Annotated in this window: 50 protein-coding genes, 1 other RNA gene and 1 pseudogene (2 of these 52 only partly in view); 30 read left to right on the top strand and 22 right to left on the bottom strand. The window is 70.0% G+C overall.

Going from position 1 to position 57127, the window contains the following annotated elements; translation table 11 throughout:
- From ACOZ90_RS01600 to ACOZ90_RS01590, 3 genes are all read left to right on the top strand, one after another.
- Window positions 1–4976 carry the 3' portion of an NAD-glutamate dehydrogenase gene (locus ACOZ90_RS01600; RefSeq protein WP_422891868.1) on the top strand. Its footprint begins 19 nt before the window's first position, so 4976 of the gene's 4995 nt are visible here — the last part of the coding sequence; the start codon falls outside the window, past its left edge; the stop codon is at window positions 4974–4976.
- Window positions 4977–5075: 99 nt separating this feature from the next.
- The gene (locus ACOZ90_RS01595) at window positions 5076–5849 is read left to right on the top strand and encodes an NAD kinase (protein WP_422891867.1); all 774 of its coding nucleotides are present in this window, start codon (window positions 5076–5078) and stop codon (window positions 5847–5849) included.
- A gap of 51 nt (window positions 5850–5900) precedes the next feature.
- Entirely contained in the window at window positions 5901–6812 is a 912-nt protein-coding gene (locus tag ACOZ90_RS01590; RefSeq protein WP_422891866.1) for a 5'-nucleotidase, read from the top strand.
- Window positions 6813–6817: 5 nt separating this feature from the next.
- On the opposite strand, the gene ACOZ90_RS01585 is transcribed toward ACOZ90_RS01590, so the two are convergent.
- From ACOZ90_RS01585 to asnS, 14 genes are read right to left on the bottom strand one after another with little or no spacing between them, the layout of a single operon-like run.
- Window positions 6818–7504 (bottom strand): DUF2461 domain-containing protein, encoded by a 687-nt coding sequence (locus ACOZ90_RS01585; protein WP_422891865.1) that lies wholly within the window; start codon window positions 7502–7504, stop codon window positions 6818–6820.
- Between the two features lie 5 nt (window positions 7505–7509).
- Complete coding sequence (gene sbcB, locus ACOZ90_RS01580) at window positions 7510–8973, bottom strand: exodeoxyribonuclease I (RefSeq protein WP_422891864.1); 1464 nt, start codon at window positions 8971–8973, stop codon at window positions 7510–7512.
- Window positions 8970–10355 (bottom strand): FAD-dependent oxidoreductase, encoded by a 1386-nt coding sequence (locus ACOZ90_RS01575; protein ID WP_422891863.1) that lies wholly within the window; start codon window positions 10353–10355, stop codon window positions 8970–8972. Before ACOZ90_RS01575 ends, sbcB begins: the two co-directional genes overlap by 4 nt.
- A complete protein-coding gene (gene kynU, locus ACOZ90_RS01570) occupies window positions 10345–11637 on the bottom strand; it encodes a kynureninase (RefSeq protein ID WP_422891862.1) in 1293 nt (430 codons plus the stop codon). The genes ACOZ90_RS01575 and kynU overlap by 11 nt, the downstream gene beginning before the upstream one ends.
- Window positions 11638–11649: 12 nt before the next feature.
- Window positions 11650–12675: an amidohydrolase family protein gene (locus ACOZ90_RS01565; RefSeq protein ID WP_422891861.1), complete on the bottom strand. Its 1026-nt coding sequence runs from the start codon at window positions 12673–12675 to the stop codon at window positions 11650–11652.
- Window positions 12676–12711: 36 nt separating this feature from the next.
- Window positions 12712–13236 carry a 3-hydroxyanthranilate 3,4-dioxygenase gene (locus ACOZ90_RS01560; RefSeq protein WP_422891860.1) on the bottom strand — a complete coding sequence of 175 codons (525 nt, stop codon included), beginning with the start codon at window positions 13234–13236 and terminating at the stop codon, window positions 12712–12714.
- A gap of 17 nt (window positions 13237–13253) precedes the next feature.
- Window positions 13254–13688, bottom strand: coding sequence for a RidA family protein (locus ACOZ90_RS01555; RefSeq protein ID WP_422891859.1), 435 nt, complete (start codon window positions 13686–13688; stop codon window positions 13254–13256).
- On the bottom strand, window positions 13689–14351 hold the full coding sequence (can, locus tag ACOZ90_RS01550; RefSeq protein WP_422891858.1) for a carbonate dehydratase: 663 nt from the start codon (window positions 14349–14351) through the stop codon (window positions 13689–13691).
- A 27-nt stretch (window positions 14352–14378) separates the two neighbouring features.
- Window positions 14379–15803 (bottom strand): aldehyde dehydrogenase, encoded by a 1425-nt coding sequence (locus tag ACOZ90_RS01545; protein ID WP_422891857.1) that lies wholly within the window; start codon window positions 15801–15803, stop codon window positions 14379–14381.
- 9 nt (window positions 15804–15812) lie between these two features.
- Window positions 15813–16628, bottom strand: coding sequence for an endonuclease VIII (gene nei, locus ACOZ90_RS01540; protein ID WP_422891856.1), 816 nt, complete (start codon window positions 16626–16628; stop codon window positions 15813–15815).
- 5 nt (window positions 16629–16633) lie between these two features.
- Window positions 16634–17419, bottom strand: coding sequence for an SDR family oxidoreductase (locus tag ACOZ90_RS01535; RefSeq protein WP_422891855.1), 786 nt, complete (start codon window positions 17417–17419; stop codon window positions 16634–16636).
- Between the two features lie 26 nt (window positions 17420–17445).
- Window positions 17446–17775 carry a hypothetical protein gene (locus ACOZ90_RS01530; RefSeq protein ID WP_422891854.1) on the bottom strand — a complete coding sequence of 110 codons (330 nt, stop codon included), beginning with the start codon at window positions 17773–17775 and terminating at the stop codon, window positions 17446–17448.
- A complete protein-coding gene (locus ACOZ90_RS01525; protein WP_422891853.1) occupies window positions 17772–18071 on the bottom strand; it encodes a hypothetical protein in 300 nt (99 codons plus the stop codon). Before ACOZ90_RS01525 ends, ACOZ90_RS01530 begins: the two co-directional genes overlap by 4 nt.
- A 3-nt stretch (window positions 18072–18074) precedes the next feature.
- Window positions 18075–19472 carry an asparagine--tRNA ligase gene (asnS, locus tag ACOZ90_RS01520; RefSeq protein WP_422891852.1) on the bottom strand — a complete coding sequence of 466 codons (1398 nt, stop codon included), beginning with the start codon at window positions 19470–19472 and terminating at the stop codon, window positions 18075–18077.
- 76 nt (window positions 19473–19548) lie between these two features.
- Between asnS and ACOZ90_RS01515 the strand changes: the two genes are divergently transcribed.
- The 6 genes from ACOZ90_RS01515 to ACOZ90_RS01490 all read left to right on the top strand — a co-directional run bounded on the left by ACOZ90_RS01515 (window position 19549) and on the right by ACOZ90_RS01490 (window position 23756).
- Window positions 19549–19890, top strand: coding sequence for a HesB/IscA family protein (locus ACOZ90_RS01515; RefSeq protein ID WP_422891851.1), 342 nt, complete (start codon window positions 19549–19551; stop codon window positions 19888–19890).
- A gap of 168 nt (window positions 19891–20058) precedes the next feature.
- Window positions 20059–20508, top strand: coding sequence for a 30S ribosomal protein S6 (rpsF, locus tag ACOZ90_RS01510; RefSeq protein ID WP_422891850.1), 450 nt, complete (start codon window positions 20059–20061; stop codon window positions 20506–20508).
- Between the two features lie 11 nt (window positions 20509–20519).
- Window positions 20520–20750: a 30S ribosomal protein S18 gene (gene rpsR, locus ACOZ90_RS01505; RefSeq protein ID WP_422891849.1), complete on the top strand. Its 231-nt coding sequence runs from the start codon at window positions 20520–20522 to the stop codon at window positions 20748–20750.
- A gap of 71 nt (window positions 20751–20821) precedes the next feature.
- A complete protein-coding gene (rplI, locus tag ACOZ90_RS01500) occupies window positions 20822–21280 on the top strand; it encodes a 50S ribosomal protein L9 (protein ID WP_422891848.1) in 459 nt (152 codons plus the stop codon).
- 238 nt (window positions 21281–21518) lie between these two features.
- Window positions 21519–22931 carry a replicative DNA helicase gene (locus ACOZ90_RS01495; protein ID WP_422891847.1) on the top strand — a complete coding sequence of 471 codons (1413 nt, stop codon included), beginning with the start codon at window positions 21519–21521 and terminating at the stop codon, window positions 22929–22931.
- Window positions 22932–23078: 147 nt separating this feature from the next.
- Window positions 23079–23756, top strand: coding sequence for a YiaD family glycine zipper/OmpA-like lipoprotein (locus ACOZ90_RS01490; protein ID WP_422891846.1), 678 nt, complete (start codon window positions 23079–23081; stop codon window positions 23754–23756).
- 90 nt (window positions 23757–23846) lie between these two features.
- Here the strand turns inward: ACOZ90_RS01490 and ACOZ90_RS01485 are convergent, their stop codons facing one another.
- Complete coding sequence (locus ACOZ90_RS01485) at window positions 23847–24074, bottom strand: hypothetical protein (RefSeq protein WP_422891845.1); 228 nt, start codon at window positions 24072–24074, stop codon at window positions 23847–23849.
- A gap of 52 nt (window positions 24075–24126) precedes the next feature.
- Window positions 24127–24479, bottom strand: a transfer-messenger RNA (tmRNA) gene (gene ssrA, locus ACOZ90_RS01480).
- Window positions 24480–24603: 124 nt separating this feature from the next.
- Between ssrA and ACOZ90_RS01475 the strand changes: the two genes are divergently transcribed.
- Entirely contained in the window at window positions 24604–26814 is a 2211-nt protein-coding gene (locus tag ACOZ90_RS01475) for a CHASE domain-containing protein (protein WP_422891844.1), read from the top strand.
- A gap of 12 nt (window positions 26815–26826) precedes the next feature.
- On the opposite strand, the gene smpB is transcribed toward ACOZ90_RS01475, so the two are convergent.
- Window positions 26827–27321 (bottom strand): SsrA-binding protein SmpB, encoded by a 495-nt coding sequence (gene smpB, locus ACOZ90_RS01470; RefSeq protein ID WP_422891843.1) that lies wholly within the window; start codon window positions 27319–27321, stop codon window positions 26827–26829.
- 67 nt (window positions 27322–27388) lie between these two features.
- On the opposite strand from smpB, the gene ACOZ90_RS01465 reads away from it, so the two are divergent.
- Entirely contained in the window at window positions 27389–27832 is a 444-nt protein-coding gene (locus tag ACOZ90_RS01465) for a type II toxin-antitoxin system RatA family toxin (protein ID WP_422891842.1), read from the top strand.
- Window positions 27832–28086, top strand: coding sequence for an RnfH family protein (locus tag ACOZ90_RS01460; RefSeq protein WP_422891998.1), 255 nt, complete (start codon window positions 27832–27834; stop codon window positions 28084–28086). The genes ACOZ90_RS01465 and ACOZ90_RS01460 overlap by 1 nt, the downstream gene beginning before the upstream one ends.
- A gap of 10 nt (window positions 28087–28096) precedes the next feature.
- Here ACOZ90_RS01460 and ACOZ90_RS01455 read toward each other — a convergent pair whose 3' ends face one another.
- Complete coding sequence (locus tag ACOZ90_RS01455) at window positions 28097–28489, bottom strand: outer membrane protein assembly factor BamE (RefSeq protein ID WP_422891841.1); 393 nt, start codon at window positions 28487–28489, stop codon at window positions 28097–28099.
- A 121-nt stretch (window positions 28490–28610) separates the two neighbouring features.
- Between ACOZ90_RS01455 and fur the strand changes: the two genes are divergently transcribed.
- On the top strand, window positions 28611–29015 hold the full coding sequence (gene fur, locus ACOZ90_RS01450; RefSeq protein ID WP_422891840.1) for a ferric iron uptake transcriptional regulator: 405 nt from the start codon (window positions 28611–28613) through the stop codon (window positions 29013–29015).
- 45 nt (window positions 29016–29060) lie between these two features.
- On the opposite strand, the gene recN is transcribed toward fur, so the two are convergent.
- Window positions 29061–30722: a DNA repair protein RecN gene (gene recN / locus ACOZ90_RS01445; RefSeq protein WP_422891839.1), complete on the bottom strand. Its 1662-nt coding sequence runs from the start codon at window positions 30720–30722 to the stop codon at window positions 29061–29063.
- A gap of 156 nt (window positions 30723–30878) precedes the next feature.
- Here recN and hrcA point away from each other — a divergent pair, with 156 nt between their 5' ends.
- The 12 genes from hrcA (at window position 30879) to ACOZ90_RS01385 (ending at window position 47592) form a co-directional block, all read left to right on the top strand.
- Window positions 30879–31937 (top strand): heat-inducible transcriptional repressor HrcA, encoded by a 1059-nt coding sequence (hrcA, locus tag ACOZ90_RS01440; protein ID WP_422891838.1) that lies wholly within the window; start codon window positions 30879–30881, stop codon window positions 31935–31937.
- 81 nt (window positions 31938–32018) lie between these two features.
- On the top strand, window positions 32019–32546 hold the full coding sequence (gene grpE, locus ACOZ90_RS01435) for a nucleotide exchange factor GrpE (RefSeq protein WP_422891837.1): 528 nt from the start codon (window positions 32019–32021) through the stop codon (window positions 32544–32546).
- A gap of 116 nt (window positions 32547–32662) precedes the next feature.
- Complete coding sequence (dnaK, locus tag ACOZ90_RS01430; RefSeq protein WP_422891836.1) at window positions 32663–34597, top strand: molecular chaperone DnaK; 1935 nt, start codon at window positions 32663–32665, stop codon at window positions 34595–34597.
- A gap of 104 nt (window positions 34598–34701) precedes the next feature.
- Window positions 34702–35832: a molecular chaperone DnaJ gene (gene dnaJ, locus ACOZ90_RS01425; RefSeq protein ID WP_422891835.1), complete on the top strand. Its 1131-nt coding sequence runs from the start codon at window positions 34702–34704 to the stop codon at window positions 35830–35832.
- A 68-nt stretch (window positions 35833–35900) separates the two neighbouring features.
- The gene (dapB, locus tag ACOZ90_RS01420; protein ID WP_422891834.1) at window positions 35901–36608 is read left to right on the top strand and encodes a 4-hydroxy-tetrahydrodipicolinate reductase; all 708 of its coding nucleotides are present in this window, start codon (window positions 35901–35903) and stop codon (window positions 36606–36608) included.
- A 123-nt stretch (window positions 36609–36731) separates the two neighbouring features.
- Window positions 36732–37871, top strand: coding sequence for a glutamine-hydrolyzing carbamoyl-phosphate synthase small subunit (carA, locus tag ACOZ90_RS01415; protein ID WP_422891833.1), 1140 nt, complete (start codon window positions 36732–36734; stop codon window positions 37869–37871).
- The gene (locus ACOZ90_RS01410) at window positions 37868–39766 is read left to right on the top strand and encodes a S9 family peptidase (RefSeq protein ID WP_422891832.1); all 1899 of its coding nucleotides are present in this window, start codon (window positions 37868–37870) and stop codon (window positions 39764–39766) included. Before carA ends, ACOZ90_RS01410 begins: the two co-directional genes overlap by 4 nt.
- Window positions 39767–39773: 7 nt before the next feature.
- The gene (gene carB / locus ACOZ90_RS01405) at window positions 39774–43022 is read left to right on the top strand and encodes a carbamoyl-phosphate synthase large subunit (protein ID WP_422891831.1); all 3249 of its coding nucleotides are present in this window, start codon (window positions 39774–39776) and stop codon (window positions 43020–43022) included.
- A complete protein-coding gene (greA, locus tag ACOZ90_RS01400) occupies window positions 43019–43492 on the top strand; it encodes a transcription elongation factor GreA (protein WP_422891830.1) in 474 nt (157 codons plus the stop codon). Before carB ends, greA begins: the two co-directional genes overlap by 4 nt.
- 6 nt (window positions 43493–43498) lie before the next feature.
- Window positions 43499–44443: a phosphoglycerate mutase gene (locus tag ACOZ90_RS01395; protein ID WP_422891829.1), complete on the top strand. Its 945-nt coding sequence runs from the start codon at window positions 43499–43501 to the stop codon at window positions 44441–44443.
- Window positions 44440–46170 carry a single-stranded-DNA-specific exonuclease RecJ gene (gene recJ, locus ACOZ90_RS01390; RefSeq protein ID WP_422891828.1) on the top strand — a complete coding sequence of 577 codons (1731 nt, stop codon included), beginning with the start codon at window positions 44440–44442 and terminating at the stop codon, window positions 46168–46170. The genes ACOZ90_RS01395 and recJ overlap by 4 nt, the downstream gene beginning before the upstream one ends.
- Window positions 46171–46269: 99 nt before the next feature.
- Entirely contained in the window at window positions 46270–47592 is a 1323-nt protein-coding gene (locus ACOZ90_RS01385; RefSeq protein WP_422892004.1) for a hypothetical protein, read from the top strand.
- A gap of 477 nt (window positions 47593–48069) precedes the next feature.
- Here the strand turns inward: ACOZ90_RS01385 and ACOZ90_RS01380 are convergent.
- Both ACOZ90_RS01380 and ACOZ90_RS01375 read right to left on the bottom strand, forming a co-directional pair.
- Window positions 48070–48447: pseudogene (locus tag ACOZ90_RS01380) on the bottom strand (phosphatase PAP2 family protein); the annotation flags it as partial.
- 162 nt (window positions 48448–48609) lie between these two features.
- Complete coding sequence (locus ACOZ90_RS01375; protein WP_422891827.1) at window positions 48610–49824, bottom strand: acyltransferase family protein; 1215 nt, start codon at window positions 49822–49824, stop codon at window positions 48610–48612.
- Window positions 49825–49975: 151 nt separating this feature from the next.
- Between ACOZ90_RS01375 and ACOZ90_RS01370 the strand changes: the two genes are divergently transcribed.
- The 5 genes from ACOZ90_RS01370 (at window position 49976) to ACOZ90_RS01350 (ending at window position 57077) form a co-directional block, all read left to right on the top strand.
- Complete coding sequence (locus ACOZ90_RS01370) at window positions 49976–50896, top strand: LytTR family DNA-binding domain-containing protein (protein WP_422891826.1); 921 nt, start codon at window positions 49976–49978, stop codon at window positions 50894–50896.
- Window positions 50897–50931: 35 nt separating this feature from the next.
- Window positions 50932–52057 (top strand): peptide chain release factor 2 gene (prfB, locus tag ACOZ90_RS01365; protein WP_422891825.1). Its coding sequence is split into 2 segments (ribosomal slippage): window positions 50932–51003 and window positions 51005–52057, totalling 1125 coding nucleotides; the frame shifts between segments, so codons are not numbered across the junction.
- 31 nt (window positions 52058–52088) lie between these two features.
- Window positions 52089–53624: a lysine--tRNA ligase gene (gene lysS / locus ACOZ90_RS01360; RefSeq protein WP_422891824.1), complete on the top strand. Its 1536-nt coding sequence runs from the start codon at window positions 52089–52091 to the stop codon at window positions 53622–53624.
- Between the two features lie 194 nt (window positions 53625–53818).
- The gene (locus ACOZ90_RS01355) at window positions 53819–54883 is read left to right on the top strand and encodes an HD domain-containing phosphohydrolase (RefSeq protein WP_422891823.1); all 1065 of its coding nucleotides are present in this window, start codon (window positions 53819–53821) and stop codon (window positions 54881–54883) included.
- 7 nt (window positions 54884–54890) lie between these two features.
- Entirely contained in the window at window positions 54891–57077 is a 2187-nt protein-coding gene (locus ACOZ90_RS01350; RefSeq protein ID WP_422891822.1) for an ATP-binding protein, read from the top strand.
- 12 nt (window positions 57078–57089) lie between these two features.
- Here the strand turns inward: ACOZ90_RS01350 and ACOZ90_RS01345 are convergent, their stop codons facing one another.
- Window positions 57090–57127: the 3' portion of a crotonase/enoyl-CoA hydratase family protein gene (locus ACOZ90_RS01345; RefSeq protein WP_422891821.1), read on the bottom strand. 847 nt of this gene lie beyond the right edge of the window; 38 of the gene's 885 nt are visible here — the last part of the coding sequence; the start codon falls outside the window, past its right edge; the stop codon is at window positions 57090–57092.

The raw sequence follows: 57127 nt of genomic DNA, 5'->3' as shown, positions 1-57127 counted from the left end.
ACGCCGCCCGCAAATCCACCGCCGCCAAGGCCAGCAAGGCCGCCAAGAAGCCTGTGCGCAAGAGCGCCGCGGTGGCCAAGGCCGCCAGTGGCGAGAAGGCCCGGCGCAGCGCGCTGCTCGCGCCGATCTTCAGCGCCATCCGCGCGCTGGCCGGCAAGGAGGGGCAGGAGGACGCCAACCTGTTCGCCAAGGCGTTCTACCACCGCCTGACCGAGGACGAGCTGCCGCTGCACACCCCGGAGGCCTGGGCCGCGCTGGCCAACGACTTCCTCGACTTCGCCCGCAAGCGCAAGCCGGGCACGGCCATCGTGCGGCTGTTCAACCCGGCGATGAAGACCCACGGCTGGGAGTCCAGCCACACCGTGCTGCAGGTGGTCAACGACGACATGCCGTTCCTGGTCGATTCGGTGACCATGGCGCTGGCCGACCTGGGCATCGGCGTGCACGTGCTCGGCCACCCGGTGGTGGCGATCAGCCGCGGCCGCGGCGGCAAGCTGGAGGCGGTGGGCGAGGGCGAGCCGGAATCACTGATCCACATGGAGATCGACCGCCAGTCCGGCGACGCGCTCAAGGGCATCCAGGAGGCGGTGTCGTCGGTGCTCGACGACGTGCGCCTGGCGGTGACCGACTGGCCGGCGATGCGCGACAAGATGATGCAGGTGGCCTCCGACCTGGCCACCAGCGAGCTGCCGGTGCCCGACAGCGAGCGCCACGAGGCGCAGGAGTTCCTGCGCTGGCTGGCCGACGACCACTTCACCTTTCTGGGCCATCGCGAGTACAAGGTGCGCAGCCAGCGCGGCGAGCGCGTGCTGGCGCCGGTGGACGGCAGCGGCCTGGGCCTGATGCGCGGCCGCGAGGCCGGGGCGGCGCGCCCGCTGACCACGCTGTCCGCGCACGAGGTGCGCAAGACCGGCCGCATCGATTCGCTGATCCTGACCAAGACCAACTCGCGCTCCACCGTGCACCGTCCCGGCTACATGGACTATGTGGGCATCATCGAGTTCGATGCCGACGGCAACGCCGTCAGCGAGCGGCGTTTCATCGGCCTGTACGCCTCCAGCGCCTACAACCGCCGACCGTGGGACATCCCGCTGGTGCGCGAGCGCTTCGGCCAGGTGATGGCCAGCTCCGGCCTGCCCGAGACCGGGCACAGCGGCAAGGCGCTCAAGCACATCCTGGAGACCCTGCCGCGCGACGAGCTGTTCCAGTCCACCGGCGAGGAGCTGGCGCGGCTGGGCGTGGGCGTGCTGCAGCTGCAGGAGCGCACCCGCAGCCGGCTGTTCATCCGCCGCGACCGCTACGGGCACTTCTACTCGATCCTCGCCTACGTGCCGCGCGAGCGCTTCAATACCGAGGTCAGGCTGAAGCTGGAGGCCATGCTCAAGCAGGAGCTGGAGGCCGACCGGGTCGATTCCAGCGTGCGCCTGGACGAGTCGCCGCTGGCCCAGGTGCACCTGATCGCGCGTCCGCGCCCCGGCGCCCAGGTGCAGGCCGACGAGGCCCGCCTGGAGAAGATGCTGGCCGCCCTGGTGCGCAACTGGCTGGACGACCTGCGCGACGAGCTGGTCGTGGTGCACGGCGAGGCCGACGGCATGGCCCTGTACGAGGAGTTCGGCCGTCCGCTGGGCACCGCCTACATCCAGGACGCCACTCCGGCGGTGGCCGCGGCCGACGTGTCGCACCTGGCGGCGCTGCGTTCGGCTGACGACCTGCGGCCGCGCCTGTACCGCGCGCCGGCCGACGGCCAGGGCGCCGGCAAGCTGCGCCTGAAGCTGTTCACCGCCGACCATGACCTGCCGCTGTCGGACGTGCTGCCGATGATGGAGAACATGGGCCTGCGGGTGATCGCCGAGCATCTCAACCGGATCACCGCCGACGGCCGCGCGCTGTTCATCCAGGACTTCGAAGTGGAGGCGGCGGGCGAGATCGACCTGGACAGCCTGGCGCCGGTGTTCGAGGAGGCCTTCGCGCGCCTGTGGCGCGGCGACGCCGAGAACGACGGCTTCAACCGCCTGATCCTGGCGGCCAGCCTGGACTGGCGCCAGGTCTCGATGCTGCGCGCCTACTGCAAGTACCTGCTGCAGATCGATTCGCCGTTCTCGCAGGCGTACATGGAGGAGACCCTCAACCGCTATCCGCTGCTGGCGCGGCTGCTGGTGGAGCTGTTCGAGGCCCGCTTTGCGCCCGAGGGCCGCGACACCGACGTGGCGCGCCTGCGCGCCCAGTTCGAGCTGCTCGCCGGTGGCGATGCCGCGGCGGCGACGGCCCTCAAGCCGGTGGCCGATGGCCGCAGGCTGGCCCGCGAAGGCCGCCAGGGCAGGGTGCATGAGGCGCTCAAGGTGCTGCTCGACCGGGTGGCGAGCCTGGATGAAGACCGCATCCTGCGCAGCTTCATCGGCGTGATCGACGCGACCCTGCGCACCAGCTTCTACCAGCGCGGCAAGGACGGCAACGACAAGGACTACGCCGCGTTCAAGCTCGACTGCGCGAAGGTGCCGGATCTGCCCAAGCCGCATCCGTACCGGGAGGTGTTCGTGTACGGCCCGCACGTGGAAGGCGTGCACCTGCGCTACGGCATGGTCGCCCGCGGCGGCCTGCGCTGGTCGGACCGGCGCGAGGACTTCCGCACCGAGGTGCTGGGCCTGGTGAAGGCGCAGGCGGTGAAGAACACGGTGATCGTGCCGGTCGGCGCCAAGGGCGGCTTCATCGCCAAGCGCCTGCCCGCCGGCGGCGACCGCGACGCGATCCAGGCCGAGGGCATCGCCTGCTACAAGCGCTTCATCAGCGGCCTGCTGGACGTGACCGACAACATCGTCGACGGCAAGGTGGTGCCGCCGGCGGAGGTGGTGCGCCACGACGACGTGGACACCTACATGGTGGTCGCCGCCGACAAGGGCACGGCCACGTTCTCCGACATCGCCAACGGCATCTCCGCCGACTACAACTTCTGGCTCGGCGACGCCTTCGCCTCCGGCGGCTCGGTGGGCTACGACCACAAGGGCATGGGCATCACCGCCAAGGGCGCGTGGGAGTCGGTCAAGCGCCACTTCCGCGCGCTGGGCATCGACTGCCAGAAGCAGGACTTCACCGCGGTGGGCATCGGCGACATGTCCGGCGACGTGTTCGGCAACGGCATGCTGCTGTCGAAGCACATCCGCCTGGTCGGCGCGTTCGACCACCGCCACGTGTTCATCGATCCCGATCCGGACGCGGCCAGCTCGTACAAGGAGCGCGACCGCCTGTTCAAGACCCCGCGCTCGAGCTGGGACGACTACGACCGCAAGCTCATCAGCAAGGGTGGCGGCGTGTGGCCGCGCAGCGCCAAGTCGATCCCGGTCTCGGCGCAGATGCGCCAGGCGCTGGGCCTTGAGGACGGCGTGACCTCGCTCAGCCCCAACGAGCTGATCAGCGCGGTGCTGCGCGCGCCGGTCGACCTGCTGTGGAACGGCGGCATCGGCACCTACGTCAAGGGCGCCAACGAGACCCACGCCGAGGTCGGCGACCGCGCCAACAACGCGATCCGCATCAGCGGCAATGAGCTGCGCTGCCGGATCGTGGGCGAGGGCGGCAACCTGGGCTTCACCCAGCGCGGCCGCATCGACGCGGCGCTGTGCGGGGTGATCCTCAACGCCGACTTCATCGACAACTCCGGCGGCGTGGGCACCTCCGACCGCGAGGTCAACATCAAGATCCTGCTCAACGCCCAGGTGCGCGAGAAGAAGCTCGCCCTCAAGGCGCGCAACAAGCTGCTGCTGGACATGACCGGCGAGGTCGAGAACCTGGTGCTGTGGGACAACATCCGCCAGAACCAGGCGCTGAGCCTGATGGAGCGGATGAGCGTGCCGCGGCTGGGCTCCAAGCAGCACTTCATCCGTACCCTGGAGGCGCAGGGGCTGCTGGACCGGCAGATCGAGTTCCTGCCGTCCGACGCCGAGATCGCCAACCGCAAGACGCGCGAGCAGGGCCTGACCCGGCCGGAGCTGTCGGTGCTGCTGTCCTACTCCAAGCAGGTGGTCTACCAGCAGCTGCTGGATTCGGACATCCCGGAGGATCCGTACCTGTCCAAGGAGCTGCAGCGCTACTTCCCCACGCCGCTGCAGAAGAAGTACGCCAAGGCGATGGAGTCGCACCCGCTCAAGCGCGAGATCATCGCCACCGCGGTGACCAACGCCACCATCAACCGCATGGGCGCGACCTTCATCATGCGCATGCAGGAGGACACCGGCCGCAGCGCGGCGGACGTGGCCAAGGCCTATACGATCGGCCGCGAGGTGCTCAACGCCCGCACCCTGTGGAGCCAGCTGGAGGAGCTGGACGGCAAGGTGCCCGAGGCGGTGCAGATCGACGCCCTGCTGGAGATCTGGAACCTGCAGCGCTCGTTCGTGCGCTGGCTGCTCAACCGCCCCGGCCCGATGCCCGGCATCACCGATGCGGTCGCCCGCTACAGTGACGGCTTCAACGCCATCCGCAGCGCCGGCGGGGTGCTGCCGGATTCGCAGCGTCCGGGCTACGACGCACGCCGCAGCAGCTGGCGCGAGCGCGGCATGTCGGCGCAGCTGGCCGAGGATCTGGCCGAGCTGCCGTACCTGGAGCCGGTGTTCGACATCATCGAGGTGGCGGCGTCGCGCAAGCTCAAGCCGGTGGACGTGGCCAAGGTGCACTACCGGGTCGGCGACGCGCTGCGCCTGCCGTGGCTGTTCGACCAGATCGACGCGCTGGAAGTGCAGGGCCGCTGGCACGCGGTGGCCCGCGGCGTGCTGCGCGACGACCTGGCCACCAGGCAGATCGAGCTGACCCGCCAGGCGCTGTCGGCCCGCGGCGGTGATGCCGATGCCAAGGTGCAGGCGTGGCTTGGCCGCGACGATGCCTCGCTGCGCTTCACCCTGGCGATGCTGGACGAGATGTTCTCGCAGAAGTCGCTGGACTACCCGACCGCTTCGGTCGCCGTCAGCCGGCTGTCGCAGATCACCGGCTGACCGCAGCGGCGGCGCGCTCCTGCGCAGGGGCGTGCCGCCTGGCATAAGGTGTCAACGCCGTGCATCCAACCGGATGCACGGCTGCGCTATGCTCCGGCCATGAGCTCCGATCAGCCCCGCATCGCATTTCTCGCCGCGCCCACCGAACCGGCGCAGCAGGCCCTGGCATCGCTGACCAAGGCGCATGGACAGGTCGAGCCGGACGAGGCCGACATCCTGTGCACGCTTGGCGGCGACGGCTTCATGTTGCAGACCCTGCATCGCCATGGCGGGCTGGGCAAGCCGGTGTTCGGCATGAAGCTGGGCACCGTCGGCTTCCTGATGAACCATTTCCACGGCGACGACCTGCTGCAGCGGATCCACGCCGCCGAGCCGGCCGTGCTCAAGCCGCTGGAAATGATCGTGCAGACCGAGTCGGGCGCCAGCGTCGGCTCGGTGGCCTACAACGAGGTCTCGCTGCTGCGCCAGACCCGCCAGGCCGCCCACCTGAGCATCGACCTCAACGGCCAGACCCGGCTGGAGGAACTGATCTGCGACGGCGTGCTGGTGGCCACCGCCGCCGGCAGCACCGCCTACAACTATTCCGCCAACGGGCCGATCCTGCCGTTCGGCTCGGACATCGTGGCGCTGACTCCCATCGCACCGTTCCGGCCGCGGCGCTGGCGCGGGGCGCTGCTCAAGACCGAGACCGAGGTGTGCTTCCGGGTGCTGGATCCGTACAAGCGCCCGGTCAGCGCCACCGCCGATTCGCACGAGGTGCGCGACGTGGTGGAGGTGCGGGTGCGCGAATCCAGGGATCGTAAGGTGACGCTGCTGTTCGACCCCGAGCACAACCTGGAAGAACGGATCGTCAGCGAGCAGTTCATGGCCTGAGCGCGCACCGCGTCTCGCCGGGTGCGATTGCCCTGGCGCATACTTGCCGCCATGGCCCAGGACTCCACACCACCGCCGCTGGTCGTCGCGATCTCCTCGCGCGCCCTGTTCGACCTTGAAGACAGCCACGCGCTGTTTGAAAGCGAAGGCATCCAGGCCTACGCCGAGCACCAGCGCGCGCACGAGGACGACGTGCTGGAGCCGGGCATCGCGTTTCCGCTGGTGCGCAAGCTGCTGGCGCTCAACGAAGGGGCGGCCGCAGAGGCGCCACGGGTCGAGGTCATCCTGCTGTCGCGCAATTCGGCCGATACCGGGCTGCGGATCTTCAACTCCATCGAGCACCACCGGCTTGCCGTTTCACGCGCGGCGTTCACCTCCGGCGAGCCGACCTGGCCGTATACGCGCCCGTTCGGGGCCCAGCTGTTCCTGTCGGCCAATCCCGACTCGGTGCGCGCGGCGCTTGAGAACGGCGTGGCCGCGGCCACGATCCTGCCGGCCAAGGCGCCGCAGCACCGCCACGACCAGCTGCGCATCGCCTTTGACGGTGACGCGGTGATCTTCGGCGACGAGAGCGAGCGGGTGTCCCAGCTGGAGGGCATCGACGCCTTCCACGAGCACGAGCGCACGCGGGCACGTGAGGCGCTCTCGGGCGGCCCGTTCCGGGGCTTCCTGTCCGCCTTGCACGACCTGCAGGCGGCGTATCCGCCCGGCGACGCGTCGCCGATCCGCACCGCGCTGGTCACCGCGCGCTCGGCGCCGGCCCACGAGCGGGTGATCCGCACCCTGCGCGAGTGGGGCGTGCGCCTGGACGAGGCCCTGTTCCTGGGCGGGCGGGCCAAGGGGCCGTTCCTGGACGCCTTCGGCGCCGACATCTTCTTCGACGATTCGCTGCACAACATCGATTCGGCCCGCCTGCACGTGGCCACCGGGCACGTGCCGCACGGGATCTCCAACTCGGGCTGAGAAGCTCAGAACTCCAGATCCAGCGCCGCGCAGAGGTAGTCCATGAACGGCGCGGTGGCCTTCAGGTCGCGGGCCAGCGCCTGGCGCAGGCGCGGGCCGGTGACCACGTCGTCGTCCAGGTCGCGCAGGGCGATGAAGTTCCTGTGCCGCAGGTCGTCGATGAAGGCGAAGTCGGCCGGGAATCCGCGCGGCGGCCGCACCAGCATGTCGTCCGTGCCCATCCGGTAGCGGCGGCGGAAGGCGGGGGCATGGGCGGCGGCCTTCCAGCCGGCCGGGTTGTCGACGATGAACTGCCGGATCCGGCGCAGCGCCGGGGATTCGGGCCGCCAGATGCCGGCGGCGACGAAGCAGTTGCCGGGCTGCAGGTGCAGGTACCACAGCGGCGCAATGGTCTCGCGGAAGCGCTCGTGGAACAGGCGCATGCCCTGCCAGGTCTTGTAGGGCGTCTTGTTGCGCGAGAAGCGGATGTCGCGATGGATCCGGTACAGCGAGCCGCCCACGGCCTTCGGATCGGCCCGGTAGTGCAGGCTCACCGTGGCCAGGTCCGGCTGCAGGTCGCTGACCAGCCGCTGCATCGGGTCGCGCACGTGCGCCTCGTAATCCGCCTTGTGGGCGTGGAACCACTCGCGCTCGTTGTTGCGCGCCAGCGCGCGCAGGAAGCGGAAGGTCTTGTCGGTGAAGTAGGAGGCCATCGCGGTCAGCCGGTTGCGGTGGGTTCGGCCAGGTCGGCCTGCAGCTCGCGGCCCCAGGCCTCCAGGCGGTCGAGCAGGGCGAGGCGGCGGCCGTCGCCGGCGTGGGCGGCGCGCAGGGCGTCCAGCTCGGGGAAGAAGGCGGGCAGGGACACCTCCGAGAGCCCGCTGCCCTCGGCCAGCCTGTGCCGCCGGAACCCGTCCCAGCGGGCGCGCTCGGCCGCGTCCAGCGAGTCCGGCCAGTTGCGCGCCCGATAGCGGAACAGCAGCTCGGCCAGGCGCGGATCCTCGAAGCCGAAGTCACGCGCGCCCAGCGCCTCGGGCGGGGTAGCGCGCACGTCGGCGATGCGGCGCCGGTCGGCGTCGGGTACGAAGCCGTCGTAGAGCGAGCCGTCGGCGTCTCCCGGCGTCAGCGGCGGCCGCTGGGCGAATACCCGGCGCACCTTCTCCGGCAGCTCCGGGCCCGCCTCGCGCAGCCGCGCCGCGCGTGCCTTCACCGCATCCGCGTCGATCCGCAGGCGCTCGAAATCGGGCCCGCGCAGGTGCCGCCAGGGCACCAGCGCGGGGCAGCGGTTGGCCTGAACTTCCTTCAGCGGAATGCGGGCCTCGCCCTCGGGCAGGTCGCGGGCGGGGACGAACAGGCGATCGGCGATGTCGTCCACATCCAGCGCCAGCAGCGCGTCCGGCTCGCTGTCCAGGTCGAACACGATCACCCGGCTGCCGATCTTCGGGTGTTCGGCCAGCGGCAGCACCGGCGCCGCGCACAGCCGCGTGGCCGGGTAACGCTGGGAGACGTGCAGCACCGGCTCGCCGCCGACGATGTCCAGCAGGCCGGCGGCAAAGCGCTTGTCGCGCAGGCGCAGGGCGTAGTCCCAGAGCTTGGGCTGTGCGCTGCGGAACAGCCGGCACATGCCGATCAGCGCGCGCACGTCCGACAGCGCTTCGTGGGCGTCGCCCTCGCGCACGTCGTTGGCCTCGGCCAGGTGTTCGAGCTTGAACGAGGTGCCCTTGCCGTCCTCGCGCTGTGGCCACTGGATGCCTTCGGGTCGCAGCGCGTGCGCCAGCCGCATCACGTCCAGCAGATCCCAGCGCGAATTGCCGCTGCGCCACTCGCGCTCGTAGGGATCGAAGAAATTGCGGAACAGCCCGTGGCGGACGAACTCGTCGTCGAAGCGCAGCGAGTTGTAGCCGGCCACGCAGGTGCGCGGGCGGGACATCTCGTCCTGGATGCGGGCGAAGGCCCCGGCCTCGGACACGCCATCGCGCAGCGCGTCCCAGGGATCGATGCCGGTGACCATGCTCGCCCCGGGCGAGGGCAGCAGGTCGCTGGCGGGGCGCACCAGGAAGTCGATCGGCTCGTCGACCTGCCGCAGCTCCAGGTCGGTACGGATGGCGGCGAACTGGGCGATGCGGGTCAGGCGCGGGTCGCGGCCCCAGGTTTCGAGATCGTAGAACAGGAAGCTCCCGCTCACTTGCGCTTGCCCGCCTGCTGCTCCTCCGTCAGCGGCTCCAGGCGATCCTTGATCTTCCCGTCCAACGCTTCCCAGTCCATCGTCTCGAGTGATTCGAGGCCCTCGGTCGCCTCCACCAGCAATTCGTTCTGCACCCTGGCGCGCTCCAGCGCGACGGCGTAGGGGATCCGCATGAAGGTGACCATCGCGTAGCGCGGCACGAAGCGCTCGGGATGGCGCTGCTGCAGCCTGAGCTCCAGCTCGCGCTGGAGCAGGTAGTCGGCATCGTCCACCCGGTCGCGCATTTCGCGGTAGTTTTCCAGCGCCATGAGCTGGATCGCCTCGGCGTTGGGGCGGCGCTCGTTCTCGTAGGCGGTGAAGGCGGCGGCCAGGTCGGGCGCCTCGTCGATGTGCCGGGCCAGGGAGACGCAGTCTTCCAGCGCGCAGTTCATGCCCTGGCCGTGGAAGGGCACCATCGCGTGCGCCGCGTCGCCCACCAGCACCGCGCGGCCGTACAGGCGCCAGCGCTCCAGGTACAGGCTGCCCAGCGGGCTGACCGGGTTGCGCCCCCAGTCCTCGGTGAAGCCGGGCATCAGCTCCAGCGCATCGGGGAACTCGCGCTCGAACAGCGCCCGCGCCTCCTGCGCCGTGCGCACGGTATCGAAGCCCGGCCGGCCCTCGTTGGGCATGAACAGGGTGACGGTGAAGTTGCCGCTGTCGTTGGGCAGGGCGATGCACATGTAGTCGTCGCGCGGCCAGATGTGCAGGGCGTTGGGCTCGATCCGGAACTGGCCGTCGTCGCCGGGCGGAATCTCCAGCTCCTTGTAGGAATGCCCGAGCGGCTCGAAGCGTTCGCCAAGCTTCGTTTCCCGCGCCATCTGCGCGCGCACCGCCGAGCCGGCGCCGTCCGCGCCGATGACGACCTCGAACGCGGCCTCGTGTGCCTTCCCGCCGTCGGCATCATCGATGAAGCGCGCCGTGCCCGCCTCGAAGTCCAGCCGCTCCAGGCGGCGGTTGAAATGCAGCGTCGCCCCGCAGGCCTCGGCGTGGTCGAGCAGGGTGACGTTGAGGTTGCCCCGGTGCACCGACCAGATCACCTCCGAGTCGTCGCGGCCGTAGCGCTGCAGCTGCTGGCTGCCGTCGGAGAAGTGCACCATGCGCCCGCGCATCATCACTGCACGGGCCATCACCGGCTCCTCGCAGCCGGCCTGCTGCAGGGCATGGCGGCCACGTTCGGCCAGGGCCATGTTGATCGAACGTCCGCCCTCGTAGCCCTGTTCGCGCGGGTCGTTGCGGCGCTCGTAGATGTCCACCTTCCAGCCCTGGCGGGCCAGCAGCGCGCCCAGCAGGGCGCCGGCCAGGCCGGCGCCGACGATGGTGATGTGGCGGTTCCTATCGCTCATCTGGCTGACCTGTGCTGGATGCCCACGCCAGGGTTTCCCGTGCGAAGCGCAGCACGTCGGCGTGGTTGTTGTAGAGCGGGGCGGGGGAGATGCGGATCACGTCCGGCTCGCGCCAGTCGCCGACCACGCCGTGCGCGGCCAGGTGTTCGAACAGGCTGCGCCCGGCCTCGCGCCCGGCGCGCACCCGCAGCGAAAGCTGGGCGCCGCGGCGGGAAGGATCGGCCGGCGTCACCACCTGCAGCACCTGCGACAGGCGGGCGTCGATCAGCGCTTCCAGGTATCCGGTCACGCGTTCGGACTTGGCCCGCAGCGCGTCCATGCCGGCGCGGTTGAACAGCTCCAGCGAGGCACGCAGCGGCGCCAGCCCCAGGATCGGCGGATTGCTCAGCTGCCAGCCCTCAGCGCCCGGCGTGGGCACGAACTGCGGGCCCATGCGGAAGCGGCTGTCCTGCTCGTGCCCCCACCAGCCGGCGAAGCGCGGGCGGTCGGTGTGCGCGTGGCGCTCGTGCACGAAGCAGCCGGCCACCGCGCCCGGCCCGGAGTTCATGTACTTGTAGTGGCACCAGACCGCGAAATCCGCGCCGTCGTCGTGCAGGCGCAGCGGCAGGTTGCCGGCGGCGTGGGCGTGGTCGAAGCCGACGACCGCGCCTGCGGCGTGGCCCAGGCGCACGATTTCCGCGGTATCGAAAGCCTGCCCGGTGCGGTACTGCACGCCCGGCCACAGCACCAGCGCCAGGCGCGGGCCGTGCTCCTCGATGGCACGCGCGATTGCCTCCATCGAGAAGGTGCCGCCGGGTTCATCCGGCTCCAGCTCGATCAGGTCGGTGGCCGGATCGAAGCCGTGGAAACGCACCTGCGACTCCAGCGCATAGCGGTCGGACGGAAACGCCCCGGCCTCCATCAGGATCGCCGGCCGCTCCGGCGTGGGCCGGTAGAAGCTGACCATCATCAGGTGCAGGTTGGCGGTGAGCGAGTTCATCGCCACCACCTCGCCGGGCAGCGCGCCCACGGTCGCCGCCAGGCCGTCGCGCACCAGCGCGTGGTAGGGCATCCACTGGCCGGAGCCGGTGAAGTGGCCTTCCACCGCCTCCACCTTCCACTTGTCCAGCACTTCTTCCACGTACTCGCGCGCGCCGCGCGGCTGAAGGCCCAGCGAGTTGCCGCACAGGTAGGCCTGTTCGTGGCCGTCGTGGGCCGGGATGTGGAACTCGGCGCGAAGCCCACGCAGCGGGTCGTCGGCGTCGCGGGCCCGGGCGTACTGGTCGGAGTAGAGGTCGGTCATTGGCAAGCCTTGTTACGCGAACCGGGTTTTCGGCAGGCCCAGCCATTCCAGCGCGGTGCCATGGTAAAGGCGCGCCCTGGCCGGGTCGTCCAGCTGCACGCCCTCGATCACCGCGCCCGGCTCCTGTTCGCCGAGCGGGAACGGATAGTCGGTGCCCAGCATCACCCGATCCGCGCCGGCCACGTCGATGAGGTACTGCAGCGCCTTCGGATCGGCCACCCAGGAGTCGAAGTACAGCCGCTGCAGGTACTCGCGCGGATTGCGCGGGTTGTCGGTGGCCACCAGGTCGGGGCGCATGTTGAAGCCGTGCTCGATGCGGCCGATCGTGTAGGGAAAGCTGCCGCCGCCGTGGGCCATGCAGATCTTCAGCTTCGGCAGCCGCTCCAGCACCCCGCCGAACACCAGCGAGCAGGCCGCGCGCGACTGCTCGGCCGGCATGCCCACCAGCCACGGCAGCCAGTACTTTGGCATGGTCTCGGTGCCCATCATGTCCCAGGGGTGCACCAGCACCGCCGCGCCCAGGTCGGCCGCGGCCTCGAAGAACGGGAACAGCTCCGGCGCGTCCAGGTTCCAGTGCGTGTCCTTCGACACCTGGATGTGCGAGCCGATCTGCACCCCCTGCAGCCCGAGCTGGTCCACGCAGCGCTCCAGCTCCTGCACCGCCAGCCGCGGCGACTGCAGCGGCACCGTGCCGATGCCGGCGTAGTGGCGCGGATGCGCGCGCACGGTCTCGGCCATGTGGTCGTTGAGCGCCTGGTGCAGCTCCAGCGCCTGGTTGGGTTTGGCCCAGTAGCTGAACATCACTGGCACGGTGCTGATCACCTGCACCTGCACCCCGAACTTGGCGTAGTCGTCGATGCGTTCCTGCGCGTCCCAGGTGTTCGACCAGATCTCGCGGAAGAACCTGCCATTGCGGTAGATGCGATGGCGGCCGTCGTCGGTGTGGTGGATCACCGGGAATCGCTCGTCGCCGTACTTGCGCGCCAGATCCGGCCAGTCGCGGGGAAGGTAGTGGGCGTGGATGTCGATTTTCAGCATCCGCGCAGGATACCGCGAGCAGCCGCAGGAGCGGGGTCAGGTGGTTTCGTAGCGGGCAGGGCGGGGGTTGAGGTGGCCGCAGGCGCTGCAGGTGCGCTTGTCTTCCGAGGCGTAGAAGCGGTCGAAGACGGGCGGGAAGTCGTTTTCGATGTCCCGGAGGTGGAAGTACTCCTCGTACAGCTTGTGGTTGCACTGCTCGCAGAACCACAGCAGGCCGTCCTTTTCGTGCTCCAGGCGCTTGCGTTCGATGACCAGGCCGATCGAGCCTTCGGCGCGCTGCGGGGAGTGGGGCACCTTCGGCGGCAGCAGGAAGGTCTCGCCGGCGCGGATCGGGATGTCGCGGACCTTCCCGTCTTCCTGGATGCGCAGGGTCATCTCGCCTTCAAGCTGGTAGAACCACTCCGGGCCTTCCTCCCAGTGGTAGTCGGTGCGCGCGTTCGGGCCGCCCACCACCATCACGATGAAGTCGCCGTCGTACAGGCACTTGTTGCCCACCGGCGGCTTGAGCAGGTGACGGTTGTCTTCGATCCACTTCTGCAGGTTGAGCGGTGCGGGAAGCATGGGTTCCTCCTGGCGGTTCAGCCGCGCCGGGGTGGCAGGGTGGCAACGCATTTCAACTCTATCGCGATCGGGGTGGGCAGGGCGTCGATGCCCAGGGTGGTGCGGCAGGGCGCGGTGGCGATGTCGGGGAAGTACTCGGCCCACACCGCGTTGTAGGCCTTGAAGTCGCCGGCCATGTCGGTCAGGTAGACGGTCACGTCCACCAGGTCTTCCCAGCGCGCGCCGCTGGCCTCGAGTACGGCGCGCACGTTGGCGAACACGGCGTGGGTCTGGGCGGTGATGTCGTGGGCGACGAGGTTCCCATCATCGTCATACCGGTTGCCGGGGATGGCGTTGCTGGCGGCGTCGCGCGGGCCGATGCCGGACAGGAACAGCAGCTCGCCCACGCGCCTGGCGTGTGGATAGGTGCCCACGGGCTTCGGGGCGGTGCCGGTGCGGATGGTGTCGGTCATTCAGCGGTCCTCGCGGTCTTCACTGATGCGCTGCAGCGCCGGCTCGTACTGCTGGGGTAGGGCGTCGGGGCAGTCGATCGCCAGGCCCAGGTCGTGTACCCGGCCGTTGCGCAGCGAGTACACCCAGGCATGCACGCTGACCTTCTGCCCGCGCGTCCAGGCCTCGCGCACCACGGTCGATTCACACACGTTGATCATCTGCTCCAGCGCATTGAGCTCGCACAGGCGGTCGTGGCGCAGCACCGGGTCTTCGAGTGATTCAATGAACGTGCGGTGCTTGTGCTTGACGTCCTTGACGTGGCGGATCCAGTTGTCGGCCAGGCCCACGCGGGTGCCGTCCAGCGCCGCGCCGACGCCGCCGCAGCCGTAGTGGCCCACCACCAGGATGTGCTCGACCTTGAGCACGTCGATGGCGAACTGGATCACCGACAGGCAGTTGAGGTCGGTGTGCACCACCACGTTGGCCACGTTGCGGTGCACGAACACTTCGCCCGGGTTGACGTCGATGACCTGGTTGGCCGGCACCCGCGAGTCGGAGCAGCCGATCCACAGGTATTTGGGCGTCTGGATGTTGGACAGCCGGCTGAAGAACTCCGGATCCTCGGCCTGGACGCGGTCAGACCAGTCGCGGTTGCGTTCGAGCAGTTCGTGAAGTCGGTACATGGAGATCCTGGAAAGAAAGGGCCCGGCTCAGGTGGCGATGCAGACGTTGCGCGGTTCGGTGAAGAAGCGCATGGCTTCCAGCCCGCCCTCGCGGCCCATGCCGGAGTGGCCGCTGCCGCCGAAGGGGGTGCGCAGGTCGCGCATGAGCCAGGTGTTGATCCAGACGATGCCGGCGCGCAGCTGCGCGCCCAGGCGGTGGGCGCGGGCGAGGTCGCGCGTCCAGACGCTGGCGGACAGGCCGTAGTGGCCGGCGTTGGCCAGCGCCAGCGCCTGCTCGTCGCCGTCGAACGGCTGCAGGGTGGCGACCGGGCCGAAGATCTCCTCCATGTTGGTGGCGCACTCCGGGCCGAGGCCTTCGATCACGGTCGGGGCGATGAACCAGCCGGGGCGATCCAGCGCCTGGCCGCCGCACAGGATCGAGCCGCCTTCCTCGCGGGCGCGGGCGATGGCCGCGGTGACCTTGTCGAAATGCGCCTGCGACACCAGCGGGCCGAGCCGCGCGTCGCTGTCCATCGGGTCGCCGGCGCGCAGCGCGCCCGCGCGCTCGACGAAGGCGTCGCGGAACTCGGCGTACACGCTGCGCTCGACGAGGATGCGCGAGCCGCACAGGCAGATCTGGCCGGAGTTCTGGAACGCCGAGCGGACGATGAGGTCGAGGCTGGCCTTCCAGTCCGAATCGGCGAACACCAGGGTCGGGTTCTTGCCGCCCAGCTCCAGCGACACCTTCTTCAGCAGCGGCCCGGCGATGCCGGCGATGCGCCGGCCCACCGCCGTGCTGCCGGTGAAGGAGACCGCGCGCACCGCGTCGTGCTGCACGATCGCCTCGCCGGCCTCGACGCCGCCGCCGTGGATCACGTTGAGCACGCCCGCCGGCAGCCCGGCCTCGTGCGCCAGTTCGGCCAGCATGGTGGCGGTGGCCGGCGTGACTTCCGACGGCTTGGCAACCACCGTGTTGCCCGCTGCCAGCGCCGGGGCGATCTTCCAGGTGAACAGGTACAGCGGCAGGTTCCAGGGCGAGATGGTGCCGACCACGCCCAGCGGCTGGCGCAGGGTGTAGTTGAGGCCGGCCTCGCCGTGGTGGGATTCGCTGGCGAACTGGGTGGCGGCGTGGGCGAAGAAGCGCAGGTTGGAGACCGCGCGCGGGATCTCGGCCTCGCGGGCGAGCGCGTACGGCTTGCCGCCGTCGCGGGCCTCGGCGTGGGCGAAGTCGTCGATGCGGGCTTCCAGCGCGGCGGCCAGCGTTTCCAGGTGCCGCGAGCGCTCGCTGTTGCGCAGCGCCGACCACGCCGGGAAGGCGGCGCCGGCGGCATTGACCGCGTCGTCGACGTCGCGCGCGTCACCCGCGGCCACCTCGGCCCAGGGCTCGCCGCGCGCGGGATCGAACACCTGCAGCCAGCCGCCGCCGGCCGGCTCGCGGGCGCTGCCATCGATGAAGTGTGCGAACCGGCGCATGCCGCGATTCTACCCGGGCTGGCAGGCGGGGCAGAGGTAGAGGCGGCGGGAGCCGGACATCATGCGTTCCACGGGCGTGCCGCAGGCGGGGCAGGGCTCGCCTGCGCGGGCGAAGACCTGGAAGCGGAAGCCGTCCGGGGTGTCGGCCAGGTAGTCGCTGCGCATGCCGCCGGCCTGGACGATGCCGCGGGTCGAATAGCTCAGGCGCGGGATGTCGAGCAGGATCCGGGCCAGCCGAGCGAGCTGCCTGTCATCCAGATCCTTCGGCCGCTGCTTCGGATGCAGGCCGGCGGCGAACAGGACTTCCGAGCGCAGGTAGTTGCCCATCCCGGCCAGGAAGCGCTGGTCGAGCAGCAGGCTGCCCAGCGCGCGGCCGCGGAAGGCCGGCGCGCGCAGCCGTTCGGCCACGGCGCCCGCCTCCAGCTCCGGATCCAGCACGTCCGGCCCCAGGGTGAGCAGGAACGGGTGCGACTCAACCTCGTCGCTGGGCCACATCGACACGTCGGAGGCCGAGTACAGCAGGATCGCGCTGCGCGCGGTTTCCAGCGCCACCCGTAGCGAGCGCGTGGTGGCGGGCCGCTCGCCCGGCGCGGCGGTCTTCCATACGCCGTAGAGCTGGTTGTGGCTGTACATCGTCCAGCCGTGGTCGAAGCGGGTCAGCAGCGCCTTGCCGCGCGGGGTGATCGATTCGATCCGGCGCCCGGCCAGCTCGCGCTCGAAGCGCTTGAGGGCGGGGAACGCGAACTGCGCGCGTACCAGCGGCTCGCCTGCCACCGCTTCGGCCAGGCGATCGGCGGCGCGGCGGATTTCGGGACCTTCGGGCATGGCCCTCAGATCGACTGCATGCGCCCGCCGTCGACCGCCAGGCTGACGCCGTTGACATAGGCCGCCGCCGGCGAGCACAGGAAGGCGATCACGCCGCCGGTCTCCCCGGGCTGGGCAAAGCGGCCCGCGGGCACGGTGGCCTCCATGGCGCGGCGCACTTCGGCCTCGCTGCGGCCTTCGCGGGCGGCGCGGTCGCTGACCAGCTGGCGGATGCGGCCGGTCTCGGTGAATCCGGGCAGCACGTTGTTGACGGTGATGCCGTCCGCGGCCAGCTCGCGGGCCAGGGTCTTGGCCCAGGACGCGACCGCGCCGCGGATGGTGTTGGACACGCCCAGGCCCGGGATCGGCTCGCGCACCGAGGTCGAGACCACGTTGATGATCCGGCCCCAGCCCGCCTCGCGCATGCCCGGCAGCACCGCCTGCAGCAGCAGCTGGTTGGCGATGACGTGGCGGCGGAAGGCCTCTTCGAAGGCGTCCGTCGCGGCCGCATGCAGCGGCCCGCCGGCCGGACCGCCGGTGTTGTTGACCAGGATGTGCACCGGGCGGCGCGCCACCACGTCGGCCACCGTGCCGGCGAGCCCGTCGCTGTCGTTGCTGTCGGCGACCGCCACCGCGTGGCCGCGGTCGGCGCCGCCGGCCAGGCCGGCGGCCACTTCGCGCAGCACGCCCTCGCGGCGCGAGAGCACGGTGACCGTGGCGCCCAGGCCGGCGAGCTCCTCGGCGGTGGCGCGGCCGATGCCTTCGGAGGCGCCGCATACCAGCGCGTGGCGGCCGGAAAGGTTCAGATCCATGCGTGTTCTCCCGTGTCAGGCGGATCTCAGGCGCGTCCGCCGAGCTTGCGCATCATCCGTGGGCGCAGCGCCTCGTCGGTTTCGCCCTGCGGCGGGGCCAGCTCGTCGAGGCTGAAGCCGCGCGCCAGCGCGTCGTCCTCGTCCAACCCGTCGAAGCCGACGAACTCGGCGTCCAGCAGGGCGGCGCGGGCGCTGTCCTCGCTGTCGTAGGACAGGGTGTTGCCATCGCTGTCGAAGACCTCGGCGGTGCCCGCTTCGCGCACCCGCAGGCGGGCCCACACCACGGTGCGGCCCAGGGTGGCCAGCCACCATTCCGTCCAGGTGCCGCCCGCGGCCGGGTCGCGCGGGGCGCTCATGCCAGCGCCCACAGCAGCGACACGGCGGTGGCCAGCAGCGCGCCCAGGGTGACGATCAGGGCGACGCGCGCGGGCGTGGCCAGGCCGGTGAAGGCCCGGTCCGGAACCTCCCGGTAGCCGCCCGACAGCAGCCAGCGCAGCGCGGAGGGCTTCAGGAACGCGCCCTCGCCAAGCCGGTCGCGCAGGGCCGGGTTGTTGTCGCGCAGGTGCACCAGCGACAGCGGCCAGAAGATCACGAACGCGCAGATCCCGCCGATGGTCACGCCGGTGAAGCACAGGGCAATGAACAGCAGCATCGCTCAGAACTCCGCGTGGCCCGGCGCGCGCGGGTAGGGGATCGCGTCGCGGATGTTGGACAGCCCGCACACGTACACCACCAGCCGCTCGAAGCCCAGGCCGAAGCCGGCGTGCGGCACCGTGCCGTAGCGGCGGAAGTCGCGGTACCAGCCGTAGGTCTCGCGATCCAGGCCGAACTGGTCCATGCGCGCGTCCAGCACGTCCAGCCGCTCCTCGCGCTGGCTGCCGCCGATGATCTCGCCGATGCCCGGCGCCAGCACGTCCAGCGCAGCCACGGTGCGACCGTCGTCGTTCAGGCGCATGTAGAAGGCCTTGATCTGCTCGGGGTAGTTGGTCACCACCACCGGCCGGCCCACGTGCTGCTCGGTCAGCCAGCGCTCGTGCTCGGTCTGCAGATCCAGGCCCCATTCCACCGGGAAGTCGAACTTGTGGCCGGACTTCTGCAGCAGATCCACCGCATCGGAATACTCGATCCGCTCGAACGGCGCGTTGGTGAACGCCTCCAGCCGGGTCACCGCGTCCTTCTGCACCCGCTCGGCGATGAACGCCATGTCGTCCGCGCGCTCGTCCAGCACCGCCCGGAACAGGTACTTGAGGAACTCCTCGGAAATCCGCGCGATCTCGTCCAGGTCGGCGAAGGCGATCTCCGGCTCGATCATCCAGAACTCGGCCAGGTGGCGGGTGGTGTGGCTGTTCTCGGCGCGGAAGGTCGGGCCGAAGGTGTAGACCTTGCTCATCGCCAGCGCGAACGCCTCCACGTTGAGCTGGCCGGACACGGTGAGGAAGGTCTCCTGGCCGAAGAAGTCGCGGCTGAAGTCCACCTTGCCGTCCTTGAGCGGCAGGTTTGCCAGGTCGAGCGTGGAGACCCGGAACATTTGCCCGGCGCCCTCGGCGTCGGAGGTGGTGATGATCGGGGTGTTGATCCAGTAGTAGCCGTTTTCGTGGAAATACCGGTGTGCGGCCTGGGCCAGGCAGTGGCGGATGCGGGTGACCGCGCCGAACAGGTTGGTGCGCGGGCGCAGGTGCGCCACCTCGCGCAGGAACTCCAGCGAGTGCGGCTTGGGCTGGATGGGATAGGTCTCCGGATCCTCGACCCAGCCGACCACTTCGATCGATTCGGCCTGGATCTCGAAGCTCTGGCCCTTGCCCTGGGACTGGCTGAGGATGCCGCGGGCGATCACCGCGCAGCCGCTGCTCAGCCGCTGCACCTCGTCGGTGTAGTTGGGCAGCGACTGCGGCGCCACCACCTGGATCGGCGCGAAGCCCGACCCGTCGCTGACGTTGACGAAGCTCAGCCCCGCCTTGGAATCGCGCCGGGTGCGTACCCAGCCGCGAACCGTCACCTCTCCCCCCACGGGGATCCGTCCCCCGAGTGCCTGCGCCACGCTCACGGTCGTCATGCCTTGAATCCCGGTATTGATGAACAGAAAACTGGACTGCGCAGTGTACCGGAGCCCCAACGGGTAGAATGCGCCCATGGACATCCAACTTTCCCCCGCCGCGCTGGAACGCGTCCAGCGCTTCCTCGCCTCCAACCCCGACGCCCTGGGCATGCGCTTCGGCGTCGAGAAGACCGGCTGTTCGGGCTGGGGCTACGTGGTGGACCTGGCCCGCGAGCAGCGCGATGGCGACCAGGTGGTGGAGCAGGGCGGCGTGCGCGTCTACGTGGACGCGCAGAGCGCGCCGCTGGTGGCCGGCACCCGGATCGACTTCGCCCGCCAGGGGCTGAACGAGCAGTTCACCTTCTCCAACCCCAATACGGCCGCCGAGTGCGGCTGCGGCGAGAGTTTCACCACCGACGCCGACCGCGCGGGCTGATTTCGCGCCGGCAATTGCCGGCAACCCCCTGATTCGTCATAATGTGCGGCTCGCTCCGGCCCTGGCCGGGGCGAGCCCTTGCTCCACCGCGCCCGTTCCGGGCCAGCGGGGGGCTGTCCGGCCCGGCGGGCATCAGCGCCCGGGGCCGATAACCGAAAGGAAAAACGCATGCGTCACTACGAAATCGTGTTCCTGGTCCACCCGGACCAGAGCGAGCAGGTGCCGGCGATGATCGAGCGCTACACCACCCTCATCGAGGGCGGCGAGGGCAAGATCCACCGTCTGGAAGACTGGGGCCGCCGCCAGCTGGCGTACCCGATCAACAACCTGGTCAAGGCCCACTACGTGCTGCTCAACATCGAGGCCGGCCAGGCCGTGCTCGACGAGCTGGTCGAGACCTTCCGCTTCAACGACGCGATCCTGCGCCACATGGTGATCCGCCGCGAAGAGGCCGTCACCGAGCAGTCGCTGATCATGAAGAACAAGGACGACAAGGGCGACAAGGGCGGCGACCGCCCGGAGCGCGGCGAGCGCCGCCGCCGTGACGACGACGAAGGCGACGATGCCAAGGCCGATGACGCCAAGGCCGATGCCGACGACACCGAAGAAGCCGCCTGAGGAGCCCTGACATGTCCAAATTCTTCCGCCGCCGCAAGTTCTGCAAGTTCACCGCCGAGGGCGTGGTCGAGATCGACTACAAGGATCTCAACACCCTGCGCCAGAACATCACCGAGACCGGCAAGATCGTCCCGGCCCGGATCACCGGCACCAAGTCGCGCTACCAGCGCCAGCTGGCCACCGCGGTCAAGCGCGCGCGCTACCTGGCCCTGATCCCGTACACCGACAATCACAACGTCTGATCCTGAATCCCGATTCGGACAGCATCCAGTTGCGGCGCCCTGCGCGCCGCTAACGAACCCGGAGCATTCCAATGGAAGTCATCCTGCTGCAGAAAGTCCAGAAGCTCGGCGGCCTTGGCGACAAGGTCACCGTGAAGCCCGGCTACGGCCGCAACTACCTGGTGCCCCAGGGCAAGGCCGTGCCGGCCACCGAGGCCGCGCTGGCCGAGTTCGAGTCGCGCCGCGCCGAGTACGAGGCCCAGGCCCAGGCCGCCCACGACGAGGCCGCCGGGCGCCTGGCCAAACTGGAGGACGTGACCGTCACCATCCACGCCAACGCGTCGCCGGAAGGCAAGCTGTACGGCTCGATCGGCCCGCGCGACATCGCCGATGCGCTCACCGCGCAGACCGGGGTGGAGTTCGGCAAGTCCGAGGTGGTGATGGGCGAGGGCCCGTTCCGCCTGGTCGGCGAGTACGAGGTGGTGCTGCACCTGCACGCCGACGTCGAAACCACCGTGCCGGTGGTGGTGGAGCCGGAAGCGGCCGTCTGATCCCGGTCAGCCACGCTTGATCCACGGAACGGGCGCCCTGGTGGCGCCCGTTTCCGTTCCGGCGCACCCGCGCGCCGGCTCCGGTCGCAGGGCCTGAGACGGCCGGCCGGTATCAACAGGGCGATTTATCCACAGGTTGTTCCGTCGCGGCTCCACAGGCGGACGGCCTAGCATGGCTTGGCACGCATCCAGGCCGGCCCGGCTTGTCGAGCAGTCATCGCAGGAGTGCGACCCACACATGTCCGCCCGTTTCGATCACCCGCCCTTCGGGCATGCCTCCCACGGCGATGGCCGCATCGAGCAGCTCCGGGTTCCGCCGCAGTCGGTGGAAGCCGAGCAGGCGGTGCTCGGCGGGCTGATGCTCGCGCCGGAGGCCTACGACCGGGTCGCCGACGTGCTGGTGGTGAAAGATTTTTACCGCCACGACCACCAGCTGATCTACAGCGCCATCCGCGACCTGGCCGAGAAGAACCAGCCGTTCGACGCGGTGACCCTGGGCGAGTGGTTCGAGTCGCACGGCAAGTCCGGCGAGATCGGCGGCGGCGCCTACCTGGTGGAGCTGGCCAGCACCACCGCCTCGGCCGCCAACATCAAGGCCTACGCCGACATCGTGCGCGACAAGGCGGTGCTGCGGCAGCTGATCGAGGTCGGCACCGGCATCGTAAACGACGGCTTCCAGCCGGAAGGCCGCTCGACCGAGGACGTGCTGTCCAAGGCCGAGCGCGACGTGTTCGCCATCGCCGAGGCCGGCGCGCGCGGGCGCCTGGACTTCGTGCCGGTGAACGACGCGATGAAGGAGGCCTTCGACGTCCTCCAGACCCGTTTCGCCAACGGCGGCAGCATCACCGGCCTGCCCACCGGCTACGAGGAATTCGACGAAATGACGGCCGGCCTGCAGCCGACCGACCTGCTGATCCTGGCCGCGCGCCCGGCCATGGGCAAGACCACCTTCGCCCTCAACATCGCCGAGTACGCGGCGCTGAAAACGAAGAAGGCGGTGGCGGTGTTCTCGATGGAAATGTCGGCCAGCCAGCTGGCGCTGCGCCTGATTTCCTCCAACGGCCGGATCAACGCCACCCGCCTGCGCACCGGGCAGCTGGAGGACGAGGACTGGAGCCGGGTGACCGGCGCGATCCGCATGCTCAAGGAGTCGAAGATCTTCATCGACGACACCCCGGGCCTGTCGCCGGACGTGCTGCGGGCCAAGGCCCGGCGGCTCAAGCGCGAGCACGACCTGGGCCTGATCGTGATCGACTACCTGCAGCTGATGGCGGTACCGGGCAACAGCGAGAACCGGGCCACCGAGATCTCCGAGATCTCCCGCTCGCTCAAGGGCCTGGCCAAGGAGCTGAACCTGCCGGTGATTGCGCTCTCCCAGCTCAACCGCTCGCTGGAGTCGCGTACCGACAAGCGCCCGGTGATGGCCGACCTGCGCGAATCGGGCGCGATCGAGCAGGACGCGGACATCATCGTGTTCATCTACCGCGACGAGTACTACAACAAGGAAAATTCGCCCGACAAGGGGCTGGCCGAGATCATCATCGGCAAGCAGCGAAACGGCCCCACCGGCTCGTTCAAGCTCAAGTTCTTCGGCGAATACACCCGCTTCGACAACCTCGCCCACGATTCGGTCGGCAGTTTCGAGCCCTGAGCCCGGGCGGGATTTCGCGAACCTGAATGCGAGCTTGCAGCCGCCGGCGGCCATCACCCGCCAGCCACGGAAGCGGGGCTAGGATTCCGTTATCACGGCACGCCGGAGTGCCGGGATTCCCCGAATTCCCTCCCAAGGAGCACGCAAATGAGCAAGTTCGCCACCGCAGGCCTGACCGCCGCGCTCGCAGGCGCCCTGATGCTGGGCGGCTGCGCTTCCTACACCGGCCAGACGTCCGATCCGAACGACCCCAACCGCACCCGCACCGGGGCGCTGGTGGGCGCCGGCATCGGTGCCGTGGCCGGCCTGCTCAGTGGTTCGGATGCCACCGAGCGCCGCCAGCACGCCATGATCGGCGCCGGCGCGGGCGCGCTGGCCGGTGGCGCGGTGGGCGCCTACCAGGATCGCCAGGAGGCCGAGCTGCGCAGGCAGATGGCCGGCACCGGCGTTGATGTGCACCGCGAAGGCGACAACATCACCCTGAACATGCCCGGCGCGATCACCTTCGGCTTCGACCGCGATGACGTGCAGTCGCAGTTCTACCCGGTGCTCAACAACCTGGCCCAGACCCTGAACCAGTACGACCAGACCATCATCGAGGTCGCCGGCCACACCGACAACGTCGGCGCCGCCGCCTACAACCAAGGCCTGTCCGAGCGCCGCGCCCAGTCGGTGGCCAACTACCTGTCCGGCCAGGGCGTGAACCAGCAGCGCATGATCGTGGTCGGCGCGGGCCTGACCCGTCCGATCGCCGACAACAGCACCGAGGCCGGCCGCGCGCAGAACCGCCGCGTCGAGATCACCCTGGTGCCGATCCAGTCCTGAGCGGATCTCCGGACTTGATCAGTGACAGGAAAAAGGCCGCGCAAGCGGCCTTTTTCCTGGTTCGTCTCCAGGCCCGGTGCTCCGGCAGGATCAGGATTCGCCGCTGGAACCCTCCGACTTGGCCAGCGCCTGGGACAGCGAATCGATCAGCTTGCCGACTTCGCTGCGGGGTATCCCGAAGAACCGGGTTTCCGCCGGCTGCTGCGTCTCCACGTCCATGTACTTGATCCGTATGGCGATCGCGTCGCGGCCGCTGATCGGGCCGGTGTCCCAGCCGGAGATCGGGTACACCGTGGTGTCGTGCTGTTTGGAAGTCATTGCGGGATCCTCATGAAAAAAGCCCCAGCCGGTTGTGGCTGGGGCCTGTTGTTGGTGGAGGTGGGCGGAATCGAACCGCCGTCCGAAGGCACTCCATCCCCGGTACTACATGCTTAGCCAGCCGTTGATTCTCGTCCCATGGCAGCACGGCTTGCAAAGCGCACCCTGGAACCAGCCTGTCAGTTCAACCGCGGAAGACAGGCAACCCCCGCGGCTGGTTCCCGTGATAATGACCCTACATCCACGAGCACGGGCACAAGTGGGTTCGGGGCTTACGCCTTAAGCGGCGAGAGCGTAGTTGTCGTCGTTGGCAACTATGAGTTTGCCGCTGGATTTACGAGGAAAGCTGCCCCCTCGGCATGCACCAGGTGATTTCGCAACCCCCGTCGAAGCCAATGCACCCCCGGGGAAAACGTTCACGCTGACGTTCCCAGTATAGGGGCGGAAGGCGCCATCACAAGGGCCGGCGCGTGCGCGTGCAGCGCCGGTTCACCGCGGCCCGGGCCGCCATCCGCGGTATGCTCCGGTGATGACCGCGGGGCAGACGCAATCGGCTTCAAGGGCGCGCGCCGGTGCGGCACGCCGCAGGCGCGGCTACCAGCTGGCGACGCTGGTGCTGGTCGGCTCGCTGCTGGCGGTCTGGTTCTACGCCCGCAGTGCGGGCGAGCGCGAACGGGCGCTGGCCAGCGCGGACTTCGTCGCCGAGGCCAACCACCGGGCCGACCTGCTCCGGCAGCGCCTGCTGACCTTCGAGCTGACCACCCTGGGCGCGGTTTCGCTGTTCGGCTCGGTCGAGCGGCCCAGCCGGGCGCAGTGGCAGGACTACGTGGCCGGGCTGCGGTTCCAGGAGCGCTCGCTCGGGCCGCTGGGGCTTGGCTACGCGGCCTGGCTGACTCCGCGAGAGCTGACCACGCTGCAGCTGGAGCAGCGCGCGGCAGGCGAGGGCATGTACGAGGTACGCCCGCGCGGGGTGCGCGAGCGCTATGGCCCGATCGTGTACCTGGCTCCCGGCGATGCCGCCGCTTCGGAGGCCATCGGCAACGACCTGTATGCGGATCCGGTGTTGCGGCCGGCGATGGACGCTTCGCTGGAGGGCGGGGATGCGCGACTGAGCGGGCCGGTGCTGCTGCCCGGCGACGCGGCTTCGGACGCGCCCGGCGGGCTGGTCATGTTCGCGCCGGTCTACGGCGGTCGCCGGCCGCCGGGGACGCAGATCGGGCGCCTGTCCGGCGCCAGCGGCTGGGTGTTCGTCCCGTTCCGGGCCCGGGCCCTGGTCGAGCAGGCGCTGCCGCGGGCGCACGGCGGCCTGCGGATGCGGGTGACCGACCAGCGCGCGGAGGCGCGGGTGTACGAGGACGCGGGTTACGCGGACGTGGCCGGCGAGGCCGGCTCGTTCTCCCACCGCGTCGAACTGGATGTGTACGGCCGCCGCTGGGCGGTGGAGTTCGCAGCGCCGCCGCAGCCGCTGGCGGGATTCGGGATGTCGGCGCAGCACGGCACCCTGGCCATCGGCGTGGTGCTGTCGCTGCTGCTGTTCGTGATGATCTGGGTACTGGCGCGCACCCAGGTGCGGGCCGAGCAGCTGGCCGACCGCATGAGCGAGTCCTGGCGCCGCAGCGAGATCCGCTTCCGCGCGGCCATGGAGTACTCGGGAATCGGCAAGGCGCTGCTCGACCATGGCGACAGGATCGTGGAAGCCAACCCGGCGCTGGCGCGGATCCTGGACCTGCCGGCGGAGGCGCTGAAGGGGCGGGTGTTCGACAGCTGGTTCGCCGACGTGACGCCGATCCCGGTCGCCGGGAACGGCAGCCTGACCGCGGTGGTGCGGGCCACGCGCGAGCTGCGGCGGCCGGACGGCGAACACCGCCACGTGCAGCTGACCTATGCGCCGGTGCCCGGCGAGATCGGCAGCGGGGTGGCGCGCCTGGTGCAGGTGGAGGACGTGACCGACCGGCTGCGCGCCGAGGCCCGGGTGCGCGAGCTCAACCGCACCCTGGAGGCGCGGGTGGCCGACCGGACGCGCGAGCTGGAGCACGCCAACCGCGAGCTGGAGACCTTCGCCTACAGCGTCTCGCACGACCTGCGCGCGCCGCTGCGCTCGATCGAGGGCTTCGGCCGGATGCTGGCCGAGCGCTGCGGCCAGGCCCTCGACACCACCGGCCGCGACCACCTGGGCCGGATCCGCGCGGCCGCCGCACGGATGGACGGGCTGATCGAAGCGCTGCTGACGATGTCCCGGCTCAGCCGCGCCGAACTGCGGCACGCGCCGCTGGATCTGTCCGCCATGGCCCGGGACATCGTCGCAGACCTTCGCCACGGCGAGCCCGGGCGCGAGGTGGAGGTGGTTGTGCAGCCGGGGCTGCGCGCGCGCGGCGACCCCGACCTGGTGCGCAACCTGCTGCAGAACCTGATCGGCAATGCGTGGAAGTTCACCGCGCGCACGCCCGCTGCGCGGATCGAGGTGGGCTGCACCTCGCATGAGGGGCACGAGTCGGTGTGCTTCGTGCGCGACAACGGGGCCGGCTTCAGCCAGGAATACGCGTCCAAGCTGTTCCGGCCGTTCCAGCGGCTGCACGCCCAGGAGGAATTCGCCGGCCACGGCGTCGGGCTGGCGTCGGTGCGGCGGGTGGTGGAACGCCACGGCGGCGAGGTCTGGGCCGAGGGCGAGCCGGGCAAGGGCGCGTGTTTCCGCTTCGTGCTGCCTGACGGGGCGCCGCCGGTGCCTGCCGAAACGGAGTGAGCCGGGCGCGGGTCAGGCGTCGCGGTTGTGGCGGCGCATCAGGCGCTGCTTTTCCCGGTTCCAGTCGCGCTCGCGCTCGGCGTCGCGCTTGTCGTGCTTCTGCTTGCCGCGGGCCAAGGCCAGTTCGGCCTTGACCTTGTTGCCCTTCCAGTACAGCGCGGTCGGCACCAGGGTGTAGCCCTCGCGCTCGACCTTGCCGATCAGCTGGTCGATCTCGCGCCGGTGCAGCAGCAGCTTGCGGGTGCGGGTGGCGTCGGCCACGTTGTGGCTGGAGGCGGAGATCAGCGGGGTGAACTGGGCGCCGAACAGGAACAGCTCGCCGCCGCGGATCACCGCGTAGGCCTCGGTGATGTTGGCGCGCCCGGCGCGGATCGACTTCAGCTCCCAGCCCTGCAGCGCCAGGCCGGCCTCGAAGCGCTCCTCCAGGTGGTACTCGTGGCGCGCGCGCTTGTTGAGCGCAATGGTGCCCCCGGCCTTTGCCTTATCCTTGCCTGCCTTCTTTGCCATGGCGGCAATTGTCCCATGATGCGCGGGCACAGTGACATGCCCGCGACACCCACCGACGGAAACGCCCATGCCCCAGATCCAGCGCAGCGCCCTCGTTGAACACTCCGCGGCGCGGATGTTCGAACTGGTCAACGATGTGGAGGCCTATCCGGCCCGCTTCGGCTGGTGCGAGGACGCGCAGGTGATCGAGCGCGGCGAGGATCGGATGGTGGCGAAGCTGGAGCTGGGGATCGGATCGTTCCGCACCTGGTTCACCACCGAGAACGTGCTGCAGCCGCCGGTGCGGATCGACATGCACCTGCGCGACGGGCCGTTCCGGCGCCTGGAGGGGCGCTGGCAGTTCCACGCCCTGGACGCGGCGGCCAGCCGGGTCGGGCTGACCCTGGATTTCGAGCCCCGCTCGCGCCTGCTGCTGGCGCCGCTGACCCTGGGCCTGCAGAAGCTGGCCGACCGCATGGTGGACGACTTCATCCGCGTGGCCGACGCCGACATCGGCGGGGCCGGGGAGTGATCGAGGTCGAAGTGGTGCTGGCGCTGCCGCGCGCGTGCCGATCGGTGCGGGTGCGGCTGGCGGCCGGCGCCACGGCCGGCGAGGCGGCGAGGGCTTCGGGGCTGCCGCTGGAAGGCATCGCGGGTTACGCGGTGTTCGGCGAACGGGTCAGCGCCGATGCGCCGGTTCACGGCGGCGACCGCCTGGAGCTGCTGCGGCCGCTGCTGCTGGATCCGAAGGAAGCCCGGCGCCGGCGCGCGGCGCGGGTGAAGTGACCCCCGGCGGTCAGCGCCTGCGCTGGTTGCGCTCGCGCGGCAGGTTGGGGCCGAATGCGCGGCGCACGTCGTTGACCAGTTCGGCGTCGCGCTCGGGGAAGTAGTCGCCCTCCCAGCGCGCGAGCGCGTCGTTCTCGAACCACAGGGTCAGGTTCTTCGTTTCCACCTGGCCGCGGCGGCCCAGGCGCTGGCTGGCGGTGTAGTCCCAGCGGTCGTGGTGGAACGGATCGGCGACCGAAGGGGTACCCAGCAGCCCCAGCACCTGCTGCTTGGCCATGCCGGCCTGCAGCTGTTCGACCGCCGATTCCTGCAGCAGGCTGCCCTGGTAGATGGGCTGGCGGTAGGCGATGCCGCAGCCGGTGACGAGCAGTGCGGCCAGGGCGGGAACGATGAGCTTGCGCATGCAGTGGAAGGCGGTTCGGGAATCCGCCGATGATACACTTCCCGGGCCGCCGCGACCTTGCACCGGTGGCAACCATTCAGCGCGATGGCGACCGCGCGATTGTTCTTGACGGAGAGGGCTGATGGAATCGCTGGATCTGCGCAAGGCCGGACTGAAGGTGACCCATCCGCGCGTGCGGATCCTGCAGCTGCTGGAACAGAATTCCCCCCACCACCACCTCAATGCCGAGGAAATCTACCGGCAGCTGCTGGATCAGGGGGACGAGATCGGGCTGGCCACGGTGTACCGGGTGCTGACCCAGTTCGAAGCGGCCGGCCTGGTGCTCAAGCACAACTTCGAGGGCGGCCACGCGGTCTACGAGCTGGATCGTGGCGGCCACCACTACCACATGGTGGACGTGGATACCGGCCGGATCGAGGAGTTCGAGAGCGAGGAGATCGAGCGCCTGCAGCACGAGGTCGCCCGCCAGCACGGCTTCCAGCTGGTGGATCACTCCCTGGTTCTGTACGTACGCAAGACGAAATAACGTCCCGGCAGCAGGAGCGCGCACGAAGCGCTCCCGCGGGTTTTTTCATTCGACGTCGGTGAGCAGCCGTTTGGCGGCGGCGCGGGCCTCGCGGCTGACTTCCACGCCGCCGAGCATCCGGGCCAGTTCCTCCTGGCGCTGTTTGGCGTCCAGCGTCGTGGCGGTGCTCTCGGTGGCGCCGTCCACTTCGGATTTGCTGACCAGGTAGTGGGCATGGCCCTGCGCGGCCACCTGGGGCAGGTGGGTCACGCACAGCACCTGGCGGGTGCGGCCCAGGGCGCGCAGCTTGCGGCCCACGATCCCGGCCACGGCGCCGCCGATGCCCGAATCCACTTCGTCGAAGACCATGGTCGGCACCGCGTCCAGGCCCAGCGCGGCGACCTCGATCGCCAGCGAGATCCGCGACAGCTCGCCGCCCGAGGCCACCCGGCGCAGCGGCCGCGGCGGCTGGCCGGCGTTGGCCGATACCAGAAACTCCACCCGCTCCGCGCCCTGCGGATCGGGCCGCTCGCGCTGCTGCTCCTGGAGCTCGACCTCGAAGCGGCCGCCGCCCATGCCCAGTTCGGCGATTAGCGCGGTGGTGTCGCGCGAGAGCGTTTTCGCGGCCCGGGCGCGGGCCTTGCCCAGGGCGTCGGCGGCGCTGCGCCAGCGGCCGGCGGCGGCCTGGATCTCCTGGTCGAGCGCCTGCAGGCGTTCATCGGCGTGTTCCAGCGCGTCCAGCTCGGCGGCCATCTCGTCGCGGCGCACGGCCAGGGCTTCCGGGGCGACCCGGTGCTTGCGGGCCAGGTCGTGCAGCTGGACAAGGCGCTGCTCCAGCTGCCGGTAGCTCTCCGGATCCACGTCCAGGTCGTCGCGCACCAGCTGCAGCAGGCTGGCGGCCTCTTCAAGCTGGATACCCGCCGATTCGAGCATGGCGTCGACTTCGGCCAGCCTCGGCTCGTGCTCCTGCATGCGGGCCAGCCCGGCGCGGATGCGCTGTACCTGGGCGTCCAGCGAATCGTCGCCGCCGATCCGCTCCAGCGCGCCGTCGCAGGCATCGATCAGTTCGGCCGAGTGGGCGTGGCGGCGATGGTCGGCCAGCAGTGTCTGGATGGCGTCCGGCTCCAGCGGCTGGCCTTCCAGCTCCTGCAGCTGGTGCCGCAGCCAGTCGCGCCGCTCGGCCGGGTCGCCGGTGCGCGAGAGCGCGTCGCGCTCCTGTTCCAGCGCCGTCCACGCGCGTGCCGCCGCGGCCACTTCGGACAGCTCGGCCGGGTGCCGGCCGTAGGCGTCCAGCAGCGCCAGCTGGCTGCCGCGCGAGAGCAGGGCCTGGTGCTCGTGCTGGCCGTGGATCTCGACCAGCAGGCCGGCCAGTTCACCCAGCTGGGCGAGGGTGGCCGGGCGGCCGTTGATCCACGCGCGCGAGCCGCCGTCGGCGCGCAGGGTGCGGCGCAGCTGGCAGGCGTCGTCCTCGTCGAATTCATGCTCGACCAGCCACGCCAGCGCCGCCGGGGTGTCGGCGAGGTCGAACAAGGCGCTCAGCTCGGCGCGGGCGGCGCCGTGGCGGACCATGCCGCTGTCCGCGCGCAGGCCCGAGAGGAAGCCCAGGGCGTCGACCAGCAGCGACTTGCCGGCGCCTGTTTCCCCGGAAATCACCGTCAGGCCGGGGCCGAACTCCATTTCGGTGGCGCTGGCGACGGCGAAATCGCGGATCGTGAGATGGGTCAGCATAGGGGCGTGATTGTGCAGCGCGGGGCCGGTGGCGGCCAAGCCCGTGGCGGGGGCCGCCAGCATCGGCCGTCCGCGTCGCACGGCCTGCGATACGGGCCCCCGGGGGCCGTGCCCGGTTGCGAAGCCGCCGTGCCGGCCGTATATCGTGGACATCATATGAGCCAGCCACAGGGCCCTTCCGGACACGATCTCGACCCGCGCGCGCGCCAGCTGCTGCGCACCCTGATCGGCCGCCACATCCAGGACGGCGAGCCGGTCGGGTCGCAGACCCTGGCCCGGCATTCGGGCCTGGAGGTCAGCCCGGCGACGATCCGCAACATCCTCGCCGACCTGGAGGAAAGCGGCTTCCTGTCCTCCCCGCACACCTCGGCCGGCCGGATCCCGACGGCACAGGGCTACCGGGTCTTCGTCGACTCGCTGCTCCAGCTCAAGCCGCTGCCCGAGGCGGAGATCGCGCGCGTGCGCGGTGGGCTGGCCCCCGGTGGCGGCACCCAGTCGCTGCTGGGCAGCGCCTCGGAGCTGGTGTCGGCGATGACCCACTTCGTCGGCGTGGTCAGCGTGCCCCGGCGCGAGCGCTTCGCCTTCCGCCACATCGATTTCGTGGCGGTGGATGCGCAGCGGGTGATGGCGATCCTGGTGTTCGCCGACAACGAAGTGCAGAACCGGCTCATCCAGACCCGCCGCGGCTACGGGCCGGCCGAGCTGGAGCGGGTGGCCAACTATCTCAACGCGCATTTCGCCGGCATGCCGCTGGGCGAGATCCGCGCGGCGCTGGTGCGCGACATGCGCACCGCCCGCAGCGAGATGGAAAGCCTGCTGGCGCAGACCGTGGAGCTGGCCGAACAGGCGCTGGGCGGTGACGACGACGACATGGTGGTGGCCGGCCAGAACCGCCTGATCGGCCTGCAGGACCTGTCGGATCTGGAGCGGCTGCGCGAGCTGTTCGAGGCGTTTTCGCGCAAACGCGAGATCCTGCAGCTGCTCGAGCGCACGGTGGACGCGCCCGGGGTGCGCATCTTCATTGGCGAGGAGACCGGGCTGGCGCCGCTGGAAGGGGTGTCGCTGGTGACCGCCAGCTACGGCACCGGTGGCCAGGTGCTGGGCGTGCTCGGCGCGATCGGGCCGACCCGGATGGCGTATGAGCGGGTGATCCCCGTCGTCCAGGCCACGGCCGGGGCGCTGGGGGCGGCGCTGGACGCGGCCGGAGAGGGCTGATTCCGCAGCGGGCTTGAATTGCCCCGGGGCGGGCCCCATTGCCGGTGCAACGGCGGCAGAACGACCGCTACGGGACCAGAAATGAACCACGAATCCGGACAGGACAAGGACCCCCGGCAGGAGCCGGGCGGGGCCCAGGAAACCGACGCCAGCCAGGTGCTGCACGAGCAGTTCGAGGCGCTGCAGGGCGAGCTGGAGCAGCTGCGGGCGCAGTCGCTGCTCGAGCGCGCCGACCTTGAGAACCAGCGCAAGCGCATGGCCCGCGACGTCGAGTCCGCGCGCCGCTTCGCCAACGAACGCCTGCTGGCGGATCTGCTGCCGGTGTTCGACAGCATCGAAGCCGGCCTGGCCAACGCCGCCAGTGACGATCCGCTGCGGGCGGGCCTGGAGGCCACCCTGCGCCAGCTGCTCAAGGTGACCGCGGCCAATGGCTTGCTGGAAGTCGCGCCCGCGCCGGGCGAGGCCTTCGACCCGCAGCACCACCAGGCCATGAGCGTGGCCGAGGCCCCCGGCGTCGCGCCGGGCGCGGTGGTGCAGCTGTTCCAGAAGGGCTACGTGCTCAACGAACGCCTGCTGCGTCCGGCCATGGTCGTGGTCGCCCCCTCGTAGCAGCGCAATTGGCCGGCGCGTGCTTGAACCCCCGCCAGCCGCCCCCAGATACAGCGTATCGGCGGCCCGGCCGCCCCCGAAACCAGTACAGAACCAGGATCCAGAGGAACCCACTCATGGCAAAGATCATCGGAATCGACCTCGGTACGACCAACTCGTGCGTGGCGATCATGGACGGCAGCAAGGCCAAGGTCATCGAGAACAGCGAGGGTGACCGCACCACGCCGTCGATCGTGGCCTACACCAAGGACGGCGAGGTGCTCGTGGGCGCCTCGGCCAAGCGCCAGGCCGTCACCAACCCGCACAACACCTTCTTCGCGGTCAAGCGCCTGATCGGCCGCAAGTTCAGCGACGCCGAAGTCCAGAAGGACATCGGCCTGGTGCCCTACAAGATCGTCGAGCACGACAACGGCGATGCCTGGGTGCAGTCCAGCGACGGCAAGAAGCTCTCCGCGCAGGAAGTGTCCGCGCGCATCCTGGAGAAGATGAAGAAGACCGCCGAGGACTACCTGGGCGAAAAGGTCACCGAGGCGGTCATCACCGTGCCGGCCTACTTCAACGACTCCCAGCGCCAGGCGACCAAGGACGCCGGCCGCATCGCCGGCCTGGACGTGAAGCGCATCATCAACGAGCCAACCGCGGCCGCGCTGGCGTACGGCCTGGACAAGAGCGGCGGCGACCGCAAGATCGCCGTGTACGACCTGGGCGGCGGCACCTTCGACGTGTCGATCATCGAGATCGCCGAGGTCGACGGCGAGAAGCAGTTCGAGGTGCTGGCCACCAACGGCGACACCTTCCTGGGCGGCGAGGACTTCGACGCGCGGGTCATCGACTATCTGGTCGAGGAGTTCCAGAAGGACCAGGGCATCGACCTGCGCAAGGATCCGCTTGCCCTGCAGCGCCTGAAGGACGCCGCCGAGCGGGCCAAGATCGAGCTTTCCAGCGCCCAGCAGACCGAGGTCAACCTGCCGTACGTGACCGCCGATGCTTCCGGCCCCAAGCACCTGAACATCAAGCTCACCCGGGCCAAGCTGGAAGCGCTGGTGGAAGACCTGGTGAAGAAGTCGATCGAGCCGTGCCGGATCGCGCTCAACGACGCCGGCCTGCGCGCCAGCGAGATCAGCGAGGTGATCCTGGTCGGCGGCCAGACCCGCATGCCCAAGGTGCAGCAGGCCGTGGCCGAGTTCTTCGGCAAGGAGCCGCGCAAGGACGTCAATCCCGACGAGGCGGTGGCCATCGGCGCCGCGGTGCAGGGCGGCGTGCTGGCCGGCGACGTCAAGGACGTGCTGCTGCTGGACGTGACCCCGCTGAGCCTGGGCATCGAGACCCTGGGCGGCGTGTTCACCAAGATCATCGAGAAGAACACCACGGTGCCGACCAAGGCCTCGCAGACGTTCAGCACCGCCGAGGACAACCAGTCCGCGGTGACCGTGCACGTGCTGCAGGGCGAGCGTGAGCAGGCCCGCTACAACAAGTCGCTGGCCAAGTTCGACCTGACCGGCATCGAGCCGGCCCCGCGCGGCATGCCGCAGGTGGAGGTGTCGTTCGACATCGACGCCAACGGCATCGTCCACGTGACCGCCAAGGACAAGAAGACCGGCAAGGAGCAGAAGGTCGAGATCAAGGCCGGCTCGGGCCTGTCGGACGATGAGATCCAGCGGATGGTCGCCGACGCCGAGGCCCACCGCGAGGACGACCGCAAGTTCCAGGAGCTGGTGCAGGCCCGCAACCAGGCCGACGCGCTGGTGCACAGCACCCGCAGCGCGATCAAGGACAACGGCGACAAGGTGCCGGGCGAGGTGATCGGCCAGGTCGAGTCGGCGATCGCCGAGGTCGAGACCGCGATGAAGGGCGACGACAAGGCCCAGATCGAGGGCAAGACCAAGGCGCTGGAGGAGGCCGCGCAGTCGCTGTTCGCAGCGGCCGCCGCCGCCGGCCAGGCCGGTGATGCCGGCGCCGCCGGTGCCGAGGCCCAGGGCGCCGGGGAGCCGGCCGACGACGTGGTCGACGCCGAGTTCACCGAGGTCAAGGACGACGAGAAGAAGGACTGACCTCCCGCCGTACCCGCGACGGGAACCGTGGGGCCATGCCTCCCGGTTCCCGTTGCATATGTGGACCACCTGTACCTGGTCCGCCCGCAAGACGGACCTGATCGATGAGCAAGCGCGACTACTACGAAGTCCTGGGCGTGTCCCGCACCGCCACCGAGGACGAGCTGAAGAAGGCCTATCGCCGCTGCGCGATGAAGTACCACCCGGATCGCAACCCGGGTGATGCCGCGGCCGAGGCGGCGTTCAAGGAGTGCAAGGAGGCCTACGAAGTGCTGTCGGACGGCGGCAGGCGCCGCATGTACGACCAGCACGGGCACGCCGCGTTCGAGCACGGCATGGGCGGCGGCAACGCCGGGCCGGGCTTCGGCGGCGCCGACATGGGCGACATCTTCGGCGACATCTTCGGCAACATCTTCGGCGGTGGCGCGCGCGGCGGGCCGCGGCGCGGCGCCGACGTGGGCTACGTGCTGGAGCTGGACCTGGAAGAGGCCGTTGCCGGGGTGGAAAAGCGGATCGAGCTGCCGACCCTCGCCAGCTGCGACGACTGCGAAGGCTCGGGCTCGGAGGACGGCAAGAAGGAAACCTGCACCACGTGCCATGGCCGTGGCCAGGTGCGCATGCAGCGCGGCATCTTCACCATGCAGCAGGGCTGCCCGCATTGCGGCGGGCGCGGCCAGGTCATCGCCAACCCCTGCGGCACCTGCCGCGGCGCGGGCCGGGTGGAAGAAGAGAAGACGCTGTCGGTGAAGATCCCGGCCGGGGTCGACAACGGCGACCGCATCCGCCTGGCGGGCGAGGGCGAGGCCGGGCCCGCCGGCTCGCCGCCGGGAGACCTGTACGTGGAGGTGCGGGTGCGCCCGCACGACATCTTCGAGCGCGACGGCGACGACCTGCACTGCGAGGTGCCCATCCGCATCTCCCAGGCCGCGCTGGGCGACACCGCGCGCGTGCCCACCCTCGGCGGCGAGGCCGAGATCCGCATTCCCGCCGAGACCCAGACCGGCAAGGTGTTCCGCCTGCGCGACAAGGGCGTGACCTCGGTGCGCAGCCGCCGTCCGGGCGACCTGTACTGCAAGGTGGTGGTGGAAACCCCGGTCAACCTGACGACCGAGCAGCGCGAGCTGCTGGAGAAGTTCGAGGCCACCTTCGTCGGCGAGAACGCGCGCCGGCACTCGCCCCGATCCAGCACCTTCGTCGACGGGGTCAAGGGTTTCTGGGAGCGCATGACCTCCTGACGGCATCCGCGCGGGTGGATGGGCGCCCCGCGCTTGTCGCCGGCGGCGGCGGCCGCTAGCCTGCCGCCATGGCTGATCCTGTCCGACTCCTGATCCACGGTGCCTCCGGGCGCATGGGGCGTGCGCTGCTGCGCCTGGCCGCAGATGACCCCGCGGTCCAGGTGGTGGCGGCGGTCGCACGCCGTATCGACCAGCGCGTGGTGGACGGGGTGGCGTGGTTCACGGCGGCCGAGATGCGCGGGGCGCCGGAGTTCGACGTGGCGGTGGATTTCAGCCTGGCGGATGCGTTTGATCCGGTGCTGGCGCTGTGCCACCAGCGCGGCAAGGCGCTGGTATCGGGGACCACCGGCCTGTCCGAAGGGCAGCAGGCTGCGCTGGAGCAGGCGGCGGGTGACATCCCGGTGCTGTGGGCGTCCAACTTCAGCCTCGGCGTGGCCCTGCTGCACGAGCTGGTGGAGCGCGCCGCGGCGGCGCTGCCGGGCTGGGACTGCGACATCGTGGAAAGCCACCATGTGAACAAGCAGGACGCCCCCTCCGGCACCGCCCTGACCCTGGGCGCGGCGGCGGAAGAGGGCGGGGCCACGGCGCGCTACGCGTCGCTGCGCGCCGGCGACATCATCGGCGAGCACCTGGTGCAGTTCACCACCGCCGGCGAGCGCATCGAGCTGGTTCATCGCGCGGGCAGCCGTGACATCTTCGCCCGCGGCGCGCTGCACGCGGCGGCGGCCCTGGCCCGGCTTGGGCCCGGAATGCATCGCCTGCGCGAACTGCTGTGAGACAAATTCCCACTGGCGCAGGGGGGGCCGCGCCGGTATCATTCCCGCTCGCCTGAACCCTCACGCCCGGACCCGAAATCGCTCGCGTCCGCGGTTTTCTGCAACCCGAAGTAGGCGATTCCCTTGACAGAACCCGCAATCCTGGTGCTTGAAGACGGGACGGTCTTCCGGGGCCTTTCCATTGGTGCGCCCGGCCTTTCGGTCGGCGAAGTGGTGTTCAACACTGCCATGACCGGCTACCAGGAGATCCTCACCGATCCCTCCTACGCGCGCCAGATCGTCACCCTGACCTATCCGCACGTGGGCAACACCGGCCTGACCGACGAAGACGACGAGGCCGGCAGGGTGTGGGCATCGGGACTGGTCGTGCGTGACGTGCCGCCGCGGCCGAGCAGCTGGCGCAGCCGCGCCGCGCTGCCGGAATGGCTGGCTGAACGGGGCGTGGTCGCGATTGCCGGCATTGATACCCGCCGCCTGACCAGGCTGCTGCGCGAGCGCGGCGCCCAGAACGGCGCGGTGATGGCCGGCGAAGTGGACCTGGACAAGGCGCTGGAGGCGGCGCGCAAGTTCCCCGGCCTGGCCGGCATGGATCTGGCGAAGGACGTCAGCACCGGCGAGCGCTATGTCTGGAACCAGGGCACCCTGGACCTGGACAGCGGCCGCTGGAACAGCCCGGCCCCCAGGCGCCGGGTGGTGGCCTGGGACTTCGGCGTCAAGCGCAACATCCTGCGCATGCTGGCCGACCGCGGCTGCGAGGTCACCGTGGTGCCGGCGCAGACCAGCGCCGATGAGGTGCTCGCGATGCAGCCCGACGGGGTGTTCCTGTCCAACGGGCCCGGCGACCCGGCGCCGTGCACCTATGCGATCGAGGCGATCCGCGCCTGCCTGGAGCGCAAGGTGCCGCTGTTCGGCATCTGCCTGGGCCACCAGCTGCTGGCGCTGGCGGTGGGCGCGCGCACCATGAAGATGGCCAACGGCCACCACGGTGCCAACCATCCTGTGCAGCAGCTGGAGTCGGGCCGGGTGATGATCACTTCGCAGAACCACGGCTTCGCGGTGGACGAGTCGAGCCTGCCCGCCAACGTGCGGGTCACCCACCGTTCGCTGTTCGACGGCACCAACCAGGGCATCGAACTGACCGACGCGCCGGCGTTCTCGTTCCAGGGGCACCCGGAGGCCTATCCGGGCCCGCACGACGTGGCGCCGCTGTTCGACCGGTTCATGACAATGATTGATTCAAACGGAGAGGGGAGCAGGACATGAAGCTTGGATTACGGATGATGCTGGCGGCCTTCCTGGCGGTCGGGCTGGGCGGTACGGCGCTGGCCCAGCAGGTGCCGGTTGAAGACTTCTTCAAGGATCCGGAGTTCTCCGCGGTCACCCTGTCGCCAACCGGTGAATACCTCACGGTGTCGGTACCGGAGGGCGATCGCACCGTGCTGGCGGCGTTCCGCGTCGCCGACATGGAACTGGTCGGCAAGTGGGATTACGGCCGCCAGATGCACGCCGATCGCGTGCGTTGGGTCAACGACGAGCGTTTCTTCGTCTATGTCTCGCGCAAGCTCGGCCGCTATGACTTCCGGGTCGGTACGCCCGACGTGCATGCCAGCAACGTGGACGGCAAGCGTCGCATCACGATCCCCAATGGCGGGACCTACCAGATCGTCGACACCCTGGAGAACGATCCCGACTGGATCCTGGTGCAGCGCTCGATCGACTCGGCCTACCTGTCGCGGCTCAATGTCAATGATGGCCGCGTGCGCACCGCCGCGATCGCGCCGCTCCGGTTCGGGAGCTTCCTGGTCGATCATGAGGGCGAGCTGCGCTATGCGATCGGCCAGGAAGAGAGCAATGAAATGGTGACCCTGCGCCGCGTCGGCGACGGCTGGACGGAGATCCATCGCGCCCCGATGGGCGGCTCGAGCAACCTGCCGATGGGCTTCGACCCGGACAACCGGCTGGTGTACACCCGCATCAGCGAGGACGGCGAGCCGACCAAGGTGTACGCCCTGGACGCGGAAACCGAGGAGCTGACGCTGCTGTCGGAGAACGACAACGTCGACCCGGGCAGCTACCTGTACAGCAGCGATGGCCGGGAACTGCTGGCCGTGCGCTACCTGGACGGCGTTCCCGTCACCGATTTCATCAATACCGAGCATGGCGAGGTCCTGACCTACGCCGGGCTGATGAATGCGTTCCCGGATCATGCGGTGGCCTTCTCCGGCATCAGCCGCGACGGGCGCCTGGTGCTGCTGCACGTCTACAGCGACGTCGATCCGGGCAGCTACTACCTGTTCGACCGCGAGACCGGCCAGGCCAGGTTCCTGCTGGCGGCACGCAGCTGGATCAAGCCCGAGCAGATGTCGCCCATGCGCGCCATCAGCTTCACCGCGCGCGATGGCACCCAGGTGCACGGCTACATCACCATTCCGCGCAACAGCGACGGCAAGAACCTGCCGCTGATCATGAACCCGCACGGCGGGCCGCACGGTCCGCGCGACATGTGGGGCTTCAACCCGGAGGTGCAGTTCCTGGCCAACCGCGGCTACGCGGTGCTGCAGGTGAACTTCCGCGGCTCGGGCGGCTACGGCAACGCGTTCGAGCGCATGGGGTACCGCAACTGGGGCACCACCATGATCGACGACATGACCGACGGCGTGGAATGGGCGGTGCGTGAGGGCATCGCCGATCCCAACCGGGTCTGCACCTACGGCGCGTCCTACGGCGGCTACGCGGCCCTGCAGAGCATCGTCCGCGAGCCGGAACGCTACCGCTGCACGATCGGCTACGTGGGCGTGTTCAGCCTGCCGTTGATGACGCGTGACGGAGACATCCCGCGCCAGGAAAGCGGCCGCAACTACCTGGCCCGGGTTCTTCCCGAGTCCCAAGCCGAGCAGCAGGCGCAGTCGCCGGCGTTCAACGTCGACCGCATCAACGTGCCGGTGATGCTGGTGCACGGCGAGCGCGACGAGCGCGTGCCGATGTCCCAGTACCGGGCGCTCAAGAGCGCGCTGGAAGATGCCGGCAAGCCGCCCGAGGTGGAAATCCTCGCGCGCAACGAAGGCCACGGCTTCCAGGAGCTGGAGAACAACGTGCGCCTGTACAACGCCATGGAAGAATTCCTCGACAAACACATCGGCGACAACGCCTCCAACTGAGCTTCAGATGCCCAAGCGCACCGACATCAAGACCGTCCTGATCATCGGCGCTGGCCCGATCGTCATCGGCCAGGCCTGCGAGTTCGATTATTCGGGCGCGCAGGCCTGCAAGGCCCTCCGTGAGGAGGGCTACCGGGTGGTGCTGGTCAACAGCAACCCGGCCACGATCATGACCGACCCGGAAACCGCCGACGCGGTCTACATCGAGCCGATCACCTGGCCGATGGTCGAGAAGATCATCGAGAAGGAAAAGCCCGACGCGCTGCTGCCCACCATGGGCGGGCAGACCGCGCTCAACTGCGCGCTGGACCTGGCCGACCAGGGCGTGCTGGAGAAGCACGGCGTGGAGCTGATCGGCGCCTCGCGCGATGCCATCCGCATGGCCGAGGATCGCGAGCTTTTCCGCGATGCGATGCGCGAGATCGGCCTGGAGTGCCCCAAGGCGGAGGTGGCCAGGACATGGGAGCAGGCGGTGGAGATCCAGGCCACCGTCGGCTTTCCGACCATCGTGCGGCCCAGCTTCACCCTGGGCGGCAGCGGCGGCGGCATCGCCTACAACGTCGAGGAGTTCGAGGAGATCGTCAAGCGCGGCCTCGAGCTTTCGCCCACCAGCGAGGTGCTGGTGGAGGAGTCGGTGCTGGGCTGGAAGGAGTTCGAGATGGAGGTCGTCCGCGACAGCGCGGACAACTGCATCATCGTGTGCTCGATCGAGAACCTGGATCCGATGGGCGTGCATACCGGTGACTCGATCACCGTGGCCCCGGCCCAGACCCTGACCGACAAGGAATACCAGCGCCTGCGCAACGCCTCGATCGCGGTGCTGCGCAAGATCGGCGTGGATACGGGCGGTTCCAACGTCCAGTTCGGCATCAACGCCCAGACCGGCCGGGTGGTGGTGATCGAGATGAACCCGCGGGTGTCGCGCTCCTCGGCGCTGGCGTCCAAGGCCACCGGCTTCCCGATCGCCAGGATCGCCGCCAAGCTGGCGGTCGGCTACACCCTGGACGAGCTGCAGAACGAGATCACCGGCGGCCGCACCCCGGCTTCGTTCGAGCCGACGATCGACTACGTGGTCACCAAGATCCCGCGTTTCGCGTTCGAGAAATTCCCCCAGGCCGATGCCCGGCTGACCACCCAGATGAAGTCGGTGGGCGAGGTGATGGCGATTGGCCGCACCTTCCAGGAGTCGCTGCAGAAGGCGCTGCGGGGGCTGGAAACGGGCAAGGTGGGGCTGGATCCGACCGGCCTGGAGCTGGAAGGCGAAGAGGGCCTGACCGCGCTGCGGCGCGAGGTGAAGGAAGCCGGGCCCGAGCGCATCTTCTACCTGGCCGATGCGTTCCGCGCCGGCCTGGACGTGGAGCAGGTGTTCGCCCTGTCATGGGTGGATCGCTGGTTCCTGGATCAGATCGAACAGCTGGTGGCGGCCGAGGGCGAGGTGCGCGCGGCCGGCCTGGACGGGCTGGACGCCGGTCGCATGCGCGAACTCAAGCGCATGGGCTTCTCCGACGCCCGCCTGGCCCAGCTGACCGGCAGCGACGAGCACGCCGTGCGGGCGCTGCGCCGCGCCTTCGACGTGCGTCCGGTGTACAAGCGGGTGGACTCGTGCGCGGCCGAGTTCGCCACCAGCACCGCCTACATGTATTCCACCTACGAGGAGGAGTGCGAGGCCGAACCCAGCGATCGCCAGAAGATCATGGTGCTGGGCGGCGGGCCGAACCGGATCGGGCAGGGCATCGAGTTCGACTACTGCTGCGTGCACGCGGCGCTGTCGCTGCGCGAGGACGGCTACGAGACCATCATGGTCAACTGCAACCCGGAGACGGTTTCCACCGACTACGACACCTCCGACCGGCTGTACTTCGAGCCGCTGACGCTGGAGGACGTGCTGGAGATCGTCGAGGTCGAGCAGCCGCGCGGGGTGATCGTGCAGTACGGCGGGCAGACCCCGCTCAAGCTGGCGCGCGCGCTGGAGGCGGCCGGGGTGCCGATCATCGGCACCTCGCCCGAGTCGATCGACCTGGCCGAGGATCGCGAGCGCTTCCAGCAGCTGGTCAACGACCTGGCCCTGGAGCAGCCGCCCAACCGCACCGCCCGCAGCCCGGAAGAGGCGCTGGTGCTGGCGCGCGAGATCGGCTACCCGCTGGTGGTGCGCCCGAGCTACGTGCTCGGCGGCCGGGCGATGGAAGTGGTGCACGCCGACGCCGACCTGGAGCGCTACATGCGCGAGGCGGTGAAGGTGTCCAACGATTCGCCGGTGCTGCTGGATCGATTCCTTGACAACGCGGTGGAAGTGGACATCGACGTGGTCGCCGACGCCGACGGCCAGGTGCTGATCGGCGGGGTAATGGAGCACATCGAGGAGGCCGGCGTGCACTCGGGCGACTCGTCCTGCTCGCTGCCGCCGTACTCGCTGTCGGAAAGCACCCAAGCCCGCCTGCGCGAGCAGGTGGTGGCGCTGGCCCGCGCGCTGGGCGTGGTCGGGCTGATGAACACCCAGTTCGCCGTCCAGCACGGCGAGGACGGCGAAGACCGGATCTTCCTGCTGGAAGTGAATCCGCGCGCGTCGCGCACGGTGCCGTTCGTGTCCAAGGCCACCGGTCTGCCGCTGGCCCGGATCGCCGCGCGCTGCATGGCCGGGCAGAGCCTGGCCGACCAGGGCATCGAGCGCGAGGTGGTGCCGCATTACTACTCGGTCAAGGAAGCCATCTTCCCGTTCGCCAAGTTCCAGGGCGTGGATCCGATCCTGGGGCCGGAGATGCGTTCGACCGGCGAGGTGATGGGCGTGGGCCGCAGCTTCGGGGCCGCCTTCGCGCGCGCCCAGGAAGCGGCCGGCATCCGCACCCCGCCCACCGACGGCAAGGTGTTCGTCTCCGTGCGCGACCCGGACAAGGCACGGGTGGTGACGGTGGTGCGCGACCTGGTGGAGCGCGGCTACTCGATCGTGGCCACCGGCGGCACCGCCGCCTGGCTGACCGACAACGGCATCGCCTGCGAGCGGGTGAACAAGGTGATCGAGGGCCGGCCGCACATCGTCGACCTGATCAAGAACGGCGAGATCGCCTACATTGTCAACACCACCGAGGGCAAGCAGGCGATCGCCGACTCGTTCTCGATCCGGCGCGAGGCGCTGCAGCAGCGCGTCACCTACTCGACCACAATCGCCGGCGCCAGGGCCCTGCTGCATTCGCTGCAATACCGCGAAGCCGGGCCGGTCTGGGCGCTGCATGAACTGCACGAGGAACTGAAACAGGCATGAGGGCACCACTGACCGTCCAGGGCGCGCAGAAGCTGCGTGCCGAGCTGGAGGAGCTCAAGAGCGTCAAGCGTCCCGAGGTGATCAACGCGATCGCCGAGGCGCGCGCGCATGGCGACCTGAAGGAAAACGCCGAGTACCACGCCGCCCGCGAACAGCAGGGCTTCATCGAAGGCCGCATCAAGCAGCTGGAGGGCGAGCTCTCGCACGCCCAGGTCATCGACGTGTCCACGCTCAAGGCCGGCTCGAAGATCGTGTTCGGCGCCACCGTGGAACTGGAAGACCTGGAGTCGGGCTCGGAGACCCGCTACCAGATCGTGGGTGACCTGGAGGCCGACATCAAGCAGGGCCTGATCGCGATCTCCTCGCCGGTGGCGCGTGCGCTGATCGGCAAGCACGAAGGCGACAGCATCAGCATCGACACCCCGGGCGGAACCCGCGAGTACGACATCGTCTCGGTCAGCTACGGCTGACGGACGATGGCCCGGGTCACCTTCCTGCTGCCTGCGGCCGGGGTATTCGGCGCGCAGCGGCTGCGCGGCCCCGGGGCGCAGGCGCTGGGCCGGGCCGACCGGCTGCCGCAGGGGGAGGCCGGCCGCCAGGCGCAGCTGCTGCGCCATTTCGAACTGCTGCCCAGGCGCTGGCCGATTGCCGCGCTGAGCCGGCAGGCCGATGCCGGCGACGCCGCCGGTTCGGCCTGGCTGCGCGCCGACCCGGCCTGGGTGCGGCCCGACATCAACGGCGCCAGGCTGCTGGCCTGCGGTGACGACCTGCAGCTGGCCGCCGAGGACTGCGCGGAGCTGCTGCCGGCGCTGCGGCCGCTGTTTGGCGACGCCGGATTCCCGATCGACGCGCCGCATCCGTCGCGCTGGTACCTGCGCCTGCCGCCGGAGGCGAAGCTGCCGCGGTTCCCGCCGCCGGCCGAGGCGATCGGCACCGACCTTGCCGACCAGCTGGACGACGAGGGCCCGGCCGCGCGGCGCTGGCGCGCGCTGCTCACCGAGGCGCAGATCGTGCTCCACAACCATCCCTGGAACGCGCGCCGCGTGGGCCGCGGGCTCAGGCCGGTGAATTCGCTGTGGCTGTGGGGCGGCGGCGTGTTGCCCGACCACGTGCATAGCGGGCACGGCGCCGTGGCAACGGCCGAAGAGGAACTGCAGGCACTGGTGGCCGCGTCCGGATCCCGGGTGGTGGCGCCGATGCAGGCCTTTGACGCCGTCGCCGCGCCGTCCCTGGTCGACCTGCGTGCGCTGCGCGACCTGCGGGCGTTCGCCGACGACTGGCTGGTGCCGGCACTGGCGGCGCTGTCCGAACGGCGGTTGGACTCCCTGCAGCTGGATCTCGGGGACGGCACCGGCTACCGGTTCTCCCGCGGCCAGCGCTGGCGCTTCTGGCGCCGCCCGCAGGACTCGCTGGCACAGTGACCCCGGTGCGCCGCATCCGTCGCCGCCAGCCGGTCCAGCCCGCAGGTGACTGGCCGGACAGCGTGCCCCCGCTGCTGCGCAGGATCTACGCCGCGCGCGGTGCGGCCGAGCCCGCGCTGGCGCGGCCCAGGCTCGCCGGCCTGCCCGCGCCCGCTGGCCTGCGCGGCATCGACGCGGCGGTGGAACTGCTGGCCGGCGCCATCGCGGGCAACCGCCGGATCCTGGTGGTCGCCGACTTCGACTGCGACGGCGCCACCGCCTGCGCGGTCTCGGTACGCGGGCTGCGCATGCTCGGCGCCCGCAACGTGGTCCACGCAGTGCCCAACCGGATGGTGCACGGCTACGGCCTGTCTCCATCGCTGGTGGAAGAAGTCGCCGCGCTGGAGCCGGAGCTGCTGTTGACCGTCGACCACGGGATCGCCTGTCACGCGGGCATCGCCGCCGCGCGCGCGCGCGGCTGGCAGGTGGTTGTGACCGACCACCACCTGCCCGGCGAGCAGCTCCCGGACGCCGACGCCATCGTCAATCCCAACCAGCACGGCTGCGGTTTCAGCGGCAAGGCGCTGGCCGGGGTGGGGGTTGTCTTCTACGTGCTGCTGGCGCTGCGTGCGCTGCTGCGGCGGCGCGATGCGTTCACCGGTGCCGAGCCGGACCTGGCGAAGCTGCTGGACCTGGTGGCGGTGGGAACCATTGCCGACCTGGTGCCTTTTGACGCAAGCAACCGCGCCCTGGTCGCGGCCGGGCTGCGGCGGCTGCGCGCGGGACAGGGGGCGCCCGGCCTGCGGGCGCTGGTGGAGGTGGCCGGACGCGACCCGCGCGCGCTCTCGGCCGCGGACATCGGCTACGCGGTGGCACCACGCCTGAATGCTGCCGGCCGGCTGGAAGACATGGCGCTGGGGATCGAGTGCCTGCTGTGCGACGACCCGGCGCGGGCGCGGGAGCTGGCGCGGACGCTGGACGCGATCAACTCCGAACGCCGCAGCGTGCAGGCGGCGATGGTCGACGAGGCCGAAGCCGCGGTGGCCGCGTGCGTGCTTGATGACGATGGCGCGGCGGGCCGGGTTGCCTGGTGCCTGTTCGACCCGCAGTGGCACCCCGGCGTGGTCGGCCTGGTGGCTTCAAAGCTCAAGGACCGCCTGCACCGGCCGGTGGTTGCGTTCGCGCCGGCAGCACCGGATGGCGAGCTGCTGCGCGGCTCGGCACGATCGATCCCGGGGTTCCACATGCGCGATGCGCTGGCCGCGGTGGACGTCGCCGAGCCGGGGCTGATCGAACGCTTCGGCGGCCACGCCATGGCCGCGGGGCTGACCCTGCGAGCCGACAGGCTTCCCCGGTTCGAAGAGGTTTTCCGCAGGCAGGCCGCGGCGGCGCTGGACGATTCGCTGCTGCAGTCGGTCATCGACAGCGACGGCGAGCTGGAGCCGGCAGAGTTCGACCGCTTCCACGCCGAAGCCCTGCGTGACGGCGGGCCTTGGGGGCAGGCCTTCCCGGAGCCGGTGTTTGACGGCGAATTCGAACTGCTCGATTTCCGCCAGGTGGGCGAACGCCACCTGCGCATGCGCCTGCGCGCCGCCGGGCGCAGCGGAGCGCTCAAGGCCATCCACTTCGGCGGCTGGCGCGACCAGCCGCCGCCGTCGCGCGTGCGCCTGGCCTTTCGCCTGGCCTGCGACGACTGGCGCGACGCGCGTGACATCCAGCTGGTGGTCGACCACCTCGAGCCGGCCTGACCCTCCACGGCGGGCGCGTAGCGCTTATGATTCACCCGCGGCCGCTGCGGCCGCCCAGACCGGCTCTGGGCCGGCGTGGAACATCAGGGGACAATCACGATGAATCATGGAATCCAGCTGGTGCTGGCCGCGTTGGCGGCCGCCGGTGCGTGCGCGCAGGCGCGCGCGACCGATCCAGAACCGCTGCAGCCCGGCAGCCAGGTGCGCGGCGAGATCACCCTCTCGGCGCCGTTGAACCACTCCGACGGCTCGCGCAGCCGGCTCTACACGATCGAGATCGGCGAGCGCGAACTGGTCGGGTTCGATGTCAGCGGGCCGCTGCGCGCGCAGCTGTCGCTGTTCGATGGCGATGAGCTGGTGGCCCGCTCTGGCGAGCGTGAACCCGCGTCGCTGGCCCTGCGCGCGCCCAGGGATGCCGCCTATACGCTGGCGGTCAGCAGCGCCGACGCGGCGGCCTTCGGCCCCTACACCCTGAGCGCCCGGGTGATCGATGGCTGGGACGGCCAGCCGCTGCGCGCCGGCGCGCGGATCACCGACTGGCTGGACGGAAGGCGCGAGCTTGCCCTGCAGGTGGATCGCGAGGGCCTGTACACGATTGACCTGTCCTCCGACCAGTTCGACACCGTGCTGGAGGTCTCCGGCAATGGCGTGAACGCCCGTGACGACGATGGCGGGGACGACACCAATTCGCGCCTTTCGGTGCTGCTGTCCCCGGGCACGTACACCATCACCGCAGGCGGGTGGGGCGATGGCGGCCAGGGCCTTTACCAGGTGGCGGTTGGGCAGCGGCCGGTGCCTGCAGGCCTGAGCCAGGGCGGCCGGATCAGCAGCGGCTCTTCGCTGCAGGGCGCCTTCCAGGGTGAACCGCTGGAGTACTTTTTCAGCGTGCGTGACCGCAACCTGGTGACCATCGACATGCGCAGCGACGATTTCGACTCGCTGCTGCTGCTGCGCGGGGCCGGCGTGGAGCGCCACAACGACGACGGTGGCAACGGCCTGGACGCCAGGCTGGTGCAGGTGCTCGAACCCGGTGACTACACCATCGAGGCCGGGGCGGCGACGGGCGGCTCGGGCCTGTTCACGCTGGCGCTGTCCGTTGCCGAGGTTCCCGAGGGGGTCGGTGGGGGCAGCCTGGCCCAGGGCCAGGAGCATCCCGGCGTGCTGCTGGCGGGTGCCGCCGACCGCTTCGTGGTGACCGTGGACGAGGAGGGTGAGTACGTCATCGACATGGCCTCGGACGACTTCGACAGCTACCTGGAGCTGTTTGATGCGGATGGCACGGAAGTCGCCGCGGACGATGACAGCGGCGGCAGGTTGAATGCCCGCATCCATGCCCGGCTCGCACCCGGCGAGTACGTGATCCAGGCCAGCGCGATCAGCGACGGCGCCGGCAGCTACCGGATGAGCTTCAACCGGCGCTGACGGCAGGCACCAGCCGCCGGCTGCGCCATCAGCCGGCGGTGGCCCGTACAGGCCCAGCAAGCGACAGGCGAATACCGCGCCCAGCAGCGCCGCCGTGAACCCGCCGACGCCGAAGAAGAACGCCCCGGCATGGCGATCCGGCCAGCCGGTGGCTGTCCAGGCGGCTTCCAGCAGCCAGGTGAACGCGAATCCGAACGCCAGCCCGACGACGATCCGGGCCGTGCGCCGGCGCCAGCCGGTGTCGCCATCCGGCCAGCCGAAGCGCATCAGCGCGCCGATGCACAGCAGCGTGCCGGTCACCTCGCCGGCGATCGCGGGGTCGATCCACGGAACCCGCCAGGCGGCCACCGCCAGCGCGCAGGCGCCGCCGACCGAGGCCATCCATGTCCAGCGGGCGCTTGGCCACGGCGCCTCGAACCTGCGCATCAGCGCCCACGCCAGCAACGCCCCGGCCACGCCCACCGCCAGGCCGCCCAGCACGTCGGCCAGGAAATGCCGGCCCAGGTACATCCGCGACAGCCCCATCAGCAGCGGCCAGGCCACCGCCAGCGCCCAGATCCATCGCCTGCGCGCGCCGAAGAACAGCGCCAGCGCCAGCGCGAACGCGGCGGCCGCGCTGGTGTGCCCGCTGACGAAGCCGAAGCTGGGGTCGTGCCTGGCCCGCTTGGCGGCGATCGCCTCGTCCGAGGGCAGGCCCCAGAACGTGTCCGCCGCGCCGTCGGCCACCAGGTGGCGGCCGCTTTCGCCCTCGTAGAGCACCCGCGCATCCACCTCGCTCGGCCTCGGCAGGCCGTATCCCTGCTTGAATCCTTCGGTGGCGAAGGCCACCAGGATCAGCGCCAGCAGCACGCCCATGCCCGGCCGCAGGCGGGTGCCGAACAGCAGTATCAGCACCGCGGGGGTATAGAACCAGGCTTCGCCGATCCAGCTCATGAAGCGCATGAAGGAGAAGAACCACGGCGCGGAGAATTGCTGCAGCCAGAGGATGGGATCGGATTCGAACATGTGGCGTCCTTGTCAGGGGCGGATGGGTGCAGCGGTGGCGTTCCGGGCAGGCGGTGGGGACGGCGGGGGCGGCAACCCGAACAGCGGCCGCAGCACCCGGGAGCGGCGGATGAAACCCTCGTGCAGCAGCAGGCAGCCGGCAACCGTGCCTGCCGCCACCAGCAGCGGCTCCAGCAGCGGGCCCGCATTCCACGCCGAAACCCGGAACGCCAGCGCCACGATCAGGCTCTGGTGCAGGATGTACCACGGAAACACCGCCTCGCGCGCCCGCGGCAGCCAGGCGAAGGGGCGGTCGAGCAGGGTGCGGCTCCAGCCGAAGATGGCCAGCAGGGTGGTCCAGGCGTACGTCGCCCGGGCCATGCGCTCGATCATGGCCCAGTCCACCTGCAGCGCCCAAGCCGGCATGTCGGCGGGCGGCAGATGGCGCCCGGCCGCGCGCAGCGACAGCTCGACCGTGATCGCCAGCAGGGCCAGCGCCAGCATCCGGCCGCGCATCGCCACCACGCCGGCCCAGAAGCGCTCCTCGCGCGCCACCAGCCAGCCGGCGGCGAATAAGAACAGGTACTTCGCGTGCGCGTACCAGTCGCCTGTGAGCGCGTGGTTTTCGGGAAACCGCGGCTGCAGCCACCACAGGCAGGAAAACAGCCATGTGGCAGGCACCAGTACCCAGAGCGTGCGCGGCGTGCGCAGCAGGAAATCCCGAAGCCGCTGCGCGCCGGCGGAGCCGAGGGCGCGCGCAAGCACCAGCGCCAGCATGCTGTAGCTCCAGACGTAGGCCAGGTACCACAGGTGGTTCCACGTCACGCCATGGTCCGCGCCGCTCCAGCCGCCTTCCGGCCACGGCTGCAGCTGCAGGTAGCGGCCCATGAAGGCGCCAAAGCCCGGTTCGACCGCGCCGTTGGCCAGGGCTTCGCAATACGCCTGCACCGGCACGATCGCCAGCATCCCGAACACCAGCGGCAGCAGCAGCCGCCAGCTCCTCGACAGTGCCAGCCGGCCGGGCCGGCGCGAGGCCATCGCCAGCCCCAGCGCGATCCCCGAGATCATGAACAGAAGCGGCATCCGCCACCGGTTGAGCGCGATCATGGGCCACTGCAGCCACCCGGCCTGGTGGGCGCTCTTGACGTGGTAGCCCCAATCGGCCACGTAGACCATGCCAACGTGGTAGGCGATCAGCAGGGCGAATGCGAGGACGCGGAGCGCGTCGATGTCGTGGCGTCGGGTCATCCGGGTGGCCGGGGGAAGGTCGGCCGAGCATCGGCGGCAACGGCCGCTGGCACCACCGGAAAGTGGCGCAGCGACGCGATTTGGGGATGAGCCGTGGAAGCCGGGGACGAATCGCGGGTCGGATTCCGGCCGCACCGATACAATCCACCCCATGCAGCAGACCCATGTGGAGCCGGCCGGCCAGGCGCAGGATTTCTGGAGCCGCCACCTGTCCTGGCGCCGCCCCTTGGAGATCGCGGTCTGGGCACTGGTGTTCGGTGCCGGCGCCGCGGCCAACGTCGCCATCACCCTGATCGATGCCCGCCGCCACGGCCTGGTGATCGAGCCCTGGCAGCCGGTGGTCTGGGAGGGCAGCAGCGCACTGGTGTCGCTGCTGCTGGTGCCGCCACTGCTGTGGCTGTGCGAGCGCTGGCCGCTGCACGCCGACACCTGGCTCCGTCGCCTGCCTGTGTATGCGGTCGCCAGCCTGGCCTGGTCGCTGCTGCACGTGGCGGGCATGGTGCTGCTGCGCGTGGGCGCCTACGCGCTGATGGGCGAGGGCTACAGTTTCGATTGGCGCATCGGCCTGCCGTACGAATACATCAAGGACCTGCAGACCTTCTCGCTGATCGTGTTCATCGCCCACGGCTACAGCTGGCTGTGGCGGCGGCTGCAGGGCGAGGCGCACCTGCTGGGGCAGCCGGATCCGGGGGTCCCGGCGCCGCGGGACGAGCGCGGCGCGCTGCCCGAGCGCTTCCTGGTGCGCAAGCTGGGTCGCGAGTTCCTGGTGGCAGCGGACGACATCGAATGGCTGCAGGCGTCGGGCAACTACGTGAACCTGCACGTGGCCGGGCGCGCCTATCCACTGCGCAGCACCCTGGTCGGCATCGAGGCCATGCTGGACCCGGAACGGTTCGCCAGGATCCACCGCAGCTACATGGTCAACCTGGGCCAGGTCGACTCGATCGAGCCGCTGGACACCGGCGATGCGCGCATCCACATGCGCGACGGCACTGCGCTGCCCTGCAGCCGCAGCCATCGCGACGCATTCAGGGCCCGTTACGGCGCGGGAAGCGGGGCCGGAAATTGCTAGAATAGGCGGCTTGCATCTTCACGGAACACAGGCCGATGGAACTCAATCCCGTCCGCCAGCGCATCGCCGACCTGCAGGGCCGGCTGGAAGCGCTGAGGGGGTATCTTTGACTACGATGCCAAGCGCGAGCGCCTGGAGGAAGTAGAGCGCGAACTGGAGAACCCGGACGTCTGGAACGATCCGGAGCGGGCCCAGTCGCTGGGGCGCGAGCGCTCGATGCTCGACAAGACCGTGAACGGCATCCAGGGCCTGCTGGAGGGGTTGGGCGGCGCCTCGGAGCTGCTGGATCTGGCCGAGGCCGAGGACGACGAGGAAACCGCGCAGGCGGTGGCCGAGGACGTCGCCCGGCACGAGAAGGGCGTGGACGAGCTGGAGTTCCAGCGCATGTTCTCCGGCGAGATGGACGGCGCCGCGGCGTTCGTCGACATCCAGGCCGGCGCCGGCGGCACCGAGGCCCAGGACTGGGCCGAGATGCTGCTGCGCATGTACCTGCGCTGGGCCGAGGATCGCGGCTGGAAGACCGAGCTGCTGGAAGTCAGCGGCGGCGACGTGGCCGGCATCAAGTCGGCCACCTTCCGGGTCGACGGCGAATACGCCTACGGCTGGTTCAAGACCGAGACCGGCGTGCACCGGCTGGTGCGCAAGAGCCCGTTCGACTCCGACGCCCGCCGCCACACCAGCTTCACTTCGGTGTTCGTTTCGCCCGAGGTCGACGACAGCATCGAGATCGACATCAACCCGGCCGACCTGAAGACCGACGTCTACCGCTCCTCGGGCGCCGGCGGCCAGCACGTCAACAAGACCGAATCGGCCGTGCGCATCACCCACGTGCCCACCGGCGTGGTGGCGGCCTGCCAGACCGAGCGCAGCCAGCACGCCAACCGCGACCGGGCGATGAAGATGCTCGCCGCGCGCCTGTACGAGCTGGAGCTGCAGAAGCGCAGCGCCGAGAAGGACGCGCTGGAGGCCAGCAAGTCCGACATCGGCTGGGGCAGCCAGATCCGCAACTACGTGCTCGACCAGTCGCGGATCAAGGATCTGCGCACCGGCGTGGAGCGCAGCGACACCCAGAACGTGCTCGACGGCGACCTGGACGAGTTCGTCGCCGCCACGCTCAAGGCCGGCCTGGAGGTCGGTGCCAAGCGCACCGACGCGGTTTGAAGACACCGGCACGGATCACCACGGACAAGGCATGACTGAACACACTCCCGACACCCCGGCGACCCCCGACGAAGAGAACCGGCTGATCGCCGAACGGCGGGCCAAGCTGGCCGCGCTGCGCGGGCAGGGAGCTGCGTTCCCGAACGACTTCCGCCGCGCCGACCAGGCCGGCGACCTGCAGGCCGAGTACGCTGATGCCGACACCTGGAACGGTGACGCGCTGGAAGCGGACGGCCGCCGGGTCGCGCTGGCCGGGCGGATGATGGCCAAGCGGGTGATGGGCAAGGCCGCATTCGCCCAGATCCAGGACGTGAGCGGGCGGATCCAGCTGTTCCTGCAGCGCGATGCGCTGGGCGACGCCTACCAGGCGTTCAAGGGCTGGGACGTGGGCGACATCGTCGCCGCCGAGGGCACGCTGATGCGCACCCGCACCGGCGAGCTGTCGGTCAAGGCGACCAGCCTGCGCCTGCTGTCCAAGTCGCTGCGGCCGTTGCCGGACAAGTGGCACGGCCTGGCCGACGTGGAGCAGCGCTACCGGCAGCGCTACGTCGACCTGATCGTGAGCCCGGAGTCGCGCGAGGTGTTCGTCAAGCGCTCGCGGATCATCTCCGCGCTGCGCGCCTGGCTGGATGCGCGGGCGTTCCTGGAAGTGGAAACGCCGATGATGCACTACATCGCCGGCGGGGCCGCGGCGCGGCCGTTCACCACCCACCACAACGCGCTGGACCTGCAGCTGTACCTGCGGGTGGCGCCGGAGCTGTACCTGAAGCGGCTGGTGGTGGGCGGCTTCGAGCGGGTGTACGAGATCAACCGCAACTTCCGCAACGAGGGCGTGTCCACCCGCCACAACCCCGAATTCACCATGCTCGAGCTGTACCAGGCCTACGCCACGTACGAGGACATCATGGATCTGACCGAGGGGATGATCCGCGACGTTGCGCAGGGCACCATTGGCACCACCGCGCTGGAGTGGGAAGGCAACGCCATTGACGTGGGCCCGCGCTTCCGGCGCTGGAAGCTCGAGGACGCGGTGCGTGAGCTGAACCCGGAAATCAGCGCCGAAGACTGCCGCGACCGCGACGCGCTGGCCGCGCACTGCCAGCGGCTCGGCGTCCGGATCAAGCCGGACTGGGGCTGGGGCAAGCTGCTGCTGGAGCTGTTCGAGGCCACCGTGGAGGAAGGGCTGGTGCAGCCGACCTTCATCACCCATTACCCGGTGGAGGTCTCCCCGCTGGCCCGCGAGTCGGACAGCGAGCCGGGCATCACCGACCGCTTCGAGCTGTTCATCGGCGGCAAGGAGATGGCCAATGGCTTCTCCGAGCTCAACGACCCGGAGGAACAGGCCGCGCGCTTCCGCGCCCAGGTGGAGGCCCGCGAGGGTGGGGACGAGGAGGCGATGCACTACGACGCCGACTACATCCGCGCGCTGGAGGTCGGGCTGCCGCCCACCGGCGGGCTCGGGGTGGGCATCGACCGGCTGGTGATGCTGTTCACCGGCTCGGCGTCGATCCGCGACGTGCTGCTGTTTCCCTACATGCGCCCGGAGGGCGGGCAGGGCAGGGACTGACCCGCGCGGGCAGGTGTTGTCCTGCCCGGTTCGCAGCTGCCGTTGGTTCAGGGCGGAAGTCGTTGATGGCCAAGGCGCCATGCCGGGGCACGGGACTTGCTTGGATCTCCTGCAGGCAAGTTGCGTGCTCCACCGGAATACGGCCACTATCGGGTATTGGCCCGGCAAGGGCCCACTGAGAACGGAACGCCGATGTGAACATCGTCATTGTCGACGACCAGACTTCCGCGCGCACCATGCTGCGCCACATCATCGAGGACATCAGCCCCGAGCTGGAGGTGCTCGACTTCGATGATCCGCAGGTCGCGCTGCAGTGGTGCCAGGACAACCGGCCCGACCTGCTGCTGCTGGACTACCGCATGCCGGGGATCGACGGGCTGGAGTTCGCGCGCCGCTTCCGCCGCCCGATGCTGCACCGCGACGTACCGATCGTGCTGGTGACCGTGGTCGGCGACGAGCCGGTGCGCCAGGCGGCGCTGGACGCCGGGGTGATCGACTTCCTGGTCAAGCCGATCCGCCCGCGCGAGCTGCGTGCGCGCTGCCGCAACCTGCTGCAGCTGCGCCAGCATTCCGAATCGGTCAAGCAGCGGGCGCTGTCGCTGGAACAGCGGCTGCTGTCGAGCATGCACGAGGTCGAGGAGCGCGAGCGCGAGACCCTGACCCGGCTGGCCCGCGCGATCGCCTACCGCGACGCGGGCACCAGCGCCAACCTGGAGCGCGTGGCCCGGGTGGCCGGGCTGATTGCCGAGGATCTGGGGCTGTTCGAGGAAGAGGTGCGGATGATCGAGCTGGCCGCGCCGCTGCACGACATCGGCAAGATCGCCATTCCCGACGCGCTGCTGATGAAGCCCGGGCCGCTGACGGAAGAGGAGACCGAGGTGATGCGCCGGCATCCGCAGATCGGCTACGACCTTCTCAGCGGCAGCCAGAACCGCTTTATCCAGGTCAGCGCGACCATCGCCCTGCATCATCAGGAGCGCTACGACGGCAGCGGCTATCCGAACGGGCTGCGCGGCAACGCGATTCCGATGGAGGCCCGGATCGTCGCGGTGGCGGACGTGTTCGACGCGCTGATTTCCCAGCGCCCGTACAAGCGCGCCTGGAGCATGGACGAGACCTTCGCCTATTTCCAGGACAACCGCGGCACCCTGTTCGACCCGGCCTGCGTGGACGCCCTGGTCCGCAACCGGGCGCGGGTGGAGGATCTCGCCATCCGCCTGGGCAGCGGCGGCGAGCATCCCAGGCGCGACCTGCAGTAGGCCCGCGATGTCCGCCCTGATCGCCAGGTTGAAGCTCCGGCTGGCCCACCGGCCGGACAGCGAGCACTCGCAGGCGACCGTGCGGCTGGGGGTGATCTCGGTGGTGCTGTGCTTCCTGCTGTGGAGCGACATGGCGGGCCACCGGCCCCCGGCCTACGAGGCCGTGCTGCTGATGGTGTTGATGGGGTTCATCGTCGGCATCGGCCTGCTGGCCGGCATCCTGGCCCGGCCGGGCGTGTCCCACGTCCGGCGGGTGATCGGCATGGTGGCCGACTACGGCCTGATGGCCGCGGCCATGAGCATCATGGGCGGGCCGCTGGCGTGGCTCTACGTGATCATCATGTGGGTCACGGTCGGCAACGGCCTGCGTTACGGCAGCCGCTACCTGTACCTGGCGATGGGCATGGCGGTGGCCGCCTTCAGCCTGCCCTTGCTGCTGCATCCGTACTGGCACGCGAACCGGATCCTGGGCATTGGCCTGCTGGTGGGCCTGGTGGCCATTCCGCTGTACCTGTCGGGCCTGCTCAAGGCGCTGACCCGCGCCACCCGCGAGGCGCTGCGGGCCAACGAGGCCAAGAGCCGGTTCCTGGCCAACATGAGCCACGAGTTCCGCACCCCGCTCAACGGCCTGGCCGGCGTCGCCGAGCTGCTGGCCACCACCCGCCTGGACAACGAGCAGCGCGAGTACCTGGCCACCATCCGCGCGTCCACCCAGAGCCTGCTGTCGCTGGTCGAGGACGTGCTGGACATCTCCGCCATCGAGGCCGGCAAGCTCAACCTGTCCAACGAAGCGTTCGACCTGTGCGACGTGATCGCGGAGGTCGATCTGATGCTCCGCCCGACCGCCAAGGCCAAGGGCCTGTCGTACGAATCAAGGGTTGCTCCGGACGTGCCCGGCCGGGTGCGCGGCGACAGCGACCACCTGCGCCAGGTGCTCACCAACCTGGTGGCCAACGCGGTCAAGTTCACCCCCAGCGGATCGGTGCGCCTGGATGTGGTGCAGCTGGAGGCCGGCGACCAGCGGGTGCGCCTGAAGTTCACCGTCACCGACACCGGCATCGGCATTCCCGAGTCGGCCCATAGCCGGCTGTTCAACGCCTTCGAGCAGGCCGACGCCACCCTCAAGCGCGGGTATGGCGGCACCGGCCTGGGCACCAGCATCGCCAAGAAGCTGACCGAGGCCATGGGCGGCAGCATCGGCTTCCAGAGCCGTGAAGGCGAGGGCAGCACGTTCTGGGTGGAGCTGCCGTTCGCGCCCGTGGTAGCGGCGGCGGGGCAGCCGGCTGCGGAGGAGGGCCTGTACCCGGTGGCCGACGCCGGCCGCAACGTGATTTCCTTCGGCGACCCGTTCCTGCGCCACCGCGCCCGGGTGCGGCCGCTGCAGGTGCTGATCGCCGACGACCACGCCGCCAACCGGATGGTGCTCGAACGCATCCTGCAGAAGGCCGGGCACGGCGTGGTCAGCGTGGACGGCGGCGAGGCGGTGCTGGACGCGGTGGCGATCAGCGACTACGACGCGATCATCTGCGACCTGCATATGCCCGGGATCAGCGGCCTGGATCTGCTCGGCCACCTGCGCACCCTGCAGGCCGGCGCCCCGGCCACGCCGGTGATCATCCTCAGCGCCGACGTGACGCCCGACGCCATCGCCAGCTGCAGGTCGGCCGGTGCCCATGCCTTCCTCGCCAAGCCGGTGGCGGTGCCGCGGCTGCTGGACATGCTGGCCGACATCTCCGCCTCGGGCGGACGGCTGCAGCCGGTCGCGACCGAGACGCTCATCGAGCAGGCCAGGACGGCGGATGCGGGCGCGGTGGCCGAGGGCCGGTTCGACCCCGGGGTGCTGGATGAACTCTCCTCGCTGGGCATGGGCGAGGACTTCGTCAGCAAGTTCGTGGCCCAGTGCATGCAGGATGCCAGCGACTGCCTGGCGCGGATCGAGGAGTCCGGCGAGGCCGGCGACTGGAACGCGATGCGCGACCACGCCCACGCCGTCAAGGGCGTGGCCAGCAACGTCGGGCTGGTGCGGGTGGCCGCGCACAGCGGCGAGATCATGCGGCTGCCGGAATGGCAGCTCAGGCGGGACTGGAAGCAGCGCCTGGGCCAGCTGGAGCAGGAGCTTTCGCTGGGCCGGGAGGCGGCGGCCGCGCGCGGGAGTTCGGGCGCGCGCGGCCACGACCTCGGCCGTGAGGGCTGAGCCGGGGCGGACTCAGCCGCCGGTGCTGCCGGCTTCGGCGCCAAATGCCC

Origin of the sequence: Luteimonas dalianensis (genome assembly GCF_049339425.1) — a bacterium.
Classification (GTDB): Bacteria; Pseudomonadota; Gammaproteobacteria; order Xanthomonadales; family Xanthomonadaceae; genus Luteimonas; species Luteimonas dalianensis.
This window is presented reverse-complemented; position numbering and strand designations above follow the sequence as displayed.

Coding starts and splice junctions, on each gene's coding strand:
- ACOZ90_RS01585 (WP_422891865.1), bottom strand. CDS start 7,504: ATGGCCTCCTACTTCACCGACAAGACCTTCCGCTTCCTGCGCGCGCTG.
- ACOZ90_RS01560 (WP_422891860.1), bottom strand. CDS start 13,236: ATGCTTCCCGCACCGCTCAACCTGCAGAAGTGGATCGAAGACAACCGT.
- ACOZ90_RS01370 (WP_422891826.1), top strand. CDS start 49,976: ATGCAGCAGACCCATGTGGAGCCGGCCGGCCAGGCGCAGGATTTCTGG.
- smpB (WP_422891843.1), bottom strand. CDS start 27,321: ATGGCAAAGAAGGCAGGCAAGGATAAGGCAAAGGCCGGGGGCACCATT.
- ACOZ90_RS01590 (WP_422891866.1), top strand. CDS start 5,901: ATGGCCCAGGACTCCACACCACCGCCGCTGGTCGTCGCGATCTCCTCG.
- grpE (WP_422891837.1), top strand. CDS start 32,019: ATGAACCACGAATCCGGACAGGACAAGGACCCCCGGCAGGAGCCGGGC.
- carB (WP_422891831.1), top strand. CDS start 39,774: ATGCCCAAGCGCACCGACATCAAGACCGTCCTGATCATCGGCGCTGGC.
- ACOZ90_RS01595 (WP_422891867.1), top strand. CDS start 5,076: ATGAGCTCCGATCAGCCCCGCATCGCATTTCTCGCCGCGCCCACCGAA.
- rplI (WP_422891848.1), top strand. CDS start 20,822: ATGGAAGTCATCCTGCTGCAGAAAGTCCAGAAGCTCGGCGGCCTTGGC.
- kynU (WP_422891862.1), bottom strand. CDS start 11,637: ATGACCGACCTCTACTCCGACCAGTACGCCCGGGCCCGCGACGCCGAC.
- ACOZ90_RS01485 (WP_422891845.1), bottom strand. CDS start 24,074: ATGACTTCCAAACAGCACGACACCACGGTGTACCCGATCTCCGGCTGG.
- ACOZ90_RS01530 (WP_422891854.1), bottom strand. CDS start 17,775: ATGAGCGCCCCGCGCGACCCGGCCGCGGGCGGCACCTGGACGGAATGG.
- ACOZ90_RS01375 (WP_422891827.1), bottom strand. CDS start 49,824: ATGACCCGACGCCACGACATCGACGCGCTCCGCGTCCTCGCATTCGCC.
- ACOZ90_RS01545 (WP_422891857.1), bottom strand. CDS start 15,803: ATGCGCCGGTTCGCACACTTCATCGATGGCAGCGCCCGCGAGCCGGCC.
- nei (WP_422891856.1), bottom strand. CDS start 16,628: ATGCCCGAAGGTCCCGAAATCCGCCGCGCCGCCGATCGCCTGGCCGAA.
- rpsR (WP_422891849.1), top strand. CDS start 20,520: ATGTCCAAATTCTTCCGCCGCCGCAAGTTCTGCAAGTTCACCGCCGAG.
- ACOZ90_RS01495 (WP_422891847.1), top strand. CDS start 21,519: ATGTCCGCCCGTTTCGATCACCCGCCCTTCGGGCATGCCTCCCACGGC.
- rpsF (WP_422891850.1), top strand. CDS start 20,059: ATGCGTCACTACGAAATCGTGTTCCTGGTCCACCCGGACCAGAGCGAG.
- recN (WP_422891839.1), bottom strand. CDS start 30,722: ATGCTGACCCATCTCACGATCCGCGATTTCGCCGTCGCCAGCGCCACC.
- ACOZ90_RS01535 (WP_422891855.1), bottom strand. CDS start 17,419: ATGGATCTGAACCTTTCCGGCCGCCACGCGCTGGTATGCGGCGCCTCC.
- ACOZ90_RS01515 (WP_422891851.1), top strand. CDS start 19,549: ATGGACATCCAACTTTCCCCCGCCGCGCTGGAACGCGTCCAGCGCTTC.
- ACOZ90_RS01490 (WP_422891846.1), top strand. CDS start 23,079: ATGAGCAAGTTCGCCACCGCAGGCCTGACCGCCGCGCTCGCAGGCGCC.
- dnaJ (WP_422891835.1), top strand. CDS start 34,702: ATGAGCAAGCGCGACTACTACGAAGTCCTGGGCGTGTCCCGCACCGCC.
- asnS (WP_422891852.1), bottom strand. CDS start 19,472: ATGACGACCGTGAGCGTGGCGCAGGCACTCGGGGGACGGATCCCCGTG.
- ACOZ90_RS01455 (WP_422891841.1), bottom strand. CDS start 28,489: ATGCGCAAGCTCATCGTTCCCGCCCTGGCCGCACTGCTCGTCACCGGC.
- dapB (WP_422891834.1), top strand. CDS start 35,901: ATGGCTGATCCTGTCCGACTCCTGATCCACGGTGCCTCCGGGCGCATG.
- ACOZ90_RS01565 (WP_422891861.1), bottom strand. CDS start 12,675: ATGCTGAAAATCGACATCCACGCCCACTACCTTCCCCGCGACTGGCCG.
- greA (WP_422891830.1), top strand. CDS start 43,019: ATGAGGGCACCACTGACCGTCCAGGGCGCGCAGAAGCTGCGTGCCGAG.
- ACOZ90_RS01395 (WP_422891829.1), top strand. CDS start 43,499: ATGGCCCGGGTCACCTTCCTGCTGCCTGCGGCCGGGGTATTCGGCGCG.
- ACOZ90_RS01555 (WP_422891859.1), bottom strand. CDS start 13,688: ATGACCGACACCATCCGCACCGGCACCGCCCCGAAGCCCGTGGGCACC.
- dnaK (WP_422891836.1), top strand. CDS start 32,663: ATGGCAAAGATCATCGGAATCGACCTCGGTACGACCAACTCGTGCGTG.
- ACOZ90_RS01465 (WP_422891842.1), top strand. CDS start 27,389: ATGCCCCAGATCCAGCGCAGCGCCCTCGTTGAACACTCCGCGGCGCGG.
- ACOZ90_RS01475 (WP_422891844.1), top strand. CDS start 24,604: ATGACCGCGGGGCAGACGCAATCGGCTTCAAGGGCGCGCGCCGGTGCG.
- fur (WP_422891840.1), top strand. CDS start 28,611: ATGGAATCGCTGGATCTGCGCAAGGCCGGACTGAAGGTGACCCATCCG.
- ACOZ90_RS01575 (WP_422891863.1), bottom strand. CDS start 10,355: ATGAGCGATAGGAACCGCCACATCACCATCGTCGGCGCCGGCCTGGCC.
- ACOZ90_RS01350 (WP_422891822.1), top strand. CDS start 54,891: ATGTCCGCCCTGATCGCCAGGTTGAAGCTCCGGCTGGCCCACCGGCCG.
- ACOZ90_RS01525 (WP_422891853.1), bottom strand. CDS start 18,071: ATGCTGCTGTTCATTGCCCTGTGCTTCACCGGCGTGACCATCGGCGGG.
- can (WP_422891858.1), bottom strand. CDS start 14,351: ATGTACCGACTTCACGAACTGCTCGAACGCAACCGCGACTGGTCTGAC.
- ACOZ90_RS01410 (WP_422891832.1), top strand. CDS start 37,868: ATGAAGCTTGGATTACGGATGATGCTGGCGGCCTTCCTGGCGGTCGGG.
- lysS (WP_422891824.1), top strand. CDS start 52,089: ATGACTGAACACACTCCCGACACCCCGGCGACCCCCGACGAAGAGAAC.
- ACOZ90_RS01385 (WP_422892004.1), top strand. CDS start 46,270: ATGAATCATGGAATCCAGCTGGTGCTGGCCGCGTTGGCGGCCGCCGGT.
- hrcA (WP_422891838.1), top strand. CDS start 30,879: ATGAGCCAGCCACAGGGCCCTTCCGGACACGATCTCGACCCGCGCGCG.